This window comes from Jeotgalibaca ciconiae (genome assembly GCF_003955755.1).
GTDB lineage: Bacteria > Bacillota > Bacilli > Lactobacillales > Aerococcaceae > Jeotgalibaca > Jeotgalibaca ciconiae.
This window is the reverse complement of record NZ_CP034465.1, coordinates 2,227,400-2,285,070: the sequence shown is the minus strand read 5'-3', so window position 1 is coordinate 2,285,070 and position 57,671 is coordinate 2,227,400. Positions and strand designations below refer to the sequence as shown.

Genomic DNA, 57,671 nt, shown 5'->3' with positions numbered 1-57,671 from the left:
TTCTTCAAGACCTCTTCGCATTGATCTTGCGCAACAGTTTCGTCCACTTCAGAAACTTGATGACCACTCGTATTTACACCAACTGTTTTCATACCGAAAGCTTGCGCTATTGTAGCGAGTCTGCGACCAATATTCCCTATACCAAAAATCATCAAAGTTTTGTCTCGAAGTTCTTGTATCGTTAGATCTTGCTCCCATTTCTTATTCTTTTGGTTTTTGATTACTTGATCAAACGCTCGTGCATGATAAAGCAAAACACCTATAATATGTTCGCTAATTGTATGTTGATGGATTCCAGAAGCATTGGTCAAAATTACTTCTTTTTCACGAAAAGATTCTTGAGGAAGATAATTAACGCCGGCAGAAATTGCTTGTACCCATTTCAGCTGCGGTAATTTCCCTTCTTCCCAAAACTTACCCATCTCAGGTGTCCAATGAATGACAACTTCAATGTCTTTTAAAACCGATTCATCATTCAATTCAGTATAGACTTCAAACTCTGGTAATAATTCTTTTATTCGTTGAATTTGTTGCTCTTTTAATTCTCTATTTAAAAGTAACTTGTTTTTCTTCGACAAAATAATCACCCTTTCTTCTCATCTATTTTCTATCCTGCTTATGGTTATTTGCGATTCCGATAAAAGCATTTTCGACACGATTCCAAAAATGCATGTGCCGATAACGTGCAAAATGGACACGTTCTTTCGCGATACGATAGATTAGCTGATCAATTTTCTTATCTCTGAAAGTAAGATGATCAACTGTAAAAATTAAGCCGTGCTCTTCGATCGGTTTTACAACAATCCATTCATCTTTAGCGATAATCATGGGAGAGCTAAGCGTCCGATATACCCGATTATTAACAGAAGCCATTTCTGTTAATTGGATGGCTTCTGTTCGCGGATGGATCACTGCTCCTCCTAAGGATTTACTGATACCTGTTGAACCAGTCGGCGTAGATACACAAATTCCATCTCCACGAAAGGTTTCAAATAACTCTTCTTTTACAAAAATTTCACAGACCATTGTACCGTCCACTTTTTTTAACACGGCTTCATTTAAAGCAATAAAACGATCGCTTTCTTCCCCATTATTATAGCTTACCCGAACATCTAACAAGGGGTAGCTGACGCTTTCCCCCTTATCATGCTTTAAACTTTCTATCAAATCTTCAATCTCATAATCTCGCCAGTCTGTGTAAAATCCTAAGTGCCCAGTGTGAACTCCTACGAAACGAACAGTGCTTAACAGATGCTGGTATTTATGAAAAGCCGATAGCAAGGTCCCATCTCCACCAATAGTAACCACTAAATCAGGATTTTCATCGTCAATCGCTATCCCTGTAGCTTTTATTTTCGATAGAAACTCTTCTGCCAATTTGATGGATACAGGCTTATTATTATTGACCAACGCGATCCTCATACTAACACCCTCTAATTGATATTCTTCTTCTTATCACTAAAATAAAACTGTGCTTCTTTAATCTCTTCCCGAATTTCCGACATTTCATTGTCTAAAAGAAAGGCTGCTTCTGCAGCGCGGATGAGGCGAGTGTGTAACTCTTCAGGGTACTCCCCTTTATATTTGTAGTTCAGTGTGTGTTCAATTGTCGCCCAAAAATTCATGGCTAACGTTCGAATTTGTATTTCACACAAAATTACTTTTTCTTCCATGATTCGCTGAACCGGATATTCGATTACTAAGTGGTACGAACGATATCCGCTCTCTTTCTTATTGGTGATGTAATCACGCTCAATGATAATTTTAAAGTCATTTCTCGCACGTAATAATTTAACCACTTCATGTATATCATCGACAAACTGACACATAATTCGAATGCCGGCAATATCTTGAACATCCTCTTCCAGACGATTCAAATCAATGTTTCTGACTTCTGCTTTTTCTAAGATGCTTTCTTTCGTTTTTACTCTACCCGTAATAAATTCAATGGGCGCGTGAGCATTGTTATCACGATATTGTTTTCGAATACTTTTTAATTTAACTTTTAATTCCTCAACTGCTTGTTCATACGGAGCTAGAAAGGAATCCCAGTCGGTTACAAGTCCATTTTCCATAGTTAAACACCTTATTTTCAAGTTTTTGACTATCATAAGTATTTTAACATAAGAAGCCTTGTTCCTGAAACGGAACATTGTATGAACTTTTTTGAAGAGTTAATTTTTTTACCTAATCTTGAATAGTATGATATATTGAAAGAAGGAACACTACAGCCTGTAAATACCTTAATAGAAAGGACGAAGCTGTCATGAACTTACAAATTGAAAAAGAATTTAAAAACCTTCTTACAAAAGAAGAATACGAACAATTACTTCTTGATTTCCAACTAGAGGAGTCAGAAGCAATCCATCAAACAAACACTTATTATGATACGAAAAATAAATTACTACAATCATTAAATATGGGACTTCGAGTTCGTGTTTATGAGAGTTATGGAGAACAAACCTTAAAAGTACCCATTCAAGAAAATGAACAACTGGAGGTAACCGATTCTCTCACACTTGATGAAGCAAACCAACTCATCAATGAAGGGAAAATAAAATTTGAAAGCCATATCGCTTCAAAACTTTTAGAAGAGAATGTACCCGTTGAATCATTAGAACCTGTCGGCCAACTCTCTACTGTCCGCCACAGCTTTCCTGGCGAAGGCGGTGTGTACTTTTTAGACAAAAGTTATTATCAGGATCAAAAAGATTATGAATTAGAATTTGAAACGGATGACTTAGAAAAAGGACTCCTTCTATTTGAAAAGTTTTTAGAAAAACATCACATCAAAAAGAGAAAAACAACTCAAAAAATAGAGCGTGCACTTCAATATCCAAATAGCTAAAATAAAAGTCGAGTATACCACTCGGCTTTTTCATTTAAACAAAAGTTTTTATTCATAATTTTCGTTTAGATTTTATTTTTTTGTTTTATAAGCATTCTATAAAAGCTTTCTTCTTCTTTTGACAGAAATGTGAACATTTATTTTCCATTGATAAAATAGATAAGCAAGTTATTTTACAAATGTTTATTTATAAAGGTATAATAGTAATTAATAAACGAAGATAGTAATCTGACTTCTTAATTCTTTAGGAGGTCAGATTATTGTAATAATTAGCGTATTTTTGTTATTCTATGAAGGGACTCCCTCCCCAGTGATAGGAGCGTCCCACTCAAATACAGTGATAAGAAGGGATATTATGTACAGAAACCAGAACACTATTCATTCTCTCTCTTCTTCGCCTAAAATTTATGAAGTATACCTTTTCGTTAATCCAATTGGATTAAAATGTTATCAAGCAGAACAAGAAGTATTGAAATTTATCGAAGATATGGATCATATCAAAATTCATTTTCGATTCATTACGTTTCATAATTTCAACACTGTTTCTCAATATATGAAAAGATTAAATTTACCCTCAAATAATTTACAGCTGCGTAACCAGATATATCATACTATTTATGATGCATGTTTAGCTTACAAAGCTGCTTTAATGCAAGGGAAAAAGCGTGGAAGAAATTTTCTGTTGCTTCTTCAAAAAGAACTTACCAGTCATCCAATTGAGTACAGTGATGAATTACTAGTTAAGGTTGCTAAAGGCGCAAGACTTGATGTGGATATGTTTTTTGAAGATAAAGCTTCTGATTTTGTAAAAAACAGCTATGAATCTGACCAACAAATTGCCCAAGAAATGAACATTATGCGGACTCCTTCACTGGTAATTTTCGATAATTTAAATCAACACTATGGAGTATTGTTAGAGGATGTCTTCTCATATGATTTAATCGAAGAGGCTTTCGGACATTCCAATGTTAAAAACAAAAAAAATAATGAAATCCTTCAAAAAGACAACGTACGAGCAATTGGTAAAGACTACCTGACAATTATAAAATAAGAAAAATCCGCAGAGTTCGCTCTCTGCGGATTTTTCTTATTTATAGCTCGCTAATTAATTTTTCTAACTCATTTAAGCGTTCTTCGAACACTTTCATAGCATCTTCCAAGTATGATGCTTGTGTCATGTCCACTCCTGCTTTTTTCATTACTTCAATTGGATAATCACTGCTGCCAGATTTTAAATATGTAATGTATTTTTCTAACGAGCCCTCTTCTCCATCTAGAATTCTTTGCGCTAATGCAGTAGCTGCAGAAAATCCTGTAGCATATTGATACACATAGTAATTGTAATAGAAATGCGGGATGCGTGACCACTCTAAAGCAATTTCTGGATCCTCTTCAACTTCTGGCCCATAGTAATTTGCATTTAATTTCCCGTAATAATCAGTCATAAACTCTTGTGTTAATGGAATACCCTCTTGAGCTTTTTGATGAATATAATGTTCGAATTCAGCAAACTGCGTTTGACGGAATACAGTTCCTTTAAAGCCATCCAGGTAATGATTTAATACATAAATACGGACTTTTGGATCCGTTTGTGTTTTTAATAAATAGTCTGTCAAAATATTTTCATTCGTTGTAGAAGCAATTTCAGCTAAGAAAATAGAATAATCACCATAAGCATATGGTTGGTTACCACGCGTATAATAACTATGGACACTGTGTCCTAACTCATGAACCAATGTGTACAGCTGGTTCAATGAATCTTGCCAGTTCATCAAGATGTACGGATTTGTATCATATGCTCCTGAAGAATAAGCACCACTGCGTTTTCCTTCGTTTTCATACCAGTCAATCCAGCGATTATCAAATGCTTCATTTAAAATACGTTGGTAATCTTCTCCTAATGGTTGTAAAGAATCCAATGTTTTTTCTTTTGCTTCTTCAATCGTATACTTGATTGGCGCATCCCCAGTAAGCGGTGTGTACATATCATACATATATAATTTATCCACATTTAGAAGTTTTTTACGCAAAGCGACATAGCGATGCAACAATGGTAGATTTTTATTCACTACTTCTAATAATGTATCATAAACGCTTTCTGGTATATTGTTATTCGCTAAAGACGCTGCACGTGCTGAACTAAAATTACGTACTTTTGCTTGGTAATTATGTGACTTTACATGTGTAGACAATGTAGTCGCAAATGTATTTTTTAATCCACTATATGTTTTGTATAAAGCTTTATAAGCAGCTTCTCGAACTTCACGGTTCGAACTTTCCATCAACTTTCCATAAAGACCATGTGATAGCTTAACTTCATTACCGTCTTCATCTTTTACAGTAGGAAATTCAATGTCCGCATTATTTAAAACAGAGAATGTACGACTTGCACCAGAGAAAATCTCTGCTGCTCCTGCTAATAGTTCTTCTTCTCTTGCGCTTAATACATGATCACGTTGAGAAGTAAGCTCTTCCAATAAGTGAGTATATTTCTTCAATTCATCATTTTCTTCTAAATATTGAGTTAAAGTTTCTTCTGGAATCGCCAATACTTCAGGATTAAACCATGAACCGGCTTCATTCACTTGCGTTAATACTGCAACAGCTTTATCATGCAATGTTTGATACGTACTATTCGCTGTGTCTTGATCATTTTTTAAATGAGAATAAACATAAGCACGTTCTAATTTTTGATTAGTTGCTAAAATCTTTTCAATTCCCTTTAGCAAAGCATCACTGCTCTCGCCAATTGTTCCTTGAAGTTCTTTCACTTCTTTTCCAAGCGCACTGATAACTTCTAATTCTTTCTCAAAAGCTTCATCAGATTCAAAAATCGTACTTAAATCCCACGTTGTTTCCTCAGAAACTTCATTACGTTTTGGTAATTGTTTCACATCTGACATTCATATTCCTCCTTGGAAATTTAATTAATCACTCCCTTTATCTTATCATATTCTCAGCAACTTTTTTAAATAAAAGACAAAATGTTTAGAAAAACTTACTTCTATTCTTTAGATATTTTGGTATCTCAAAATGAACTTTTCGTTACTCTCCATTTATTCCGGCCACTTTCTTTCAATATTCCTTGCTTTATTAACTCTTGAATAAAAATTAATAATGGTTGATTCCGATTCTTTTCTTTCACAAAAGGTGTGTCATAAAAAATAACAGGATTTTCTTTGGAATGTTCAATAAATTCAGAAAAATCACTGATTTGAATGAACTCTCCAACCCCCTTTTTAAATAACCAATTTGTAAAATAATATTTCCAAATATAAGCCGGAGTCTGATAGAAAAGATCCTTTGTCGGTAAATAAAACAGCCAATTCGGCAATTCATGCAAAGAATGATTCCTTATATATAATTGCTCTAAAAACAAACGGTGTGAGTAATCCTTTCGATGCAATAGCGACATACGTTTGGAGTAGGAGAGGTAGAAATTCGTTCCTTCCAGCTCCCTATTCTTAGAGCGAAAGGATTTTCCTTTATACCACTCTTCAAATGCTTTAAAAGATAGCTGACAGAGTTTCTTTTTAGAGAAATTGTAGTGGACTTGATTTCGTTTATTATAATAGATATCATCGTAAAACAATAATTCATCTGTTTCGCTGTTAAAACACAGTAAAGAAAAACTAGCGCCCCCCTCACTATAAAGAAATAATCGTTGCTTTTGAGAAAGGCTCTGATTTATAAAATAATCGGGTCCACATATCCATAATACTTCATAGCCATTATTCAAGTATCCTTTTGTTCGTTCAACAAGCTTTTCATTCGAAATTGGACTGCACTGATATTCAATTGCAATCTTTCTTCCATCGTCTAATTGTATTAATAAATCGGGTCGTTGTTGTAGTTTTGGAAGCCACGCTTCCATTTGTACAGTTATTTTTTGCTTTTGAAACCAGTCAAATAATCGTTGCTTTCCTAATAAATGGATTGCCGTTTCTCCTTCAGAAAACTGCTTACAGTCAGAGTTTGAATAGTGAGCAAAGTGTGTTAGTTTTTTAGTACCCTTTTTACAAAAAACAGGATGCTTACACCCCGGACAATAGAGTTCTTCGGGCTTCTCACAAAAGACTAAGTAATCAGCTGCACTCACCCGTGAGCCATCTTTCATTTCTGCATAAAACATTTCATCCCTCCTATCTAAATAGATACGCGAATGAATGCGGTTCTTTTATTAGAAGAGATAAAAAATTTTGAGCACAAAAAAAAGTGGACGTATCCACTTTTTTAGAAGTAATGTCGAGCGGTTTCTAACGCTTTCTCACTCATAATTACTTTTCCATATTCACTTAAAACTTCTTTTGTTAAACGCGACTCTTCTCCAAATTCAGTAATAATCATCAATTGATCTTCCAAGTCCGTCACTGCCATCTCATCAAGATAAAACTCAATTGATAAATAATAATGATTATTATAGTGGTAAAGTGTTGATGAACCGCTCTCTAAATATAGACGTTTGGCTACCTCGACAAAATTTTCAAAATCCGAAAATTCAGTCATCAATTCTAAGTTTCCAGCCTCATTTTCTTTTGCTAACGATTCCGTTGTATGATCCGACGCCTCAGTATGTTTCTTAATATAGTCAATCACTTGCTCTGTAGGGTCAAAGCCATCGAAAGTATCAAAGTCTTCGCTATCACCCTTGCTGATATACAGTTCAAGTCCATTTCCTTTAGGGAGCACTTGGAATGTAATTGCATCTGTTTCTTGAAATTGATTATCAACATCTACTTCTTCCAGAATACTATAAAAGAAACTTTCGATTTGCTTTTGATTGCCTAATAAATCTAGAAACGTAATACCACGTTCTTCTAAATCTTCATTCTCAATCAAAACACGAATCGTATTTTCATTAATATTTTCCATTTCCATAATGCCACACCTCATTTCTTTGTTCTTATTATATTGTATCGCACTTTGTGATCAAATAGAAAAAATTGAAATCCTCTTTCTAGATAAGATCCGTACAAAGTAAAATTATACAATATCCAGTGGTCATTTGCAATCAACTAGCTTACTAAAAGAAAGTTGGCAATAAATAAAAGAGCCAGATTTGTTAATAACCTGACTCTTTCATTTGGATTCATATTATGAGTAGTATTTGTTTTCGAATAGTGTTGCGTTCTTAACGTCTTCAATTGTTTGGGTTCCAGCTAATTGCATGACACGTTTCAAGTCTTGTTCAAAGTATTCTAATACCGAACGAACGCCTTTCCAACCGCCTAATGCTAAACCATATAAAACTGGACGTCCTAATGCCACAATGTCTGCTCCACTAGCTAATGCTTTGAAAATATGTTCTCCACGACGAATTCCACTATCAAATACAATCGGTACTCGCCCTGCAACTGCCTTAGAAATACCTTCAAGTGTATCGAACGAACCTGGTGCTCCATCTAATTGACGCCCACCATGATTAGATACCCATATGCCATCTGCTCCTGCTCCAATTGCAAGCAAAGCATCATCAGGAGACTGCAAGCCTTTTACAAAGACGGGCAACCCTGAGTATTCTTTCAAGAATTTCACATCGTCACGAGTAATCTTTTGTTTTGACTGTGCATAGATATTATTTAAAGACATATTTTTTCCGGAACCTGTTAAATAGCGAGAAACAATTGGCATACCAAACGGATAAACAAACTTATTACGTATATCTGTTTCGCGATTCCCGCTCAATGTAGAATCTGCAGTAAGAATAATCGCAGTTGCTCCATCCGCTTTTGCTTCATCAATAATATTCTTATTGAAGTCATCATCTTTACTCATATAAATCTGGAACCAACGTGGTCCGCCGTTCAGCCCTTTTTCAATTTCTTCAAATTTCGCTCCAGAATAAGCGCTAATCGACATAATCGTACCAAATTCCGCTACCCCTTTTGCGGTTCCAGCTTCTTTCGTTTCGTGTGCCAAACCGTGAGCAGCAATCGGTGCCATGATAAAAGGAACTTTGATATCATGACCAAGAATAGAAGTAGAAGTGTCTGGGTTCTCTACATCCGCTAGCACACGAGGTAGAATCCCTTTGTGTTCCCAAGCTTTGATATTTTGTTGCAAAGTGTATTCATCACCTGAACCACCTGACATATAGCCAAATCCACCTGCCGGTACAACTTCCCGTGCACGTTCTTCTAACTCGTAAGTATTTACTATCTCGATATCTTGTACTACTGTTGGTGCATCATAAGTAATTATTTGTTCGATTGTCATAAATAAAACCTCCACTGCTTTTTTTATTTTTATCCGAATAACAGCTGAATCAGCGGTTGAGCAAATGGTGCTAAAGCAACCACTACAATGCCGGTTACTACGATAGATAAACCAGACATGGCTCCTTGAACATCACCGATTTCGATTGCCTTTGCTGTACCCATTGCATGTGCAGATGAGCCTAAAGCAACTCCTTGCGCTACTGGATCATGAATCTTAGCAACCTTAAACAATGTCGGAGCAATAACCGCTCCTACAATTCCCGTAAACACTACAACTGCTACCGTGAGAGAAACAATTCCTCCAAGTGATTCCGCTACTCCAACTGCGATCGCCGTTGTGATTGACTTAGAAAAAAGGGTTGAAACCATTTGTTTGTTAAAACGAAATAAGAATCCGAAAACAAAAATCATGACGGTATGAAGAATGATACCGGAAATAATCCCCGTTAAAATGGCGCCATAATTCTCTTTTAAATAAATAAAATTCTTCTCAAGTTTAATTGCCAACGCCACTGTTGCTGGTGTCACAAAGGTCGCAATGAGCTGTCCTCCTGTTTGATAAGTGCCGTATGGAATCCTTGTTACCGACAGCAAAAGAATGATTGCTACAATAGAAAATAGCAATGGGTTAAAAATCGGTATCGGCCATTTTTTCTGTAGTTTAGCAGCTAGTAAATAAAAACCAACTGTTAAGCTGACCCAAAGATAAGGACTTGTAATGAAACTTTCAAACATAAGTATCCGTCCTTTCTACTACTGTATTATCTTTCTTCTGGTCAGAAGATTGCTTTACTTTTTGAACGACACTACCAATAAACCACATCATGATTGCTGTTGTTACAATCATAATAATTAATAGCTGGAGCCATACTTCCGCTAATACATCAAAGTTGGTCATCAAACCAACACCAGCCGGCACAAAAAAGATTGCCATATTATCAGTCAGCCAAGTTCCCACTTCTTCTACTTGGTTGAGATTCAGCCATTTAAAATGAAGTGCAAAAAATAATAGGACCATTCCAATAACACTTCCAGGAATCGCAACCAGATTCGCAAGAGCACCTGAAACCATTTCCCCTAAAAGCGAAAACAAGAATATCCAAAATAATTGTTTAATGATTTTCACTAAAATCCTCCCCTGCTGCTAAGTCCATTGTTTAGCTTATTACATTCCATGTAAGCGTTTTTCAATAACTTTATGTTAGCACAGAAAGCCTCTACTGTCCTATATCCCTTTTTTATGATATTATAAATATAATTTATGATGTGCCGAAAGCTTATATATATCACTTATGTTAAAAAAATCACAATTTCGAATTGTTTTTATTTAGTGGGAGGAAGTAAGATGAATTTGCAGGATTTAGTATATTTTCACCATCTAGCCCGTAGCTTAAGTTTTACAGCAACCGCAGAACATTTCTTCATATCTCAGCCTTCTATCTCGATGGCTTTAAAAAGACTTGAATCAGAATTGGATACGATTCTAATAGACCGTCGCAAAGTTTTAAAGAGAATGGTTCTAACGCCAGCCGGTGATTTATTGTATAAAAGTGCTGATGAAATCATTAAAACCTTGGATACTACAAAGCGATTAATAAGAGATATCGAACAAGAATCAGTATATTACGGTTTCTTGCCAACGATTGGCGGTCATTTCCTACCTAAAATACTGCCAAAGATTGTTCGCTTCACGAAATCTCTGAAATTAATTGAGGAAGAAAGTTCCGATGTAATGTTAAAACTTATCCTAGAAGAAAAAGTCCCCATTGCCATCATTGGACACGAAACACCTTTTATTCTGCAAAATAAGATTAAACAAATTCAGTTATTAGAGGAAGAAATGAGTCTGTGGGTTTCAAAAACCCACCATTTAGCTGGCAGCAAATCAGTAAGCGCAGAGGAAATTCAAGAAGAGGTTTTCATTTCATTATCAGAAGGATACACACATCAACGAGTTTTTGAGAAATGGGCAAATGAATACCGTATTAAAGAGCCAAACATTGTATACGCCAAAGAAATAAAAACTGTCCAATCTATTGCAGCCTCCACTCATATGGTTGCATTCATGTCCGATATTTTACTTGGCAACCGCTCTGATCTGGTAAAGGTCCCCTTGAAAAAAGCTCCCAAATTTTATATTAGTCTAGTAATAAATACGGAAGCAAAGAATACTTATATCCAACAACAGTTTAACGATGCCGTTATTGAAATCGTCCAGAATGGTTTTTAGAAAAAAGGAACCTACCTACCAAAAATACCTGTAAAGTCCTAAATAGTAAGAAAAGCGGACAAGTCCGCCTTGGCCTATGAAAAAATAGGAAATTTGACCCTGAATTGTCAGGAGACTTCACGCTTCAGCGGGTTAGTCGAATGATATGCGTTAGCGAGCAGCGAAGCGCGCAATGGGGCAAATTTATCTTTTTTTCACTAGGTCTGGACTTGGGAGCTAGACATTGATGGCTGAACTTATAATCCCCTAGTCTACAAAAAAACATGTCCGAAAATCGGACATGTTTTTATAATTAATTTTGTGTTAATAAAAATTGGCCAACTCTTGAGCCTTTTTAAGTTCAATTGCACGTACTTCTCGAGGTAGGAATCGACGAATTTCGTCTTCATTATAACCTACTTGCAATCTTTTTTCGTCGAGGATAATCGGACGACGTAATAAACCAGGATTCTCTTGGATTAACGTGAACAAGGTGTTCAGCGGTAAATCGTCGAGATCCACGTTCATTTCTTGAAATGCTTTCGAACGTGTAGAAATAATTTCTTCAGTGCCTTCTTCTGTCATTTTCAAAATACCTTTAATTTCTACTTGTGACAAAGGCTCAGAAAAAATGTTTCTTTCAGTATAAGGAATATTATTATCCTCTAACCATGCTCGTGCTTTACGACATGACGTGCAGCTTGGTGAAGTATATAGAGTAACCATAAGTGGATCTCCCCTTTCATATAAGCAATCGCTCATCTAGTCAAACATTTTACTTTACGAGTATTATTATACCGTATTTCAAAACAAATTACTACCTTATTTCAAAAACAATTTCATTTTTCTGTCAAAAATCGTACATAATTGGCTCTCTTATTTTTGCTATAAATGTAAAAAACATTGTCATTTCAACATTTGTTTATAAAGTCGTTTTCTCTCTTTTCCATCTACATTGTAACCATTCTAATCAAGGGTCTCGTTTCAAACGCATTATTATACAGATTAATTTCTTAATCTTATCAAAAATCCCTGTAAGGCTTTCTAAAATGAGCTATAATAGATAAGAAGAAAACAGGAGAGTGATTTGAATTGAAGAAAAAAGTGTTTTCTGGGGTTCAACCAAGCGGGATCCCTACGATAGGAAATTATGTGGGGGCAATGAAACATTTTGTAAAATTACAAGATGAATACGATTGTACCTATTGCATTGTAAATCAACATGCTATCACAGTGCCTCAAGATCCAAAAGAATTAAAAGCTCGTACAAGAGAATTAGCAGCACTATATCTAGCTTTAGGAATTGATCCAGATAAATCGAACATTTTTGTACAATCCCATGTACCTGCTCATGCTCAGGCTGCGTGGATCGTTCAATGTAATACCTACATCGGCGAGTTAGAGAGAATGACACAATATAAAGATAAAGCGGCAAAACAAGAGTCTGTTTCTGCTGGTTTATTAACTTATCCACCTCTTATGGTTGCTGACATTATTCTGTATAACACTGATTTTGTCCCAGTGGGCGATGATCAAAAACAACATTTAGAACTTACCCGTAATTTTGTACAACGATTCAACAATAAGTATGCAAAAGAAAAAGATTTGTTGGTTATGCCGGAGCCGATGATCCCGGAAGAAGGCAGTCGCATCATGAGTTTACAAGAACCAACTGCGAAAATGAGTAAATCAGATACAAATGTAAAAGGATTTATTTCTTTATTGGACGAACCAAAAGTTATCCTTAAAAAAATTAAAAGTGCAAAAACTGATTCTAGCGGTGTTATCGAATATGATAAAGAAAATAAGCCAGGAATCTCAAACTTATTAACTATTTTTTCAGCCTTTACTGATAAATCGATTAAAGAGCTTGAAGCGGAATTTGCAGGTAGTGGTTATGGTTACTTCAAAGAACAACTAGCAGAGGCAGTCATCGCTGTTTTAGAGCCTATTCAAACACGTTATAAAGAGCTATTGGAATCTGATGAATTAGATCGTGTCCTAGCTGATGGCGCGCAGCGAGCTTCAGAAATTGCTAATAAGACCTTACATAAAATGGAATCTGCTATTGGATTAGCCTAATGCAGCTAATGATTGCAGGCCGAAATTACTTATAAAAGGTATCAACAAAAAGAGAGTGGGAAAAAAGGCGTTCAGCCCCGAATCACTGGAGCGAATAAGCGCAAGATGGTTGCAGACCATCTGAGCATGATTCGTGAAGTGGACGTCGGGGCTGCCTTTTTGAGCACATTTACGCTACATTATTCGGGTATAGGAAAGAGGCTGGGAGTTTTTTCCCAGCCCCTTTTTCTACCCTTTAATAATTTTTACATATACCGTTCTTGTGCGAGGTCCATCAAATTCAGCAAAATAGACACTTTGCCACATTCCTAAAATAAGTTTCCCATCGCTGACAATTAACATTTCATTTGCTCCAACGACAGATGACTTCATATGTCCATCGGAATTTCCTTCCATATGAACATAATCACTTTTATTGGGAAAGGTTTCATCTAACCCAAGTTTTAAGTCTATTTTTACATCTGGGTCAGCATTCTCATTTATAGTAATTGCAGCTGTCGTGTGTGGACAATACACAAGCATCATTCCATCTTGGATACCACTCTGTTCAAGTGCATCCTCTAAGTAACGGTCTAAATTAACAAAAGTTTGTTTTTCTTTCGTCCGAATTGAATACTGAAAAAGATTTTGAGCCATCTATATCCTCCTCATCCATTCCATAAAAATCCAGCAAAAAATTATTGTTCAAATAATGATTCCGCTAGCTCATCCGCCGTAATATTGCCGAAGTATTTCTTCAAATCAATTTCTTCTAGTTTTTCTTTTACGTCTTTCTTTGTGAAGTGTGTTCCAACAAGTGCTTCTTCTACATCAGAAATTTCTCCTAGGCCAAAGAAATCTCCATAAACTTTCACACTCTTAATTTTTGAAGATTCAATATTAAAGTTAAAATCGATCGTTCCAATTGGGTAACGTTTACGAATTTCAACATCGAATTTTGGCGACTGTCCATAGTTCCAATCCCAATTACCAAAGTATTCTTCACGAATTTCATACACACGTTTCCAATCTTCTTCTGTCAAGAGATATTCCTTAACATCTTCTCGTTTTTCAACATCAAAAATATAAAGCAACATTAAATCGCGAAATTCTTCTGTTGAAAGTTCTTTATACTGATCATCTACGAACGGCTTTATATTGGTTACGCGGCTGCGAATGGATTTGATGCCCTTGGATTCAATTTTTTCTTTGCGCGGTTTTAATGCACTTGTAACAGCGTCTAAATCCGAATCAAAAAGAATTGTCCCATGTGCAGTCATGCGGCCGTTTGTAGAATACATGGCATTTCCTGAAAATTTCTTTTCCCCAATCGTCAAGTCATTTCTACCTTTCAATGCTGCGTCTTTAACGCCCACACTGTGTAAAAATCCAATAACCGGTTCGGTGAATTTTGCAAAATCCCGGAATGAATTCCCATCATCTTCCGTAATAAAGCAGAAAGAAAAGTTTCCTAAGTCATGGTATACCGCCCCGCCACCAGACATACGACGAACCACGTGAATTCCATTGTCTTCCACATATCCTTGATTGATTTCTTCAATCGTATTTTGATTACGCCCGATAATAATGGACGGCTCATTAATATAGAACAAAAGAATCGGCTCGTCCAATTTCTTTTCTTTTAATAAATAAGTTTCTAGAGAAATATTAACACTTGGATCTAAATGGTTTTGATTGTCTACAAAATACATAAGAACAACGTCATTCCCTTCATTTTCGTTAACTTTTAGTTTCTTTAGTGGAGGTTAAACTTTTACGTCCACAATAGTCTAACTTGCTGCGCCAGCCTCTCTCTTTTAAAGTGGGCTTAGCTGCTGCTTCTTTATATTTGAATCTTTCGATTTTTTTCAGCTAATGTAACTCTTACATTTGGAGCAGATTCTTTCGCTTCTTCTAACAAACGTTCCCAATCTCCCTCTGGCGGCAGATGTGTCAGAACCAGTTCTTTTACCTTTGCTTCTTCAGCAAGTTCGCCAACTTCTTTTGAAGTCATATGAGCATGATGCTTCTCATTTCCACGATATAAATTTGCATCAGCCAACAAAAGATCGGCATCTTTGGCAAAATCAACAAAACTCTCTAAATAAGCAGAATCGGCTGTAAATACAAATTTTTTACCACTAGTCGTGTCAATAATCGACAAAGCATAGCAAGGAACGGGATGAATCGTTTTTAAAAAGCGAATTTCAAAAGGACCGATTGTCATTATATCTTTCTCAGAATAATCCACTCCCTCTGATACGCCCTCACTGGTACGCAAAAGATGCAAATCAGATTCAGTATGACCATAAATCGGCAAAATCTGTTTTGGCTTTCCATCTCCACGCTCCTTCAATTGAAATACATGCTGTAGAACACCCATATCAGCAACATGGTCAGGATGGTAATGTGTTAGGATTACTGCATTCAAATCAAGCGGATCAAGGTGGTGTTCCAATGACAGGACAGCGTTGCTGCCTACGTCAATTAGTAAATGATAGTTTTTTGATTCTAGCAAATAGGCGGTTGTACCAATATCTCGCGTTGGATATCCACCCATAAAGCCTAAAATTGTCAATTCCATTGCATTTCCTCCTCATTCATTTTTACATGATTATTATAGCACGCATACACAACCATCTTTGCACGAATACCATCCTTGCTAATTTTTAGAAATGAAACACTAGCTGAATCACTATAGGACAGGTTCAAATATAAAAGGAATATTACTTCTTTAGTATAACACGAAGCTTTGAATTTACATGACTTTTTTCGATAAAAAAGCTTTTTAAAGCTGTTCTATTAGTTAAGAAACAGTTCAAAAAGCTGTTATAGTTCAATGTTATAGAGAGGTAGCTTCAATCGAAGCATTATTTTTTTCTTTCATATATTCGATTGCTTTTACTGCTAGTATTTGGCCTTCCCGAATGGCGTTCTTCATTCCGTAGCCGTGCAGACCATTCCCCCCAAGAAAAATTCCTTTGGAGTTAAATTCTTTTTCAAATTGTGCCTCATTTTTAATTAGATTCTTGCGCTCTTCTATCGAAATATGAGGTATTGCATTGCTCCATCGATAAACTCTTGCGTAATGATATGTACCGTCAAGCTGCAAAATTTCTTGTAACTCTTTTTCAATAAAATCTAAAATCGTTTCATCAGGCAATTCAATGATTGTATCTTCCTGTCTTCTCCCAATATCGATTAATAAATTATCAAATTCTGAATGTTCAAAAGACGGCCATTTCCGATTTAAAAAGATTGCTTTTGAAATATGATAAGAACTCCTTTTGGGAATCACGAAGCCATAACCATGTGGATAACGGCCAATGACTCCTTTGGGAAATTGGAATAAAACAGTTCCCATACCCGTCCGAACAGGCTTAGGTATTAGTTCATCATTTCCAGAACGTTTACTAAAAAGATGATAATTTTCTGATAAGGGGATCGTTGAAATGAGACTGCCTACTCGAAGCTCTTCGTTTTTATTCAATTTCAGTAAATGAATTCCTTGGTCAATTTGCGTTACTTCTGTTACTGACTTATCTGTTTGAATAAACGATTGAACATCTTGCAATAAACGACTCACTAAGACTGAGAGACCATTTTTTAATGTATACTCTTTTCCTGAACCGTCCATATAAAACTCTAATTCTTCTGGATTCATCTTCATTCTTGAATCGGAGTATTCGAATAATTCAACCAAATTCGAATCGAAAAATTGAGGTGGACATAATTCAAGTGATCCATAAATATTTTCTGGATAATTTGGATAAGCGATTAAACTACTGACTTCTTTACAAAAACGGTATTCTAAAAACTCTTCCGTGGTTATACAGGGGTCGGTTCCTCTTTTCATATTGTTAAATGAACTGTTTACGATAACCGCTAGTTTATCTTTAAATGAGAGTTCCTTATCGTGCATAATATCTTTCAGTTGCAACGGAATTCCATGATAAGTCGGCTTATCCATGTTAATAAACTCATGTCCACTAAATCGGTCCATTTTTCCGCCAGTGCTATATTGAACTTGGTCCAGCAGACCAAGTTCTTCAAGAAAAGGACGGATATCACTTTTACGAATATCGAAGCTACTGGCACCTACATCGACAAATCCATCTTCAGTTTCAATTGTTTTTATCAAACCTCCAGGCGTAAGGCGTTTCTCTAATAATAAAATTTCGAATGGCAGTTGCTCTTTTTGAATATATTTATTCACTTCATATGCAGCAACTAATCCGCTTATCCCACTACCAATAATAGCAATTTTCTTTCTTGCTCGCTCCATTTACTCACCTTTTCCATCGGTAAATTTTTTTATGAAACCAAGATTCCCCCTAATCATACTCTAGTTGCAGACACTTTTGTGTGACTAATTTATGACAAATTCAAGAAAAGTGGAGAAGTCATCCTTGTACGAGAATCCTAAGAAATAAATCTCTAAGAATTTCGGCAAATCGCTGAGAAATTTGTTGCTGTAGCAGCTTATAGATACGATATGCATAGCACATCGAAAAAGTCGAACAGTATGCGTTAGCGAGCATAAGAAAAGCGGACAAGTCCGCCTTGACCTATGAAAAAACAGGAAATTTGACCCTGAATTGTCAGGAGACTTCACGCTTCAGCGGGTTAGTCGAATGATATGCGTTAGCGAGCAGCGAAGCGCGCAATGGGGCAAATTTATCTTTTTTTCACTAGGTCAGGACTTGGGAGCTAGACATTGATGGCTGAACTTATAATCCCCTAGTCTATGACAAAAAGGAGAGTCAGCGCTTCAGCACTTACTCTCCCTTTGAGGCACTCACATCATAAATGACAGAGCTTTTTTATTACAAATAGCTTGTATGTACAAATTTTATTTCTAGAAACTCTTCAATCCCTTGCCGGCCATTTTCTCGACCTAATCCCGAAAATTTCACGCCGCCGAATGGCGTTTCTGATTGAGAGACGCCAGAATTGTTTACGCCTACTAACCCATATTCCAAGGCAGAGGAAACTTTTTCAGCTCGTCTTAAATCGGATGTAAAGAAATAAGATGCTAATCCGAAATTGGAGTCATTTGCCATTTCAATCACTTTATCTTCGTCGTTGAATGATAAGAGCGGGATAACCGGTCCAAATGTCTCCTCGTAAAAAATATCCATGTCACGCGTGATGCCATCCACAACAGTTGGCTGATAGAAAAATCCATTTTTGTATTCACCTTCATCCATTCGGCTTCCGCCAAATAGAATCTTCGCTCCCTTTTCAGTTGCATCCCTTAGTTGCGCATCGATGGTTTCTCTTGCCTCTTCATTGATTAGTGGGCCGGCATCTACTTCCTCTTGTCCACTTCCTACCGTTACGTTTTGGACTGCTTTCAATACTTTTTCTGTAAATTTTTCTTTGATTGATTCTTCTACAAAAATACGATTTGGAGAAGTACACGCTTGTCCGTTATTCCTAAATTTCATTTTGATCAATGTATCAACAGCTTCATCAATCGCTGCATCTGCAAAAACGATATACGGTGCATGTCCGCCTAACTCTAAAGAAATTTTCTTCAATGTTTTCCCAGATTGTTCATATAATAATTGTCCTACTTTCGTAGAGCCCGTAAAAGTTAACTTCCTTACATCTTTGCTTTCGGTTAATGTTTCTCCGATTTCGCTTGCGGATCCCATTACTAAATTTGCCACTCCTGCAGGCAACCCTGCTTCTTCGAATAATTCGAACAACGCAATGGCAGATAACGGTGTACTGCTAGCTGGTTTTAAAACAACCGTGCAGCCTGCAGAAATCGCTGGGGCGATTTTACGAATAATCATATTTGACGGAAAGTTCCAAGGTGTGATAGCACCAACAACGCCTACCGGTTGTTTTTTCACTTCGAATTTATGATTATTTGGCGCCGGAATGGTTTCTCCATAAACTCTACGAGCTTCTTCTGCATTCCAATGCATATTTTCGATGTTTGTTTGAACTTCTGCCTTCGCTTCTGCTAAAGGTTTCCCTTGCTCAAGGGTCATGATTAAAGCAAGACGATCAGCATTTTCCTCAATCAAATCACCGATTCGATGCAAAATCTTCACTCGCTCTGCTAATTCCATCCCCGCCCAAATTGGAAAAGCAACTTTTGCAGCTTCAATGGCCCGTTTTGTATCTTCTTTATTGGCTTGTGCTATTTTAACAAGTTCTTCTCCTGTAGCTGGATTGACAACCGCAACACGCTCTTCGGAACCATCTTTCCACTTTCCATCAATAAAAAGTTCAGTACGGACATTTGGCAATTTACTTCTTTCCTTCGTCATAAACTTCCCTCCTATTTCTGATATGGCTTACATGAATACCGTAACACACTTGAAATCTGAGTCAAAAGATTTGAATTAGATATCCTTTTGCTGGAAGTTTTGTGCGAGAGTAAAGTACAGACGAATTTCGTGCGCTGTACTTTACTTTTTCGCTGTTTTTTAAAGTACAGATGATATTTGGGCGCTGTACTTTACTTTTCCACTCGATTTTTGGATTCAGCAATTTTTCTACGTAAGAAAAGCGGACAAGTCCGCCTTGACCTATGAAAAAATAGGAAATTTGACCCTGAATGAGCAGCGAAGCGCGCAATGGGGCAAATTTATCTTTTTTTCACTAGGTCAGGACTTGGGAGCTAGACATTGATGGCTGAACTTATAATTCCCTAGTCTACAAAAAAAGCTAACTCAAGTTAATGAGCTAGCTTTTTCATTGTTTTAAATTAGTTATTCAATGCTGCTTTAGCTTGGTCTGCAATTGCAGTGAAAGCTGCAGGATCATTAACAGCAAGATCTGCTAACATTTTACGGTTCATTTCGTTACCAGAAACTTTCAAACCGTGAATTAGTTTGCTGTAGCTTAGACCATTCATACGAGCTGCTGCGTTGATACGAGCAATCCATAGTTTACGGAAGTTACGTTTTTTCTGACGACGGTCTCTATATGCGTACATATGAGATTTCATTACTTGTTGTTTAGCTGTTTTGAATAATGTATGTTTTGAACCATAATAACCTTTAGCCAATTTCAATACTTTTTTACGACGTTGGCGTGTTACTGTTCCACCTTTTACACGTGGCATGGTAATTCCTCCTTATGAGAACAAATCGATTCTCTTCTGTATTCGTTAGTTTATATTATTTCATTTGGGACAATTGTTGGCTGATACGTTTCATATCAGACGCATGTACCATTGATGGGCGACGTAGTTGACGTCTTTGTTTCTTAGTTTTTCCGTGGAATCTGTGGCTTGTAAACGCGCTATAGCGTTTTAGTCCGCCGTTACCAGTTCTCTTAAAACGTTTAGCTGAGCCACGGTGTGTTTTTTGTTTTGGCATTAGTCTTTCCTCCTAAATAAATCGTTACTTCTCTGCTTTTGGAGCCAGCATCAAGAACATGCTTCTGCCGTCCATACGAGGATGGGATTCGATTGTAGAAACATCTGATAATTCAGATGACAGGCGATCTAGGACTTTTTGTCCAATTTCTTTATGGGTAATCGCACGTCCTCTAAAACGAATCGATGCTTTTACTTTATCACCTTTTTCCAAAAATTTACGTGCATTACGTAATTTTGTTTGGAAATCATTCTCATCGATGGAAGGACTTAGTCGCACTTCTTTGATGTTGACCACTTTTTGGTTTTTACGAGCTTCGCGTTCACGTTTTTGTTGTTCGAAACGGAATTTCCCGTGATCCATAATACGGGCTACTGGCGGGTTTGCATTCGGTGATACTAATACGAGATCTAAGTTTGCTGCTTCAGCTAATTTCAAAGCTTCCGCTTTTGTTTTCACTCCTAATTGTTCACCATCACTACCGATTACTCGCAGTTCACGAGCACGGATGCCGTCATTTACCATCATATCTTTAGCTATGGTCATACACCTCCATGATTTTTGAGAGAAAAGGGCAGAAAAAAATTGACGGGCACATAAAGTACCCGCCAATTCAGTCACAGTATTCCATACTGCAACAAACTTGTACATATCAAGCCCAAGGACACAATTATCAACTTAGGCGAGAAGCGGGTGCCTCTGCTTACATTTCTCAACTTTTATATTATACAACTTATCTCCATTGATGTCAAATGTTTTTACAATTTTTTCATCCTTGAATGATTTTACTACTCTTATTCATATTCTGCAAGACCTATTTCTCTTTTATTCATCGGCCATGCATTTTGTTCCGTCAGCACAAGCTGACTATCGTACTACTGTTCTTCTAAAGCAGTCAAAGTAATATCTCCAACAGCTTTGGCAGCAATAATCAATGCTTTTTCATTTATATCAAATTTTGGATGATGATTCATATAGCATTCTTCTGCATCTGGTTTGCAGCCAACGTTCATAAAAGCTCCCGGAATTTTTAATAAATATTGGCCGAAATCTTCTGCGCCGTTTGAAGCAGGCCCAGCGACAGCTTTTTCCATGTATTCCCCTATACCGAATTTTTCCAGCGCTCGAACTGCTTTTTCTGTTTGTTCTGGATGGTTGTATACAGGTGGGTAATCCCAGAGGTATTCCATTTCTGTTTCCACTCCAAAGCTTTCTTCCAATCCACGAAGAAGATTACGGATTTCTTTTTCAATTTTTTTGCCGACTTCCATATCCATATAACGGGCATCTCCCCGCAATATTAAGTTGTCCTTAATAACGTTACTTGCCCCTACACCTTCAAAAGATCCAATCGTCACAACTGCCATATCATAAGGATTGATACGACGAGACACAATTGTTTGTAAGTTCATTACTAAGGAAGAGGCCGCTACAATAGCATCATTGCTTAAATGAGGCATAGAACCATGGCCGCCTTTTCCTTGGATTTTAATTGTCAAATCACTACAACCAGCAAATGCCCAGCCGCTCGTATAGTTTATTTCTCCCAATTCAAAATCAGGGAAGAAATGAATGCCATAAATCTCATCCAAATCCTCCAAAACACCGGATTCAGCGATGCTTTTTCCACCGGAAGGAGGCACTTCTTCTGCATGTTGATGAACAATTTTAACAGTTCCAGACCATTCTTCTTTTAATTGGATAAGACAATCCGCTAAAATCATTAGATACGCCGTGTGTCCGTCATGACCACATGCATGCATTACGCCCGGATTTTGGGAAGCGAATGGTAAACCAGTCTCTTCCATGATCGGCAATGCATCAAAATCAGCTCGTAAGCCAATTTTTTTACCTGGCTTATTTCCTTGAATTGTTACTACAATTCCCAAACCGTTTCCAACGTTACGTTCTACTTTGACATCTTTTCCGGCATAAAAATCAGCAATTTTATCAGCTGTCTTGTATTCTTGATGGGAAGTTTCAGGATTTTCATGGAAATAACGGCGCAAAGCAATCATTTCCTCTTCTCGTTCATTTAACAAATTCATTAGTTTTTCTCGCAACATTTTGTTCACCTCTCTGTAGAAAAACCCCGAATATACATTCGGGATTAATCATTATCTTATTTGAAATTTTTGATTTCGTCTACTACAGAATCCACGTACGCTTCTTTTGCCATTGTGTTCATTTGTTTTGAACCATAACGACGAACCGTAACCGTACCTTCTTCCACTTCTTTATCACCAATTACGATTTGGTAGGGAATTTTTTGTGTCTGTGAAGCACGAATCTTGTAGCCCATCTTCTCATTACGGTCGTCCACTTCCACACGCATTCCCAAACGATCCATTTCTGCTTTTAATTCATATGCTTTATCTGAATGTAAATCCAGGTTAACAGGAATGATTGTTGCCTGTACGGGAGCTAACCAAGTTGGGAAAGCACCTTTATGGACCTCAATTAAATGAGCCACAAAACGTTCCATTGTAGAAACGATTCCGCGATGGATAACTACAGGGCGATGCGTGTTTTCACCATCTTCACCAACATAAGTTAAGTCAAAGCGCTCAGGCAGCAAGAAGTCCAATTGAATGGTAGACAAAGTTTCTTCCAATCCCATAGCTGTTTTAACTTGTACATCCAGCTTTGGACCGTAGAATGCTGCTTCGCCTTCTGCTTCAAAATACTCAAGCCCTAACTCATCAACCGCTTCTTTTAACATTTTTTGAGCCTTTTCCCACATATCATCATCATCAAAATACTTTTCAGTGTTTTCTGGATCACGGTAGCTCAAGCGGAATTTATAATCAGTGATATTGAAATCTTTATAGACAGCAATCATTAATTCAAGTGTACGTTGGAATTCTTCTTTAATTTGATCTGGACGAACAAAAGTATGTCCATCATTCAAAGTCATTTCACGAACACGTTGCAGTCCAGAAAGTGCCCCGCTCTTTTCATAACGATGCATCATCCCTAATTCCGCAATACGAATCGGCAGCTCACGGTAGCTGTGAACATCATTTTTATAGATCATCATGTGATGTGGACAGTTCATTGGGCGAAGCACTAACATTTCACCGTCTCCCATGTCCATTGGTGGATACATGTCTTCATGATAATGATCCCAGTGACCGGAAGTTTTATAAAATTCCACATTTGCCATAATAGGTGTATACACGTGTTGGTAGCCTAAACTGGTTTCTTTATCAACGATATAACGCTCGATTGTGCGGCGGATCGTTGCCCCTTTTGGCAACCAGAATGGCAATCCTGAACCGACTTCAGGAGAAATCATAAATAGATCTAATTCCTTCCCGATTTTGCGGTGGTCACGTTCTTTTGCTTCCTCACGCATTTTCAAGAATTCTGCCAAATCTTTTTTGTTAAAGAACGCTGTTCCGTAGACACGCTGCATCATTTTGTTATCGGAGTTCCCTCTCCAGTAAGCTCCTGCTAAGGAAAGCAATTTGAATACTTGAATTTTCCCTGTAGAAGGAACATGGATACCGCGGCAAAGGTCAGTGAATTCCTCTTGGGTGTAAACCGTAATTACTTCATCTTCTGGTAAATCAGTGATTAATTCCACTTTATAAGGATCTTCTTTGAAAATTTCTAACGCTTCTTCACGACTTACTTCTCGTCGAACAATTGGATAATTTTCACGAATAATTTTTTTCATTTCATCTTCTACTAATGGCAGTTGTTCTTCTGCAAGCTGTTCTGGCATATCTGTATCATAGTAGAACCCTGTTTCGATTGCCGGGCCTACTCCAAAGTGGATGCCCGGGAACAAACGAGTTAAGGCATGCGCCATTAAATGTGCACTTGAATGACGTAAAATTCCTAGTGCGTCTTCATGGTCAGGAGTAACGATTTCTAATGTACCATCTTCTGTTAATGGACGGACATAATCAATTAATTCACCATTGAATTTTCCGGCTAATCCTTTTTTCGCTAAACTGTTGCTGATGCTTTTGGCAACTTCTTCCACTGTGATTCCTTTTTCAAAGGATTTCACATTACCATCTGGAAAAGTAATTTTAATCTCTGACATCTTTTTTCCTCCATCTTTTTTGATACTGAACGATTTCTTTTTGCATAAAACAATAAAAAAATCCCATTCCTAAATGCAGCGCACTCAGAAATGGGACGTTAAATTTTATACGTGGTTCCACCCAAATTCAGTTATCGTCCTAATAAGTAGTCTGATAACTCTCCAAACGCTGTAACGGGCGTGCCCGGTCTTTCTTACTCATAAGTATTTCAGAAAGTCTCTCGAAAGTGGTCCAGTAAAAAGGTTATTGAGATGTTTCACCGAGTCATCTCTCTCTTTAAAATAAGCGCTTCTTCTGTATGTCTTTCTCAACGATTTATAATGATAATCTGTCCATATTAAACCACTATCTTTTTCAAAAAGCAAGCGAAATTCATCAAATTATTCTTCCAAACGACGATTTTTCCCCGTCATAGTCACTTCTTTTGATAAATACTTGATTCTCTCCATCAAACGTTTTGCTTTAATCGGTTCGTCTTCTCCGCGATTTCCCACCCGAAGATGTCCTTCTAATTCTTTAAAAGTTAAATTCGATGAGAAGAAAGTCGGCAACTTTTCTTGCATACGATGCTGTAGAATTACACCGAGAACTTCATCTCGAATCCAAGTAGAGTTTACTTCGGCACCAATATCATCCAGCATTAAAATTTCACTATTTTTGATAATATCTAATTTTTCAGGAACACTATTGTCTGCAATTGAAGCTTTCATTTCTTGTGTAAAAGTTGGATAGTGCATCAAGGTCGTTAAATGACCATGCAAGGACAACTCATAAGCAATCGCTCCAAGTAAATAGGTTTTCCCTACTCCAAAAGGTCCATGCAAATACAAAGCTTTATGATAATCTTTTGGATTTTCATGATACGCTTCAACAAAACCAAATGCCAATTCCAAAGCTTCCATGCGATCTTGTGTCGGCAGGAATTTTTCCATCGTTGCCGAACGTGCGTCTTTGGAAATATTAATGGAATTAATGCGGCTTCTTAATTCTTTCTCACGTTCTTTTCGTATGGTTTCTGGACTTGGCATATAAACTACATCGATATATCCTGCATTCAATGCCAGTTCAGGAATATAACCGGGATTTTGTCCTTCTTCCCCTTTAGCAAGTTTCTGTTTTTCTTGCACAAACTCATGTAACTTCGAATAACTATTGGATATAATTTCTTGAGAAATTTGTTCTTGATGGTTCGATAAAAACGTCTGAACATCGGAATCGGCAAGAATCGATTGAACCATTTTTTCAAATTTCTCACTATTACCGGGACGACTCATATAATTTCGGAATCCTTTTCCAATATGATCCATCATGAATCTCCTGCCTTTCCACTATTTCTAAATTTCTTCAAACGTTCATTGAATCTCTTCTGAACATCTTCAGGTAACATCTCTTCCGTGATTGGTCCTTGATTATCTTTTGCCCAATCCGGCAGTTTTTCCACCTTGCGAACAACATTCTTCCCATAGTAACGAGCTGAACGATTTTCTTCGCGTTTTTCTGCAGCTGCTTTTTTCTGGCCAACAAATTGTTTTGTTTTTTCAATTGCCTGCTCAGGTTTGGTAACGTTCGACTGAGTCCAATCATTGGCAATTGTTTCCGCTATCGCCTTTATAAGCGTTGGATGTTTTTGAATAACGAGCGAATAATACACGAGCATATTTAATACGGCCGGTTCCAACTTATGTTCAGCTAGTAAAACTGTCAGCAAGTTTTTCTCTGCAGCTGTTACCGTTCCATTTTTCTGCTTTTTTATATTGCTAATAAAAGCGATAGGAGTCATACGCTCGCTTTGTGAAATTAGTTTGATTTCACTCGTTGAAAAACCTGCTTTCGTTAACTCTTTTATCCGATTCTCTGTTTTTGTTTCTGTCTGTTCAATGGTACTCATCACTTTATCTTGGATACGCTGATTTGAATACGGTTTGTTAACAGATAACTGTAAAATGATTTGTTCCAGCTCTTTTGTATTCACTTCTCCGGTTTCTAAATCCGTCGCTCTCAAAAGATATTGAGACATTTCCATTTCATCTATTCCAAATAAATGATGAAAAACGTTAATGCTCTCTTGAACTTCTTTTGTTAAGGCATTTTTGCTAAAGAATTCTTTCTGTAACAATTGCTGTAACAAATTAAAATCGAACGTTTGATTGTCCAAATGTGGCTTCTTGCCATTATTTACATCCATATAAGCTAGTCCCTTTTGATCAATCAAACCATTTTTCTGATAAGAAGCAGCAGAGACATTATAAACATCCAAAAATGATTTCGTTATATTCTTATAGGCAGCTTTATCCAGTATCGGAAAGCTGAACTTTTTTTGTAAAGAGTGTAATTTATTCTCGCCGATATGTTCCAATAAAAGGACTCTCATTAAGTCATCTTCAAAAAACTGTTTACTGCTAAGGGGTGGGCACGGCTCATAAATATACGTTTTGTCAGATTCATCTTTCAAATACGTATTTAACAAACCGATCCCTTCCAATCGTGCTCGTGCTTGATAAAGTTCAGGAATCCCAACGCTCACTAATGTTAAAAGATCGGAATGAAGACGCTGTTCACTACGATAGCTGCCCTCTTCTACTTCTGACAATAACGTCATATATAAACTATAAGCTTGCGGTCCAATAATGGGTTGATATAAAAAGGTGATGATTTTTTTATCAATATTCGTTATAAAATTGGTTTGACGGATAATCAAAGGATCTTTTGGGCTTAAATCTTTCCAAGGGTAACTCATTCTTACGAATCCTCTCCATCATTCCACGCATCCACTGGTTCGTTTTCATCCGGGTCTTTCTTTTCTAGTTTTCTTAACTCATCAAGAAACGTTTGGCGATCAGAAAACTGGCGGTATACACTCGCAAAACGAATATAAGCCACATCGTCAATTTTTACTAATTCATCCATTACGTGCTTGCCAATTTCCAGACTTGAAACTTCATTTTCACCCAGTGCACGAATTTCTTTTTCAACTTTATTGACAACTTCTTCCAGTTGCTCCAAGGCAATCGGACGTTTTTCACTTGAACGAACTAATCCACGCAATAATTTTTCACGACTAAATTCTTCACGTGTGCCATTCTTCTTGATAACCAGCAATGGTGACTGTTCAATTCTCTCAAAGGTAGTAAAACGATGATGGCAATTCTCACATTCTCGTCTGCGACGAATCGAGTTATTATCATCGATGGGGCGGCTGTCCACGACCCGGCTTCCATTATAGTGACATTTCGGACATTGCATCTCCTTAACCCCTTTCTCTCTATTTCTTTACCGCAAGTATACCATATTAACCGTCTTTATTTGGATTGTTTTAGAATTTCATTTTATCCAACCATTCATCTATTTGTAAATAGGTATCTTCTATTTTGTTGCTGTTATCAATTAAAATATCTGCTAGTTGTTTCTTCTTTTCAATCGATAATTGACTGTTGATTCGGTCTTGAGCTTCTTTTGTGGTTAATCCATTTCGTTTTATTAATCGCTCTAGTTGAATCTCAGGCGGTGTATAAACGACCATTACAGCATCGCAAACTTCTTGATAAGATGCTTCATAAAGTAATGGAATATCCAAAACGAGTAACGGGATATCTTGTCGACGATAATCAGCTACTTTTGTTAAAATCCACTCACGGATATTCGTTCCTAGCAACTGATTCAACAATTCTCTTTTCGTTTCATTATCAAAAATAATCGCTCCTAGCTTTTTGCGATTCAAACTGCCATCCTCTGATAAAACTTCCTTGTCGAAATGGGTAACAATGCTCTGCAGTCCTTCCGTTCCTACTTCTACAACTTCACGAGCACCGATATCAGCATCTACAATAGGGATATTTTTACTGGCTAAATAATTTGAAACAGTACTTTTACCACTAGCAATTCCGCCGGTTAATCCTAGGATAAACATCGATTAGAGAGCCCCCTTTTTATCATCGTCTATATAAATTTGACAGTTTGGACAAAAATGGGTCCCCCTTTGACCAACCTTAATTTTTTCAATCGGTGTTCCACAGCGCGGACAAGCTTCATTTTTTTTACCATATACATTCAACAAGACTTGAAAATGGCCTTCTTCACCAAAGGTATTCTTATAAGAACGAATGGTAGAACCCCCTGCTTGCACTGCACGCCCGATGACATCAATGATTGCTTCGTGCAAGTGTTTGGTTTCCTCTTCGTTTAATTTATTTGCAGGCTTTTGTGGATTAATTTTTGCTTCAAACAATGATTCATCCGCATAAATATTACCCACCCCTGCTACTACCTGTTGGTCTAAAATAACTGTTTTGATTGCTCGGCTCGTTTTTGAGAGTCGATTTTGGAAATCTAATATTTTGAAGGTTTCTGGAGTTGGTTCTGGTCCTAATTTTTGAATCGGCCCATATTCATCCTGTTTATCAATCGGAACTAAAGCAAAACGTCCGAATTTCCGTACATCTAAGTATCTTAGCTGACGGTTATCATTGAGATGAAATACCACATGTGTATGCTTTTTTAATGGCTCATCAGCTTTTGAAACTTCAAATTTCCCTTCCATACGTAAGTGAGAAATCATAGCCCAATGATCCAGTAAAAAAATCAGATATTTCCCTCTTCTTTCAACCGTATGAATCTGTTCGCCAATTAAGACCTCTTTAAATTTTTCAGAAGAAAAAGGTGGTGTAATCATCCGGTTCCAAAAAACATCAACATCAGTAATAACAGTTTTCGAAATCGTTTGGTTTAACCCTCTTCGAACAACTTCTACTTCTGGAAGTTCTGGCATTCTTATCATTCCTTTATTATGAACAGGATAGGAAACAGAAATAATCTGTTTTCTATCCTGTTTCAAGTTCATTTATTTAGCATCGTACCAGCTATCACCGTAATTGCTGTCAACAAGCAACGGTACGGTTAAATCAACTGCATTTTCCATGATTTGCGGGACGAGTTCTTCTAGTATTGCTACTTCTTCTTCAGGGCACTCAAAAATCAACTCATCATGTACTTGTAAGAGCATTTTTGCCTGAAGATTTTTTTCTTTAATTGCTTTTTGCATACGAATCATCGCTACTTTAATAATATCCGCGGCAGATCCTTGGATTGGCGAATTGATTGCCGTTCGTTCAGCAAATGAACGTAAATTGAAATTACTGCTCTTGATGTCCGGCAGGTATCTTCTGCGGTGGAATAATGTTTCCACGAAGCCTTTTTCTTTCGCCTCTTCCACAATTCTTTCCATAAACGCTTGAATACCTGGATATTTCTCAAAATAACGATCAATAAATTCTTTTGCTTGTTTTCGAGTAATACCTAAATTTTGGGAAAGACCGTAATCACTGATTCCATAGACGATACCGAAGTTAACAGCTTTGGCTTGGCGGCGAATGTTTCCATCTACTTCCTTTGGATTTTCAATGCCAAATACACGCATGGCGGTAGAAGTGTGAATGTCTTGTCCTTCGATAAAAGCTTCTTTCATGTGTTCGTCACCAGAAATATGTGCCAGCACACGTAACTCAATTTGTGAATAGTCTGAAGCAAATATCTTCCATCCTTCTTTTTCTGGAACAAATGCCTGACGAATCTTTCTTCCCTCTTCCATGCGGATGGGAATGTTTTGTAAATTTGGATCTGTAGAACTTAAACGACCCGTTTGTGTTAATGTTTGGATATAACGGGTGTGTACTTTCCCTGTTTCAGGCTTGATATATTTTAATAAACCTTCTACATAAGTTGATTGAAGTTTAGCAAGTTGACGGTAATCCAGAATCATTTGAGCGATCGGTACAGTCACACTTAACTTTTCTAGCACATCTACTGCAGTCGAATAACCTGTTTTTGTCTTTTTAATCGGCGTAAGTCCCATTTTTTCAAATAAAATCACGCTCAATTGTTTAGGAGAATTGACATTAAATTCTTCCCCAGCCTCTTCATAAATCTGTTGTTCCATCTCTTCCAGACGTTTAGAAAATTCAACTTTCATTTTTTCCAACTGTTCAGGCTCTACTTTGATACCGGTTATTTCCATTTCCGCAAGAACCATTGCAAGCGGTAATTCCATTTCAAAGTATAAATCATATTGGTTATTTTTTTCTAATTCTGTAATTAGTTGAGTTTTCAATTTCAGAATGGCCTGTACTTTTCTAGCAAGATGTTCAAATAGAATGGCATTGTCTTCTGGAACTGCGATTTTTGCGCCTTTTCCATAAACGGTCTCATCAAAAGAAACATCTGTATACTGATATTCTTGGGCTACTGCCGCAATATCACGACCGCTATCATTTGTATTGATAATGTAAGAGGCTAATAACATATCGAATGTCACACCTTTTAATTCGATCCCGGCATAATGAAGCATGGCAATCGTACGCTTTGCATCATAAACAGATTTCTTTTTGCTTTGATCTTCCGCCCAATTTTTAAATTCGTCACTTTGCAGAACGACTTCTGCTTTCCCAGTATAGAGATGCTTTTCATCTCCCCAGCTGATTGCAACAATTTTCCCATAATGATAGTTATCTTCCAACATCTCTACATAGAGAGCCATTTCATTACTGAAATGATCTTCCGTAATAGTTTCCACTGCTTCATAAACAATCTCTTCAAAACTATCCGATCGATCGTCTTCTGTATGGTCCAGGTCATTTAAGAAACTATTAAAGTTCATTTCACGATAAAATGAAACCAGTTTTTCTGCGTCTCTTTCCGCTAATGTCAGTTGGTTTAATTCCATTTCAACTGGCGTATCCAAATCAATAGTCGCTAATCTTTTAGACAGAAAAGCATTTTCTTTATCTGCCACCAGATTTTCTTTCATCTTGCTTTTTTTCATGGAATCGATTTGTTCATACAGATTTTCTACAGAACCATATTCTTTGATCAACTTAAGTGCGGTCTTTTCACCGACTTTGCGAACACCTGGGTAATTATCTGAAGAATCTCCCATCAAACCTTTCAAATCGATAATTTGAAGCGGCTCAATTCCCATTTCTTCGCGAATGGATTCAGGCGTATAAGCTTTTAAATCAGAGACGCCTTTTACCGTAATGTCGACACGAGTCTGATCAGTTGCCAACTGTGTCAGATCTTTATCACCCGTGATAATTACTACTTCAAAGCCTTCTTTCTCGGCTTGTCTAGCATAAGTTCCAATGATATCATCGGCTTCAAAATTGGGAAGTTCGTAAGTCTTACTCCCCATTGCCTCAATCAGAACTTTAAAGTAAGGCCATTGCTCTGCTAACTCTGATGGCATTGTCTGGCGTCCACCCTTGTACTCATCATAAAACTCTGTACGGAAAGTGGTTTTCCCTGCATCAAACGCAACCAACATGTGAGTGGGCTCCTCCGTTTGAAATAACCTTTCTAAGATTCGATTAAATGCAAAAAGAGCATTTGTGTGCAACCCATTTTGGTTTTTAAAACGGTTTAAGTCTAAAAGTCCGTAAAAGGAACGAAAAGCCAAACTGCTTCCGTCCAATAATAGTAATTTCTTTTTATCAGCCATTGTTTAAAACCCAACTTTCTTGTTTTTATCGGAAAGATACTGTTCTATTTATTTGTTTTCGTTATCCACATTGATTAACTTTTCAGGTGTTTCTACAATCAGTTCTGCTTCTAATAGCCGCTCTCCTGAAAGCGAACTCCCTTCCACCATGATCATCACTTGTTCTCTTCGTTCATCTACACGTTTTATCTCGAACTCGAATGTGATCGTTGAATTGTGATGGATCGGTTCTAAAATATCCAGAGATAAATCCACTACATTTGATCCAGGTCCTGGCAAATGTTTGGAGACGTTACTGGTTAGAATCCCCATAAGTAAAACTGGCGGGACAACCGGCTTTTTGTAGCGAGTTGCCTGTGTATAGTCGTACTGAAGATATAATGGGTTATTATCATTCGTTAATCCTAAATATAATAAAATATCCTTTAACTCAATCACTTCTGTAACGGTAAGAGAATCTCCTTCTTGGATTTCTTCAATTGTTTTACCAATTTTTATATCTTCTAACGCCATTCGTATCTTTCCCTTCTGCGAACATATAATTGACTTCATTTTAACAAAATATAGAAAGGAATTAAAGGAATGAAATACTTCAACATCAAAAGCCAGCCAAATCAAAAAGAGGCGGAATATTCTTCCAACCTCTTTTTATTGGTTAATTTGTACGTTTGACACTATGGCTCAGCAATTCTTCATAAGCATTTGCAAATTTCTGAACATCTCCCGCTCCCATAAATATAACAACAGCATCACTATATTTTAGCAGTGGAGACATATTGTCTACCACTAAAACTTCTGCGCCTTTTTCAACTTTGTCAGCTAAATCCCGAATGGATACAGTTCCTTGTTGTTCACGAGCAGATGAGAAAATATCACACAAGTAAACAGCATCGGCATCGTTCAATGCATTCGCAAACTCACTCATCAATGCAACCGTTCGTGTAAATGTATGTGGTTGAAAAACAGCAATAATTTCCTTATCTGGATATTTTTGTTTGGCAGCATCCAATGTTGCTTGTATTTCTTGCGGATGATGGGCATAGTCATCAATAATAACCATGTCCTCCACTACTTTTTCTGTAAAGCGGCGTTTTACACCTTTGAAAGTAGAAAGCTGCGCTTGAACAGCCTCTTTGTCAAATCCTTCTAAATAGCAGAAAGAAATTACGGATAGAGAATTCAAGATATTATGGTCTCCATATGACGGGATACAAAAACGTCCATATGCTTCTCCCTTGATGGTCACGTCAAAACTGCTGCCTTCTATCGTTTTCTCAACATTTCTTACGACTACATCATTATCTTCATTGAACCCATAAAATAAGACAGGATAGTCCGGATTAAAATGACGAATATATAAATCGTCACCGCACGCAATAATGCCTTTTTTCACTTGAGAAGCAAATTCTTCAAAAGCGCTGAATACATCTTTAATATCATGATAGTAATCAGGATGGTCAAAATCGATATTCGTAATAATCGCATAATCAGGAGAATATGCCAAGAAGTGACGGCGGTATTCACAAGCTTCTAATACGAAGAAATCCGCATCTTCTCTACCAAACCCTGTTCCATCACCAATTAAGTAACTAGTCGGCTGAATTCCTCCTAGTACATGGGATAATAATCCCGTTGTGCTTGTTTTACCGTGCGACCCCGTGATAGCGATGCTCGTATAATCATTAATGAAATCGCCAATAAAGTTATGATAGCGAATAACATCCAAGCCAAGCTCATTTGCGCGTACAATCTCTTCGTGTTCATCAGAGAATGCATTTCCAGCAATAATCGTTAATCCTGGCTTAATGTTCTCTGCTCCAAAAGGATAGATTTTTATATTTTCTTCATCGAGACCTTTTTGAGTAAAAAAGTATGTTTCAACATCGGATCCTTGCACTTGATATCCTTTTCCATGCAAAATCAATGCTAAAGCACTCATTCCAGATCCTTTTATCCCAACAAAGTGATAGATTTGTTCATTGTTCATCGTATTCCTCCACTAATTATAAAACAATTCGTCGTAGGTGGTTCATTGCTTTTGTTATTTATTTAATTGGAATTTTTAAAAAAATTCCAAAGAAAGATGACATCTCTGCTTACGTTCAATGGTAAGCAGCAGAAACATTTTCCTAATATTATAGCATTATTTATATATAGGTATGTTAACCTAAAAAAATACACCTCGAAAGTATACCATGTTCACTCAAAAAAACAAGTAAGCAGGGTACTCTTCCTATCCATAAGCTATTCAAAAAAAGAATTAAATCCATTATAATTTGGCTTATCTGGACGAATTGTTTCAGACTGACGGTTATTTTGAATTCGTTCCTGTTCCATTATTCCACTCAGTGAGCGATGCAATGCTTTTTTTGTTTTTGTTGTTGGATTTCCTTCTGAAGCTGCTTTTTTTATCTCTTCATCTTTAGGTGGATTCAAATCAAGTAAAATCAAATCTTCATTTGGAATCGTCAGTTCCTCCTTGATTTGCTGGTAATTTATGGTACTTGCTTTTTCTTCTTTATAAGAAAGTGAATTCCATAAAGAGGGTACTTCGGTTGGTTTAAAGGGTCTGCGGCTTTTGTAAAGTGAAAATGTTTGAGATTTTTTTTGAACCCACTTTTCTTTGTTAAAACGTTTCTTCTCTTCTGCAAAATAATCTTTTTGAGCTTGTTCTTCTTGCTTGGTATCGCGATGGTGATCCGCAAAGAGGTCTTTTCCGTTTCGCAAGAAAGGAACTGAAGGCGTCGCATCCAACAGTCCATCAGCAATAAAAGAAGAACTCTGTGTAGTTTCATCTTTAACAGTTTGCTTTTCACCCTCTTGCTTGCTAACTAAATAATTAGGAAAGGTCTTGTGTTGCAAAGGATTCGCACGTTTACCTTCTTTCGATTGATCATGAACCATGGAAGCCGCTCCCCCTTCTTTCGATTAATTTATTTTTCGAAAAATGCTTTCCCAGTCTCTGCGTTTTCATCTAAAACTAGAATCCCTTTTTTGCCCGTCGGATTCTCTACTCCTAATTCTTTTGCGGAACAAATCATGCCATTACTTTTCACACCGCGTAATTCGCCCGGCCAAATAATCAAGCCATCATTCATCACCGCTCCTGGTTTTGCGACAACAACTTTTTGTCCTTTACGAATATTTGCAGCGCCGCATACAATCTGCAGTACTTCACCATTATCTACTTCTGTTTGTGTAATCGACAAGTGATCGGAATCTTCATGGGGAACACATTCTTTTACATATCCTATAACAAATTTCGGCTCATTGGAAACAATAATTTCATCCTTGAAGCCTGCCGTTTTAATCAACTCATTTACCTTTGTAAGCTGTTCAACAGACAATAAAACCGGTCCATTCCCATTTGGTAAAAAGCTTTCTGAAATAGCAAAAATATTAAAACTTATGGTTTCGTCTGTTTCCTTATTGAAAATGCGCGTTACATTGCCAACAGATTCTGTCGCCAATTCATCACGAGTTATTTCTCCTCTCGTTAATGATAAGACATCCCAACCTACTTCTTTGTTATAAAAACTCAGCCACATAATTCTTACTCCTTACAATCATTCTATTTTTATTAATTTGCAATTGTCTCATTTACTTCTTTTAGAAAATCTTCGATTTGCTCTTGTGTTTTGCGATCCTTCGAAATAAAGCGGCCCACAATATCATTGTTATGATATGCAACAAAACTTGGAATTCCCATAATGGATAATTCTTCCGCAAAATCCAAATGTTGATCACGGTCTACTTCTATAAAAGTAAATTCTGGAAAGTTCTTTTCAATTTCTGGGATAAATGGTTTGATGAATGTACAATCTCCACACCAAGTAGTTGTAAACATAAAAACAACGCGTTCTTCTTGTTTCAGCTTTGCTGCTTCTTCTGTATTTGTTAATAATTTCATAACTTCCCCTGCTTTCCTTAGTTTCTTTTCATAATCGTTTCATAGGTACTCTTATCCAATGTCTTTGCCACTTGAATAACCATTTCTTTGGCAGCTTCATAATCGTCAATATGGAACATTGTTTGGTGGGTATGGATATACCGTGCACAAACACCAATGACAGCACTCGGAATTCCGTTATTCATTTGATGAGCAGCTCCCGCATCTGTTCCTCCTTTTGATACAAAGTATTGATAAGGAATATGATGTGTCTCAGCTGTATCCAACAAGAATTCACGCATGCCGCGAAGTGTAATCATTCCTGGATCTTGTAGACGCAGCAAGAATCCTTCTCCTAAATGACCAAAGGTACCTTTTTTCGATTGTAAATCGTTTGCCGGTGAACAATCCACTGCGAAGAATAGATCTGGCTGCAATTGATGAACAGCACCTTTTGTACCTCGCAACCCTACTTCTTCTTGAACATTCCCACCTGCAATAAAAGTGTTAGGCAATGTTTCATCTTTTAAAGCTTCTAACGCTTCTATTACAACCGTATTTCCATAGCGATTATCCCAAGCTTTTGAAATAATTTTCTTTTTATTCGCTGTCCAAATGGTTTCTACTTGTGGAACAATTGCGTCGCCCGGGCGAACACCAAATTCCAATGCTTCTTCTTCTGAATCAAAACCAGCATCAAATAGAATATCTTCTACTTTTACGTCCGCTTTATCGGCACCTCCACGCAATAAATGAGGGGGTACTGAAGAAGAGATAACCGGTATATCTTGTTCTCTTGTTTGTAAAGTGAATCGTTGTGCAGACACCACATACGGATTCCAGCCGCCTAAGGGAACGACTTTTAATAAACCATTGCTCGTAATCTGAGAAACCATGAAACCAACTTCATCCATATGAGCGGCTACCATGATTCGAGGCGCGCCCGCTTCTTTGCTTTCACGCACGCCAAAAATACCGCCCAAACCATCTGTTTCAATATAATCCACAAGTGGTTCCATTTTTTCACGCATATAATTACGGACGTTGCGTTCATTCCCGCTCGTCCCTTGTATTTCAGTTAAATCTTTAATCAATTGAAAGGTCTTATCATTCATTAATATGTTGGAAAGTCATAAGAAATGGTTCTTATTTCTTTCTTCCTCCTCTTATTTTGACTTTTAAACGAATCTCTCTTTTCATTATACAGAAATGACGATAAACCGGCAATAAGACACATCCGAGAATCCATTCTTTCAAGTAGAATGTTATTGAACCTTTATGCTATACTATGTTTAGAAATGACCTGCTAGGAGGGAATTAGGATGCTTTTTAGAAAACAAAATTTTTACGACAAAAATAAAGAAGCCATTATCGCTGGCGTTCTGTTTGGATCAGGTCTTGTAATCGGTTCATCTCTTACCGCTTTATTTTTGGGCAAAAAGAAAAAAGTAAACGGCGACCGGATACTTGATAGTGTTAAAAAAATGTTTCTTGCAGATGGACCAATCGAAGGCTCCTGGATTGAGTTACACCCTGTTCCACTTACCCGCTTTTCATCTGAAACAGATGTGTATTACGGAGGAATTTCTCGTAAAGAAAATGATGAATTAATCCAATATGAATTTATGGCAGATGCTTACACAGGTACGATCTTGGATATCTATAAACTTTAATAAATAAAGCATCTTTTGGAAAAGCTTCCAAGTCCGTCTTGACCTATGAAAAAATAGGAAATTTGGCCCTGAATTGTCAGGAGACTTCACGCTTCAGCGGGTTAGTCGAATGATATGCGTTAGCGAGCAGCGAAGCGCGCAATGGGACAAACTTATCTTTTTCTCAGTAGGTCAGGACTTGGAAGCTAGACAGTGATAGCAGAAATATTTTACTCTACCCTACTTGGAAAAGCTTCCAAGTCCGTCTTGACCTATGAAAAATAGAGAATCCAATAATAACGATCTTCAAGCTCGGTTTCCAGCCTGAAGGTCGTTATTTCATGAGAATAAAGCTGTTCAACGCTAAATTCTTTATCGAACATCTTTATTTTTTGAAAATAAAGATGTTCAGTCTCACAATCCAGTTTGAACGTCTCGTTAAAAATATATAACTCTCTACTATAAGAAAAGCGGACAAGTCCGCCTTGACCTATGAAAAAATAGGAAATTTGACCCTGAATGAGCAGCGAAGCGCGCAATGGGGCAAATTTATCTTTTTTTCACTAGGTCAGGACTTGGGAGCTAGACATTGATGGCTGAACTTATAATCCCCTAGTCTATAAGAAAAGCGGACAAGTCCGCCTTGACCTATGAAAAAATAGGAAATTTGACCCTGAATGAGCAGCGAAGCGCGCAATGGGGCAAATTTATCTTTTTTTTCACTAGGTCAGGACTTGGGAGCTAGACATTGATGGCTGAACTTATAATCCCCTAGTCTACGAAAAAAGGGCTGGGAAAAAACTCCCAGCCTCTTTCCTATACCCGAATAATGTAGCGTAAATGTGCTCAAAAAGGCAGCCCCGACGTCCACTTCACGAATCATGCTCAGATGGTCTGCAACCATCTTGCGCTTATTCGCTCCAGTGATTCGGGGCTGAACGCCTTTTTTCCCACTCTCTTTTTGAATTAATTTACAAAATGAGCTTCTACTCGATAAATGGGCTGTCCTTTTGCAGAAAACTTTTCTTCGTATTCTGTCCTTACATTTCCTTCAAAATCAGATGCATGCAAGTCAAGCCATATTTGATCCAGAACCATACCAAACTGTGAAAAACTGGCTAACGAATATTCAAACAAACCTTGATTGTCCGTTTTAAAATGCACTTCACCTTTTGGCTTTAATATCGTTTGATAATTCTCCAAGAAAGAGCGGTGCGTTAACCTTCTTTTCTCATGCTTCGTTTTTGGCCACGGATCTGAAAAATTCAAGAAAACTCGATCAATTTCCCCAGCTTCAAAATAATCAGAAATTAATCCACCGTCTGTATTCAACAGTTTCACATTTGGTAATTCAGCTTCCAAAATTTTATCCAATGCCATCACAGCAACACTCGTTTGCAGTTCGATACCAATAAAATTTATATCCGGATGCATTTTTGCCATTCCGACAATAAACTGACCTTTTCCAGAACCAACTTCGATATGGATCGGTTGGTTCTTTTCAAAATGTTCATTCCATTTTCCTTTTAATTCTGTTGGATTTGTTACGACATAATTCGGATGAGCTGCCAATTTTTCTGCAGCCCACGGTTTATTTCTTACTCTCATTTCTTCCTCCATTTACTGATAAGAACTCGCTATTCGCGAGTTCTTATGATTGAAGCGACAAGCTTCTTTCTTTTATAAAATTACTTTTCTTATTTGTGCAGTCTATTTTCGAATGCTTCTTTCATAAATAAAATCTGTTGGTTCATCTTGATGTTTTCTCCAGCGGTGTGGTAGCGTTTTGCTAAAATCAAGCGATTCATCAAACTATACCATTCCAAACTCATCTTGACTTCTTCTGTTTGAATAATTCCATAACGATTTAACCAGCCATCCCAGTCCTCTGGATTCACATATTTGACAAGAATCATACTGATATCCGAGATAGGATCAGCAATTTTCACCATTTCCCAATCAACCAAGTACAAGCGATCATCGTTCGTCAAAATAAAATTCTTGCGATTCAAATCGCCATGGCAGACTGCATATTTCGCGCCTTTGACATAATGAAGCGTCCGCTCTAAATAAGACACGACTTGATTCAGAAATGTGTTTGTCCGCAAATCTTCCTCTAATTCGGCAAGATAATCAAGTATGAACATCTCAGGATCATACACTTGGCCTTTTACTTTTCGAAGCATATTCAGTAAATGTTCTGAATAATGAATTTTTTGTAACAAAGAAAGAATTTCATCAGACTGCATTTCTTCACCATACAGTACTCTTCCATTCAACCATTCTTGGGCAGTCATGACATCTCCATTGCCGATTCGCTTCGTCCAAATGAGACGCGGTGTTATTCCTTCAACCGAGAGCGCAGCTAAAAAAGGTGACGAATTGCGCTTCAAGAATACCTTCTCTTCCGCACGTACACCCATGTATGCATGTCCCGTATCTCCTCCAATGGGATGAAGTTTCCACCCCGAATCCATCTTATAGTCCATTCTGTTCATTCCTTACTCATTCTCATTACTTGATTGATGCATTCTTTTGCTCAACGAATTGAATTTGGAGAACGGAATGCCCAGTTTTCATTTGAAAGTAGCGACAGATACCAATCAGTCTTTTTATTCTCATCTACTTTCAAATTTATAAAAGTTGTCTATATGGAAACGAAAGTGACCTTTCCCTCTTATACATACCTACATGCAGGAAAAGTCACTTCATTCCTAATCTACAGCTATCCGTCCTTGTTTCGATCTATTTGCCTCTAAAACGTCCCGTCATATGACAGGCATAATCTATCATTTATTTTAGGTTCATTTACCTATTCCGTCAAGGCAAAGATAGTTACTGTTTCTTTACAATTTCTTCGATGCTCTGTTAATGAACAAATCTATCCTGTTTTGTCGTTCTTTTATCTAAATAAAACAAGATAAAAAAGATGGAAAATAGAATATTTAATCCAAGTGCAGCAAGTCCAGTTAAAATACCGGATCCTGCCATCGTTGCAAGAGCCAATAGCACACTATCAATCCCTAATAATTGGCTAAGTAACTTTTTAAAGCCGGAACGTTTTTTTGTTATGGGTTGTGGATATAATTGCGTTAAAATATTTTCATCTAATTCATAATAAAAAGGAATCATTTGAAAACTCGTGATAAATAAAAATAACACATTTATCAGTAAACTTAAATAGCTGATTGTTGAAAAAGTTAAAATAGCGATTCCAATGACTGACAAACGAATAAATAAACCTAAATAGTCTGCACCGCGCATAAACATCCTGGTGTATAGATATTGATAAGGATTTTCTTTCCCCGCCACCCTATTAATCAAACGGTCTAAATATTTTCTGCGTTTCACCTTATTTTTTACAATTGGAACATCTGTAAATAAGTTAATCAAACGATTGATTTTCGAAACACGTTTCTCTTCCGATTGAATAAGCTTTTCCCAATCCAACAAGGCATACTCTTTTAAAGCACTGTATACGAGCCATCTATCAAAGGCAATGGTAAGTACAGCCGCTCCAACAAGGGATATACCGCTGTGTACAAAAAAAGCTATCAGTAACAACAAAAAGCTTGCCAGGAAAAAACCATGTTTGAGAATTCTCACAATCGGTCCTGTTCCACTTCGCAACGTAAGTTCCTCGATTCCAAAATGAAACCACTTTAAGAGCAGCAACATTGCAGCGATAAAAACAAACTCAAGCGATTGACCTCTTCCCGCAATGATTAAAATTGGCATTGCCATTCCCGTCAACAATAATAAAAACACTCCAGGAAGCCACATACTCATTCTTTTTGCGTTTTTAATATACTGCTGCCATTGAATTTCTTTTACCGCTAAAAAAACTTGATCAGCTCTTTCAGCGAGGGTCATTAATTTCCCAAAGAAAAGCGCAAACGTTAAAACCACTACCCATATAAAACGTCCCAAAACATTTTCACTAGTCAATGTTTTTAATACTTCTGAATATTGATACGCTAATGCTCCTAGTAAAAAAAACAGTACGATGACAAAATGGTCGTTAAAAACATACTTGGAATACCGACTTAATTTACTAAAGTATTTTTTTCGACGTTTGGAAAGCAATTCTTCAAAACTCATAATTGGTTCCCCTCTTTTGTCAATTGAATATACAATTCGTCAAGAGTTGCATCAGGCATACTCATTTCTGTTTGTAAATCATTCAGGGTACCGGCTACTTTTACTTCTCCTTCATGCAACAATACAAAATTATCACACTCGCGTTCCGCTGAGCTGAGTACATGTGTCGACATTAAAATAGCAGCCCCCTGTGCTTTCTTTTCTTGAATAATTTCTAAAAAGGTGTGAATTCCCAAAGGATCCAACCCTAAAAATGGTTCATCAATTACATACAAGGGAACATCCAGCATGAAGGCACATACCAGCATTACTTTCTGCTTCATCCCTTTGGAAAAATAAGCAGGAAACCATTCCATTTTTTCTTCCAAACGAAAAGCTTTGACATATCGATCAGCCTTTTGAAAAGCTTCTTTTTTTGGAATACCATAAGCCATTGCGGTTACTTCAATATGTTCACGCAATGTCAACTCTTCATACAACACAGGTGATTCCGGAACGAAAGCAAACAGTTTTCGATACCCTTCCGGATCATCTTTTAATTTTTTTTCTTCAATTGCGACTGTTCCAGAAAATGGTGTCATCAAACCAATAATATGTTTAATCGTGGTGCTTTTTCCTGCCCCATTTAACCCAATGAGTCCTGTAAGCTCTCCTGGCGCAACAGAAATGGATACATTTTTAATAACAGGAACAGCCGTGTAGCCTCCTGTAATATCTTTTAATTCAAGTGTCATTCGATGCGTTCCTCTCGATTTTATTCTGCCATAATTATACCACAGGCAGTCGAGCAAATAATGTAAATTACAAAACAGTTATGGTAAAGTAAGGGTACAAGATACGAAAAGAGAAGAGGGATCATTTATGTCAGATTGTATTTTTTGCAAAATCATCAATAAAGAAATTCCAAGCTATACGGTTTATGAAGATAATGATATTCTAGCATTTCTGGATATTTCTCAAGTAACAAAAGGACACACACTTGTAATTCCAAAAAGACATGTGGAGAATATCTTTGAATACGATGCGGAGTTGGCTGCTACAGTGTTTGCAAAAATACCCGAAATTGCAAATGCGGTCAAAAAACATGATACCGCCATCAAAGGAATGAATATTTTAAACAACAATGGAAAATTCGCCCATCAATCGGTCTTCCATTCACACATCCATTTAATTCCACGTTATGAAGACGAAGCGATTGATGGTTTCGGATTGAAATGGAATACGCATGAAGATGACTATTCGCCAGAAACATTTAACGAACTTACCAAATCAATCAAAGCTGGATTGGAGGAAATAAAATGAAAAACTTTGCACAAGGTCTCTTATTTGGAACCATCGTTGGCGGACTCATTGGACTATTGAACACACCTCACAACGGTGAAGAAAATCGCCGTCGCCTGCAAGCATATATCAATGAAAATACGAACTCTGTAAATGACTTGACAGAAGATTTGCAACGCCTTCAACAATCGGTTTCCCGTCTTTCAAATGAAGGGATGATGGTAATGGATACTTTCACAAAAGAAGTAACCGAGTCCGTTGAAGACTTTTCACAGAAAAACCAACCTAGAATTAGAAGGATTACGGATCAAGTCTCAAACTTAACCGATACAATTGAAAAAGAAACAGCCAAACTGCAAAAATAAAAAAGCAGGACAAGCATCGGCCAAGACCATACCGAAGACAAAAAACTCCTCAAACGCTACAGATTTGATTCTAAAGCGTTTGAGGAGTTTTTTTGAATAAAATGAAGAAAGTATGATTTTTTAAAGCGTTTTTCAAGATTCCTTTTCAAACGAATTGTTGATGTGTTATAGTAAGAAAGGTTCGTTTTTCAAATAAAAAAACAAGCAGAAATTAGAAATGGAAGTGTACATATTTATGAAAAAATTTACAGCATCAGCAATCACATTGCTAGCAACGCTTACTTTAGCAGGGTGTTCATCATCGAGCGAAGATGTAGCAACAATCGGAGATAACGGCTCTGTTTCAAAAGAAGAATTTTATGAAGCAATGAAATCTTCTGTGGGAGAAAATACTTTACAACGATTAATCTTAACAGAAGTATTGGAAAATGAAGTTGGCAAAAATGACTACAAATCCCAAGCTGAGGCAGAAGTTTTAGCAACAATGGAGTCTGTTGGCGGCCAAGAAACTTTCTTGGGATTAATCCAACAAATGGGCTTTGCAACTCAAGAAGAGTATACAAGTCAAATTCACTTGAATTTATTAATGGATGACGCGCTTAGAGATAGAACCAGCTTCACTGATGAAGAAGTACAAGCTTACTACGATACCTACGAACCAAACATCACCGCTTCTCACATTTTGGTAGAAGATGAGGATCTTGCTAAAGACCTGATTAAACAAATTAATGAAGGAGCAGATTTTGCTGAATTAGCTGCAGAGAATTCAACTGATGGCACTGCTCAAAATGGTGGATCTTTAGGTTCATTCGGAAAAGGACAAATGGTTGCTGAGTTTGAAGAAGCTGCATTTGCTTTAGAAGAAGGCGAAATGTCACAAACTCCTGTTAAAACGGAACATGGCTACCATATTATTCTAGTTACTGAAAAACCTGAAAAAGGTACTTTTGAAGAAGAAGAAGAAAACGTTAAAGAGTTAATGATAAACGAAAAATTATCAGATTCTGCATACTTGGATGAAGTTATGACAACGATCATGAAGGATGCTGATATCAATATCAAGGATGCGGATTTGAAAAATGCAATGGATGCTTTCTTGGGAGAGACAGAAGAAGTAGAAGAATCTACTGAAGAAGACGCTGCTACAGAAGAATCTGCAACGGAGGAATCTGCTACAGAAGAGTCAGCTGAAACTGAATCAGCAGAAACTGAATCAGCAGAATAATTGAATAGCAACCTTGAAGCTGGGATAGCTATCCCAGCTTTTTTGTAGACTAGGGGATTATAAGTTCAGCCAACAATGTCTAGCTCCCAAGTCCTGACCTAATGAAAAAAAGATAAATTTGCCCCATTGCGCGCTTCGCTGCTCATTCAGGGTCAAATTTCCTATTTTTTCATAGGCCAAGGCGGACTTGTCCACTTTTCTTAATAGCTTAGGGTGTTGTAATTTCTGCTATCAAAGTCTAACTGTACATTCCCAGTCTATTGCAAAAGATAAATTTCCGTTTTTCTTATTTTAGGATTTTATCAGATAAAAGGAGTCATTCATTTGTGTACTTTCCTTGATAAAAGCAGTTTATCAAGGAAAGGCTCGATTTTTATTGCTAACTTTCCCTGATAAGTAATCAATATCAAGGAACGCCCAAATTTAAACGCCCCGTTTTCCTTGATAAGTCTCTCGGATTCTTCTAGCTTTACTTTCTTTACGGGAAAACTCTTCGTAATAAACATCCAATTACTATCAGCACAAACAAAAAGGATGGACCTAGGTCTCATCCTTTTTGTTCTATTCAGTTTGTGCTGGAGGTGTTACGTTTGGCTTATAGAAGGAACGATTTTCTAAACCGAAAATACGCTCACTGAAACTGCCTTCTGTAGTGCGTTGCAAAGCTGTATCAATCATGTTGATGGATGCGTCCAAGTTATCTAAATAATGGATAATCTCTGCTTCTAATAAATGTGGCAATACAGGGGACCCGTACTCCATTTTCCCATGATGCGCTAAAACAACATGTTTCAATAAAATAATATCTTCATTGTCCTCACTAATCTTCAAGGCTTCACAAGCTTTTGTAATTTCCTCATCAATTAAAACGATATGTCCAATCAAATTTCCCTTCAAGGTATATTCTGTTGAAAGGCTTCCTGTCAGCTCAATGGTTTTTCCAATATCATGTAAAATAACGCCGCCATATAATAATGACTGACTGACTCCTGGATAGTTCTTTACAACCGTTTTTGCCAACCGAAGAATTGAAATTGTATGAAAACTCAGTCCGCCAGGAAACGCATGATGATGACGTTTCGCTGCAGGAAAATCAAAGAATTCTTTATGAAATTTCTTTAACAAATATCGAACAACTCGATTAATTGGCGCGCTTGTTATTTCGAATAACGTTTGATTAATCTCTTCAATCATATCTTCTGTACGAATTGGAGCGCGTTCCATATACAGTTCAGGAGAAGATGGTTCCCCTGCTTGAGCCAATCTCATTTTGCTAATGCGTAATTGAGGGTTGTTTTGATACAACTCGCGTTTACCAGAAACAAAGACTACCGTCCCCGCTTGGAAACGATTGATATCTTCTTCTTTGGCATCCCAAAATTTACCGTCTATCTGACCGCTTTTATCTTGGAAAGTAAAAGCGATAAACGGCTTATTATTTTTTGCTTTGCGCACATCTGCACTCTTGATTAACATAAAAAGCTCGAATGATTCATCCAGATTATATTCAAATACCTTCTTGGTCACAATAACACTCCCTTTTCCATTCCCTATTAGTTTAGCATATTGATTTGTTCCTCATGTACAATTTCTTTCACACTTTCATCAAAAGTGAAAAAGAAAATCTGGACAGAAGAACTTAATTCTTGCATCAATTGGTACATTACTTCTTTTCGATTTCCATCAAAGTTTACGAATCCATCATCAATGATAATTGGCAAATTTGCAATATCAGCTGTATTCTTTATAAATGCAAATCGCATAGCGATATACAATTGTTCAATGGTTCCTTGTGACAGCTCAAAAGGCTCATAAACGGTCCCATTCTGATGTTGAATTTTTATGCCTGATTTTTGAAAAACAATACGCGAATAATTTTGTTTCGTTAATGTATGGAAATAAGCGCTCATGTCTTCTAATAATGCTGGAAAACGATTATCTTTCCCATAACGCAAAGTTTCTTCCAGCCATTCAGCTGCTACGACTTTCTTAGCCCATTCTACGATCATTTCACGCATTTCAGTTTCAGCTATTGCATAATCTTGTAGCAAGGAACTATAAGTACCGCCTTTTTCCAAAATCCGAATATCATGATTTCTTTCCACTTCTTCTTTTTGATTAGCTTTCATTTCTAACTGCAGATCTGCTAATTTTTGTTGATTGGAATTCAATCGTTTTATTGCCTTTTCTTTATCTGGATATTTCTCAAAAATTGCTTTCTTACCTTCCAGCTGTTCCTCAAGGAAAGAACGTCTTCTTTTTTGATTTACCTGCTCATCTTTGGCATGCAACAACTGGTAAAATTCTGCTTCTGTTTCTACTTTTGCATTTTGTAATAATTCTTGTCGTTTTTGATGATGCTCTTTCAACTGGCTTTGAACAGTTTCTAGATTCGCTTGAAGTTCGGCAATCTTTTCTTCTGTATTTTTGCTCATGCTATCTTCTAAGATAACCGATTGATGGAGTTCATTGAATTGCTCGATAAATTCTTTCATATCCAAATGGTTGATGCCAAAATGATCTCGGATAAACTGACTCTGCTCATACCAATTATTCAATGTCTGTTCCACGTCTTGCTGTTTTTGCTGGGTCGCAGTTATTTTTTCTTCCAACTGGGAAATTTTAACAGCCGGCTTCTCGGATAATACCCTATCTAATGAGTATGATAAAGGATAGTTTTCAGCAATCAGCCAATTTTGTTGCCGCTGCTGCTCTTCATTCCACGCCATTTCATGAGCTTCTTGTTTATTCAACAATTGAATCAAAATATCTTGTTCTTGTTGCTCTTCTGCTTTTAATTCTTTTAATCGTTCACGCAGTGTCGCTTGTTGGATATAGTCAGCCATTTGAAAAGTATCGGCCTGATCAGCAGGTTGAACCTTTCTTTGCTTGTAAAATAGAAAAACAATGCTTAAGGCAGCTATTCCAGCTGCTAAGGCAGAAGCCAACCGATAAGCGGGGAACAAAGTAATAAGCGTAATCGCCACAAAAAAAATAACCAAAGGAATGATTATAAAATTCATTTTTTTTGTGTTTTTCGTAGATGACTGCTGGTTAGATGATTTCGCTTTTGTTTCCCATAAACGAAACTCTTCCTCAGATACGGTTTCTTTCTCCATTTCGCTGATTTTACTTTCCAAAGCATCTACTTTTCGCTCTACTGTTCTTAAATTCTGTGAAACATCAGTCATTGCTTGTTGAACGGCGTGTGATTTTTCTAGTAATAGACAAGCTTCTGCTTCTTTTTCTTCAGTAAAAGGTTCAATCGATTCATCCATCCTTAATCCGATTGTACGTTTAAGGATAATTAACTCTGCCTCGTCTTCTTTACGTGCCTCTTCTAAAAAAAGACTCTGATTCATTTGAGTCGAAACAGTCGAGAAATCATGTTGAAGAGCATTCCATTCGTTTTGGTGATTACGATACCACTGAGCATGTGAATAATCCTCAAATTTCTTGTGCTCATTTTTTATTTGTTCTTGCAAGGATGTCTGTTTTTGAATTCCTTCTGAAATTTTTTCTTGCAGCCAGTCCCATTTTTTACGAGCATCTTTCGGTATATGACTCGCGTCTACCGCCGCAATTTCTTTTTCGAGCTGCAACCATTCAAGGTAATAATCATTTAAACGAATTGCTTCGCTTACATCATTATTCTCCCTTTCCAATTGCTGCTGCTTTTCAACTAAGTCACTTATTCGTGTCTGAATGGTTGCTGCTTCAACGAGTATATTTTCATACTCGTTATTCTTTTTTTTGGCTTCTTGCAACTGCAGCCACTTATTTTCAGTTTCTTTTATTTTTTGGTTTAACGGTGGTTTGGTTCCTGTAGGTAAAAATTCTTTTTTAGCTTCTTTACGATATTCTTCGGCAAGCTGCAATAACCGTTCGCTGCCACTTGTGCCGACTCCTAATAAATAACGGTTCAAATCTTCTTTTTTTACTTTCGCTAAATCAAGCAGCCGATCAATTTTAAAAACATATAATAATTCATAAGTTTGACGATCCACCCCTAACAAATAAGAAGCAATATGATCGACAACTTCCTGATGGCCATTTTCGTAGGTAATCACTGCTTTTCCACGGTGACGATCTTTCATGCGCTCAATGATCACTTTGCCAAAACGCGTTCCGCTCAGAAAAATACGCCCGCCATAGGCTTCCCCTTGCTTTGGGATATAGATATTGGTATCTTTTTTGCGCGCAGAAGGAAAACCGAAAAACATTGTTTGAATAAAAGAAGATAATGTACTTTTTCCAGCCTCATTATTTCCTAGGAAAACTTGCAAATTCGTTAAATCTGAAAACTTTTTTTGAAGCCATTTTCCATAACCGTAAATTTCAATCGTTTCGATTTTCAACTTGTTTCTTCACCTTCTTCAAATGCAATGTCTTCAAATAATACTCTTTTAGCTGCTTCTAAAATTTCGTCCCGAAGTTCTTTATCGTTTTCCAATTCACTAAAACGACCACGAATAATACTATTCTTAAATAAATCTTGCAGGGTATCTTGGTATTTTTCTTCGTCTAGAAAAGCCTGCCCGCTTTTTTCAAAGCTGTCTTGCATGGACTCGTCATAACGAAATAATAACTGCTCTTTTTTTGGAGCCAATATAAGTTTATATAAATAAACCATATGTTGTCCCATACTTTGATTGATTCCCGCCAGTAAGTCGCCATCTTGGATTTTTTTGATGACATCTTTTGGCAATTCCAGGTATTCATCCAGTGTAATCGACAGCAATATCTTTTGATTTTCTTCTGCTTCCCGCTCGCACTCTTCCTCGATTTTTGCATACAGACTCTGTAAGCTTCCTACTGATTCAAGCGAAAGTCTTTTCTCTTTCCAATTGATGGGCGCAGTTGAAATAAACTCTTGCGTAGATTCACTGCCCTTTTCCATGGTAATCAGATAGGCTCCTTTTGCGCCTGTTTCGTTCGGATTTCTTCCTTGAATATTTCCTGGATAAAGAATAAAAGGAGACGAGTATAAGATCTCTCTTTTGTGAATATGCCCTAATGCCCAATAATCATAAGATAAATCTAATAAATCATTGATGGAAAATGGCGCATAGACCCCTTCTTTGGAAGCAGAACCCTCCAAGTATCCATGCAGCATGCCAATATGAAATTCTGCCTGTCGATGTCTTTTTGGATACTGTTCAATCATTCGTTCTTTTACCCAGCGCGTGGGATAACTGAATCCTGAAATGGCTACCGTTTCATTTCCTCTCGTCTTAAAGAGGTGTGTTTCTGGCTTCACATCAAATATGATGACGTTTGGAGGCATTTGTATGCGCAGGCTGTTTCGCCCCATAAAATCGTGATTTCCATGCAATAAATAGACCATGATATCAGCTTCTTCTAAACGTTTCATCTGATCACGAAAAAAAGCTTGTGCTTTTACACTTTGATTTTCCTCATCGTATATATCTCCGCTAATTAACAAAAAATCAATTTTATTTTCAATTGCACTTGTTACAATATTTTGAAATGACTGAAAGGTCGATTGATAGACCGCTTCAAATAAAGTAGGATGCAATTGTTTTAGTCCTTTAAATGGACTGTCTAAATGCAAATCAGCTGCATGTATAAAGCGGATCATCTACTCCACCCCTTTCTATTAATCGTATACAAAGAAAAAAGCTTCATCTTTTTGAACTGGGCTGGTTTATCCAAGACCAGCAGGTGCTGAGAAAATGGATTCTTTCGTACCAGCTCCGTATCCTAAAAAGACAAAGCCACATTTTTAGTTCAAATCATTACTGTTCTTCAGTAGGTGCGCCAGCACTGTACATTTCTTGTAATGGTCGAACAATTATTTTATTGATATCTTCTATTACAACACTCAATTGTTGTTCTGCAGTCATCATGCTTTTGATCAACTCATTAGTAGAGGCACGTCCAGCAATTTCTTGAGCTTCTTCAATGTACTCTTCTGTCAGGCCTTCGCCACTCATTTGTTTCATTTGAATCTCTTGTTGCACACGAGTAAATTCACCAAACAATTGAGCTGCCTCTTCGTCTTTTGTAACAGCTTCGTATGACTCTGTTAATTGAGCAAATGCAGGTTGTTCGCGTAAAGCACTTTCCAATTCATACGCAATGTCATAAATATTTTTCATAATTTCAGTCCTTTGCAATTTTCTTTATTTATCATAACATTTATGAGAAAACATTACCAGAAAAATAGCGAAAATACGTTCGTTTTTTAGTTGGTTGCTTCTCTTTTGTTCTAACGGAAAAATCCTGAAGCCCAATCTAGGAATTCTTTTGATTTTTCCTCTACTTTCCCGCCAAATTCTGTGAGATCATCAATCAAACCATCGACTCTTTCCGCCCAATTGGTCCCACTGGCTTCCTCTTCTTGGGTTGCTTCATCAATGCTTGCAACAGAAAAATCAGTACTTGGGCTTACACCCAACAAATTACCCATCTCATTACTGAATAAGTTATAAAACATCATTCCAATGTCATTTAGGTTATTATCTGCCGTTGTTTCATCGAATCCAATCCAAGTAGCCACACTGATATCTGGTGTATAAGCAATCATCCATTTTGTACGGTCATAAGTTGTTTCTGCATTCACTTCTGAAGTTCCTGTCTTGCCAGCGATTTGCATGCCATTGTAAGGCTGCGCACCGTTCCCGGTTCCGCCTGGTGCATAAACTTCCAACAGCATCGTTGTCATTTTATCTGCAACTTCAACAGAAGTGACCCGAGACGTTTTGACTTGTGTGTTGTCGACAATCACTGCTCCAGTGGCATCCACGATTTTGGTAATGATACGTGGTTCTGCTCGTTGACCGCCATTTGCAAAGACAGAATAAGCACTTGCCATTTGTAAAGGAGAAACGCCGTCCATATCGCCTAATGCAATATCTCCATAAATCTTATCCTCTTCGCGTACAGGAATACCGAATTGCTTTAATTTATTGACCGATTTATCAATTCCCATCTTATCCAATAAATAGACGGCTGTTGTATTTTTACTTTCTGCAATGGCTTGATACATCGGTATTTCGGCATATGCACTATATAAATCATAGTTTTGTACGGCATATTCAGTCGGCCCATATGTCAATGTGTCATCATCCATAATCAATGAATCAATATCATATCCTGATTCTAAAGCAGGCGTATAGATTGATAATGGTTTAATGGTTGAAGCTGGCGGCACACGCATCTGTGTTGCCCGGTTAAATCCACGGAAAGCATGCTCTCCGCGTCCGCCGACCATTGCCAATACATCCCCCGTTTGAGGTTCAATCGCGACCGAAGCACTTTGCATCAAAGTTCCATCTTCCCCGTCAATAAAATAAGCATATTCAAAGGTTTGATCCATTTGATACTGATAATCTTGATCCAATCCGGTATAGATTTTATAGCCACGATTCAAAATATCTTCTTCATCCAGATTGTAGGTATAAATGGCCTCATCAATGACTGCATCAAAGTAATACGGATAATTATAACTACTATTGGATGCATAATTGTCATACAAATAAATATCTTCCGCCATTGCAGCATCAGCAGTTTCCTGGTCTACAAAACCATTATCTGCTAATAATTGCAAAACAAGATCACGTCGATTAATACTTGCTTCATAATCATCAATAGGATTATAAATACTTGGGCCCTTTAATATAGCCGTAAGAACTGCAGCTTCGGCTAAGCTTACATCCATAGCTGATTTCCCAAAATATCTCTGAGAAGCATCTTCTACGCCCCACACACCGTTACCGAAATAAGAATTATTTAAATACATTTCCAAAATGTCTTCTTTAGCATATTGCTTTTCAATCTCAAATGCCAAGAATAATTCTTTGGCTTTCCTAATCAAGGTCTGATCCAAGGTTAAATAGGCATTTTTGGCAAGCTGTTGGGTAATTGTTGAACCGCCTCCCGTAATGGCTCCTCTATTCAAAATAATCCCGACAGCAGCACGTGCAATCCCGATTGGGTCTGCCCCTTTGTGTGTGTAAAATCGTTTATCCTCTGTAGAAATAACCGTATTTTGGATATTCGGAGAAATTTCTTCAAGAGAAACGAATGTCCCTTTCTGTGAATATAATTCTCCCGCCTCTTCGCCATATCGGTCATAGACAACCGTTGTTTGTTCAAGCCCCGCTCGTAAATTTTCAACATCCGCTGTTTTGGCTAAATAAACCAAATAGCTGCTACCGACAAAAATACCGACTAAAGACATCAGTATAAGCAGTTTATTAATGCGATATCTTCGCCAAAAGTTCTTTAGTTGCACATATACATGGCTCAACCATTTTTTCAACTTTATTTTCCATTCATTTTTCATTATATTGTCATCCTTTATTGAGATTAAAAAACATTTCTCCATTTAAACGTAATCATAGCAAGTTTTCTTGATAAAAAGAACCTACTTAAGTAGTATTTTCATGTACTTAGTATAGCGTAACCTTGTTCGATTAAGCTAAATAAATTGTCTACCGTTGCAAATCCCTCGATTTGATTTATAATTTTATCATAGATAAATTTAAATAAGGCTAATTTTTTATTAAATTGAAGGCTAGAAAAGATTTATTTACAGTTTATACAAAAAAGGTGGGTGATTCCGTTGGGGCAGTGCACGTCAGACGAATATTCTCAGTAGACCAAAAGAAACCATGCAACAAGAATTCTTTTGGTCCTTTCCACACCCTATTTTTTAACACCAAAAGCTTTCTTGTGAGTGTTCCATAATTGGAATGAAAATCATAGGAGGTGAAGCTCATTTTTATGAGCCTATAAAATGAATATATCAACTGGATTAATTTTGTTCTTTCTCATATTATTTATTGCTTCTTTTTTTGTTATGTCTGAATATGTATTGGTACGTATCCGACCTTCCCGCTTAGATTTTTTAATCAGCAATGGCAATAAAAATGCAAAAATCCTAAAAAATATGACCGTAAAATTAGATACTTATCTTTCCGCGACGCAGCTTGGCGTTACAATCACTTCCTTAGCACTAGGTTGGTTAGGGGACCCGACTTTTAAACGAATTTTCGACAATTTGTTTGCGAATTTCACCATGCCGGCTCGCGTTTCTACTGTTCTATCGTTCTTGATTTCCTTTATCATTTTAACGGCTATTCAAGTGATTATTGGAGAACTTGTACCAAAAAATATTGCCATCACGAAAACAGAACAGCTCGGCCTAAAGCTAGCCCGTCCTCTTAATATCTGGTATAAAATCATGTATCCGCTAATTTTTATTTTAAATAAAACAGCGAATGGGATTTCGAAAGGTTTAGGATTCCAGACTTTTTCTGAATCAGATGACAATGTATCCGAAGAAGAATTACGCATGATTATGAGTGAGAGTTTAAAGAGTGGAGAAATTAACCACGAAGAATACCAGTATGTAGAAAATGTTTTTGATTTTGATGAACGAATGGCACGTGAAATCATGGTTCCTCGTACAGAAATGGCTGTTTTGTGGGCAGAAGACTCACTGGAAGATATTGCAGCGACTGTACAAAAAGAAAAATATACTCGCTATCCTGTTGTGGAAGGCGATAAAGATAATATTCTGGGCACAATCAATACAAAGGAAATCTTTTCTGCATACATTGAAGCCATCCAGACAAATACAGCTGATCAATTTGATATTCATCATTATTTACGTCCGGCAGTTACAGTCATTGAAACATTGCCGATCAAAGAACTGCTAGTAAAAATGCAAAAAGAACGAAATCAGCTAGCTATTCTTATTGATGAATATGGCGGTACGAGTGGTTTGATTTCGATTGAAGACATCGTCGAAGAAATTGTGGGAGATATTTCAGATGATTTTCAAACAGAAGAACAGCCTGACTTTGTCAAACTAGGAGAAAATCATTACCGCATCCGAGCGCGCATGCTGATTGACGATGTAAACGAAGTATTTGGTTTGAATATCGAAGAAGAGAATGTCGATACAATCGGTGGCTGGATTTTAAATGAAAAATACGATATTGAAGTCGGTCAAGAAATCATTCAAAAGGATGTTCTGTTTAAAGTCATTCAAAAAGAAAAAAATTCCATCGAATTGGTAGATGTATTTATTAATCACGACGGCACGACACTCGATATCGAGGATGAAGAATAAAGAATGCCAGAAAAAGAAAGTACAGCTCTGATTTGAGGGCTGTACTTTACTTTTTGCCGGTTTTTTAAAGTACAGCGCCAATTTCGAACCTGTACTTTACTTTTTGCCGGAATGTTAAAGTTTTTTCAGTTACATTAACTACTATCTCTCAATTTAGCACCAAAAAAACCGCTAGCTGCATTACTACATGCTCGCTAGCAGTTTTCATTTTCTACTTAGAAGTTTTCTCAATAAATTCGTGATCATTTGGAATTCTGCCGAATCTTGTCTCTACATTAATTTCAGCAATCTTTTCCATATCTTCTGATGTTAATTCAAAATCAAACAAAGAAATGTTTCCAGCGATACGACCTGGATTCACAGATTTTGGAATAATGACGGTATCTCGTTCGATATGCCAACGTAAAACAATCTGTGCGCTTGTTTTACCATATTTCTCGCCTAACTCTTTTAATACTGGATGCATCAACAAATCGCTCTTTCCTTGGCTTAACGGCCCCCAAGCTTCATGTACGATTTCCTCATTCTTCATGTAGCCATGCAGTTCATTTTGAGGAAAATAGGGATGTGTTTCAATTTGATTGATCATCGGTTTAACTTTTGCGTATTCTTTCATACTTTCTAAATGTTCAATCGTAAAATTGGAAACGCCGATTGCTTTTATTTTTCCTGCTTCATACAATTCTTCCATGGCTTGCCAACTGCCTTGCACATCCTTGCCATACCAATGAATTAAATAAAGATCCAAATAATCAGTTCCCAGTTTGTCCAATGTTTCTTGCAAGGCGATTTTTGTTTTTTCATATCCTTGCATGTTGTTCCATAATTTCGAAGTGATAAAAAGGTCCTCGCGTGTAATCCCGCCTTCTTTCAATGCCTTTCCTAAAACCTCTTCATTCCCATAAGCAGCAGCTGTATCAAAATGACGATACCCGACATGCAAAGCTTGTTTCACTGCCCAATCAGTCTCATTTGCATCTTCCATTAAAAAAACACCTAAACCTACTTGAGGTATTTCTACTCCGTTATGTAAAGTAATCGATGGCACTGTCATTTGATTAGCTCCTTCGTTTTTTATTTAATAATTATGTTCGTACGGTCCAGTTCTTTTTGTTCCATAAAGAACGGCAATAAATCTTCAATCAGAAGCGGTAATTTTCCTTCTTCATCGCTCTCCATTGTCCAGACCAGTAGCGGCTCATGCAGACTTAAACGCAAAATAAACCATCCTTCACCGTATCTTCCACTAAAGTTCGCGCGAACCCCTTCCAGATGATTTTCGACTAACGATAGATCTTCTTTCGTTCGCAAATATTCTTTGAAAGAATCGATTATTCGATTGCCATTTTCAAAAATTGGTTCTTCAATAAGAACAAATCGATACTCCATTGTTTCTAGTGGTTGTTTTAATTTCTTTATCAAATCACTCAAACTTTTTCCTTCTGCCAGTAAAGTCGCATCTGCCATCAATAATTTTGCGATTAAATACGCGCCATCATCCAAGAAGTAATTCTCTTTTAAAGCAGCATGTCCACTGGTCTCAATTGCCAGCACAGCATTTTTTCCTTTTTTATCCAATTCAATTGCACGGTTAATAACATTGCGATATCCGGTTAAATAAAGATCTTGCTCTCCGCCCAAATCAATTAAGAATCTTCCTAAATGTTCGGAAGTTGCAGAGTTGGTAACAATCGTAGCGCCTGGTTGTTCCTTCAAAAGAACAGCGGAAATTAAAGCAATTAAGTTATTGCGGTTCATTGCACGTCCATCTGCATCCATTAAAGCAGCTCTGTCTACATCCGTGTCGAAAATAATCCCAAGATCTGCTTTATGCGTCAATACGGCTTCTTTCAAGCTATTCATTGCCTCTTTATTATCTGGGTTTGATTCATGATTTGGAAAGCTTCCATCTGGATCAAGAAATTGGCTTCCGCTTGTATCGGCACCCAGTGGCTTCAAGACCTGTTCAACAAAGAAGCCTCCTGCCCCATTTCCAGCGTCCACTACAATGTGTCTTCCTGTTAATGGTTTTTCTGGATTCGGATTTTCTGGAATACCCTTGCGGATTTTGTCCACTAAATCTTGCGCATAAACGGTTAACAAATCTTTCTCAATAACGGTTGATTTTACTTCTCCTTCGATTTCATCAGAAACGTCAGAAGCAATTGCTAAAATTTGCTCGATATCTTCATGCTCTGCTCCGCCTGATCTTGTAAAAAACTTCAATCCATTATATTCAAACGGTAAATGACTGGCTGTAATCATAATGGATCCATCTACTTTAAAATCATCATAAATGGTTGCCATAAACATGGCTGGAGTCGTTGCAAGCCCACAATCAAGTATTTCTACCTGCTCGTGCTGCATTCCTGCAAATAGCGCTTGCTTTAACTCGTCCCCTGATAAACGACTATCTTGGCCAATCGCGATTTTTAGCGTTTGTCCCTCTTTTGGTAATTTCTTTTCTTCTTGTAACCATTTTACAAATGCACAACCGATTTTCGTTGCACGCTCTGCAGTCAACGTCGCATCGTGTGTAGGCGTTGTTATCGCGATACCACGAATATCCGAGCCGTTTTGCAAAGAGAGTAAGCCTGTATTTTCTGACATATCTTTTTCTCCTTTTTGGCACATGATAGCCCTATTATACCTCTTTTGTTTAACGATTTCACCGCTAACAATTTTGATATTACTTTTTTGTAACAAAATGCTAAAAAACGCTCTTTCCTGTATAATAAAACTATACAGTCAAATATTCTATAGGAGGAAAAATCATGCCGCTTACTCAAGAACAATTGGATGCAACAAAACAAATTCAACAACTGAT

At 37.1% G+C, this 57,671-nt stretch carries 53 protein-coding genes and 1 other annotated feature (2 of these 54 running past the window's edge); of the genes, 10 read left to right on the top strand and 43 right to left on the bottom strand.

Annotation, left to right across the window (positions count from 1 at the left end; translation table 11 throughout):
- The 3 genes in view from EJN90_RS10625 to EJN90_RS10615 are tightly spaced (at most 22 nt apart) and all read right to left on the bottom strand, a layout consistent with a single transcriptional unit that may run on beyond the window.
- Positions 1-578, bottom strand: the 5' portion of a protein-coding gene (locus tag EJN90_RS10625) for a phosphoglycerate dehydrogenase (RefSeq protein ID WP_164544067.1). It extends 379 nt beyond the left edge of the window; 578 of the gene's 957 nt are visible here — the first part of the coding sequence; the start codon lies at positions 576-578; its stop codon lies off the left edge, out of view.
- A 22-nt stretch (positions 579-600) separates the two neighbouring features.
- A complete protein-coding gene (locus EJN90_RS10620; protein WP_126111063.1) occupies positions 601-1,422 on the bottom strand; it encodes an NAD kinase in 822 nt (273 codons plus the stop codon).
- A gap of 11 nt (positions 1,423-1,433) precedes the next feature.
- Entirely contained in the window at positions 1,434-2,075 is a 642-nt protein-coding gene (locus EJN90_RS10615) for a GTP pyrophosphokinase (protein WP_126111061.1), read from the bottom strand.
- A 191-nt stretch (positions 2,076-2,266) separates the two neighbouring features.
- Between EJN90_RS10615 and EJN90_RS10610 the strand changes: the two genes are divergently transcribed.
- Both EJN90_RS10610 and EJN90_RS10605 read left to right on the top strand, forming a co-directional pair.
- A complete protein-coding gene (locus EJN90_RS10610; protein WP_126111059.1) occupies positions 2,267-2,848 on the top strand; it encodes a CYTH domain-containing protein in 582 nt (193 codons plus the stop codon).
- A 355-nt stretch (positions 2,849-3,203) separates the two neighbouring features.
- Positions 3,204-3,899, top strand: coding sequence for a DsbA family protein (locus tag EJN90_RS10605; RefSeq protein ID WP_126111057.1), 696 nt, complete (start codon positions 3,204-3,206; stop codon positions 3,897-3,899).
- Positions 3,900-3,939: 40 nt separating this feature from the next.
- Here EJN90_RS10605 and pepF read toward each other — a convergent pair whose 3' ends face one another.
- The 6 genes from pepF to EJN90_RS10575 form a co-directional block, all read right to left on the bottom strand.
- Entirely contained in the window at positions 3,940-5,751 is a 1,812-nt protein-coding gene (gene pepF, locus EJN90_RS10600; protein ID WP_126111055.1) for an oligoendopeptidase F, read from the bottom strand.
- Between the two features lie 125 nt (positions 5,752-5,876).
- Positions 5,877-6,980, bottom strand: coding sequence for a competence protein CoiA (locus EJN90_RS10595; protein ID WP_126111053.1), 1,104 nt, complete (start codon positions 6,978-6,980; stop codon positions 5,877-5,879).
- Positions 6,981-7,081: 101 nt separating this feature from the next.
- On the bottom strand, positions 7,082-7,726 hold the full coding sequence (locus EJN90_RS10590; protein ID WP_126111051.1) for an adaptor protein MecA: 645 nt from the start codon (positions 7,724-7,726) through the stop codon (positions 7,082-7,084).
- 216 nt (positions 7,727-7,942) lie between these two features.
- Positions 7,943-9,064 (bottom strand): lactate oxidase, encoded by a 1,122-nt coding sequence (locus EJN90_RS10585; protein ID WP_126111049.1) that lies wholly within the window; start codon positions 9,062-9,064, stop codon positions 7,943-7,945.
- 29 nt (positions 9,065-9,093) lie between these two features.
- Positions 9,094-9,801: an LrgB family protein gene (locus EJN90_RS10580; RefSeq protein WP_126111047.1), complete on the bottom strand. Its 708-nt coding sequence runs from the start codon at positions 9,799-9,801 to the stop codon at positions 9,094-9,096.
- Entirely contained in the window at positions 9,794-10,192 is a 399-nt protein-coding gene (locus EJN90_RS10575) for a CidA/LrgA family protein (protein ID WP_126111045.1), read from the bottom strand. Before EJN90_RS10575 ends, EJN90_RS10580 begins: the two co-directional genes overlap by 8 nt.
- A 219-nt stretch (positions 10,193-10,411) precedes the next feature.
- Here EJN90_RS10575 and EJN90_RS10570 point away from each other — a divergent pair, with 219 nt between their 5' ends.
- The gene (locus EJN90_RS10570; protein ID WP_126111043.1) at positions 10,412-11,296 is read left to right on the top strand and encodes a LysR family transcriptional regulator; all 885 of its coding nucleotides are present in this window, start codon (positions 10,412-10,414) and stop codon (positions 11,294-11,296) included.
- Between the two features lie 303 nt (positions 11,297-11,599).
- On the opposite strand, the gene spxA is transcribed toward EJN90_RS10570, so the two are convergent.
- A complete protein-coding gene (spxA, locus tag EJN90_RS10565) occupies positions 11,600-12,001 on the bottom strand; it encodes a transcriptional regulator SpxA (protein ID WP_126111041.1) in 402 nt (133 codons plus the stop codon).
- A 366-nt stretch (positions 12,002-12,367) separates the two neighbouring features.
- Between spxA and trpS the strand changes: the two genes are divergently transcribed.
- Entirely contained in the window at positions 12,368-13,357 is a 990-nt protein-coding gene (trpS, locus tag EJN90_RS10560) for a tryptophan--tRNA ligase (RefSeq protein WP_126111031.1), read from the top strand.
- Between the two features lie 228 nt (positions 13,358-13,585).
- On the opposite strand, the gene EJN90_RS10555 is transcribed toward trpS, so the two are convergent.
- From EJN90_RS10555 to pepA, 22 genes are all read right to left on the bottom strand, one after another.
- Entirely contained in the window at positions 13,586-13,993 is a 408-nt protein-coding gene (locus tag EJN90_RS10555; RefSeq protein WP_126111029.1) for a secondary thiamine-phosphate synthase enzyme YjbQ, read from the bottom strand.
- 41 nt (positions 13,994-14,034) lie between these two features.
- A complete protein-coding gene (locus tag EJN90_RS10550) occupies positions 14,035-15,048 on the bottom strand; it encodes a lipoate--protein ligase (RefSeq protein WP_126111027.1) in 1,014 nt (337 codons plus the stop codon).
- A gap of 131 nt (positions 15,049-15,179) precedes the next feature.
- Complete coding sequence (locus tag EJN90_RS10545; protein ID WP_126111025.1) at positions 15,180-15,920, bottom strand: MBL fold metallo-hydrolase; 741 nt, start codon at positions 15,918-15,920, stop codon at positions 15,180-15,182.
- A 258-nt stretch (positions 15,921-16,178) separates the two neighbouring features.
- The gene (gene hemG / locus EJN90_RS10540) at positions 16,179-17,621 is read right to left on the bottom strand and encodes a protoporphyrinogen oxidase (RefSeq protein WP_126111023.1); all 1,443 of its coding nucleotides are present in this window, start codon (positions 17,619-17,621) and stop codon (positions 16,179-16,181) included.
- A 541-nt stretch (positions 17,622-18,162) separates the two neighbouring features.
- A complete protein-coding gene (locus tag EJN90_RS10535) occupies positions 18,163-19,623 on the bottom strand; it encodes an NAD-dependent succinate-semialdehyde dehydrogenase (RefSeq protein WP_126111021.1) in 1,461 nt (486 codons plus the stop codon).
- Positions 19,624-20,063: 440 nt separating this feature from the next.
- Positions 20,064-20,423 (bottom strand): 50S ribosomal protein L20, encoded by a 360-nt coding sequence (gene rplT, locus EJN90_RS10525; RefSeq protein ID WP_126111017.1) that lies wholly within the window; start codon positions 20,421-20,423, stop codon positions 20,064-20,066.
- A 55-nt stretch (positions 20,424-20,478) separates the two neighbouring features.
- Positions 20,479-20,679 (bottom strand): 50S ribosomal protein L35, encoded by a 201-nt coding sequence (gene rpmI / locus EJN90_RS10520; RefSeq protein WP_126111015.1) that lies wholly within the window; start codon positions 20,677-20,679, stop codon positions 20,479-20,481.
- 24 nt (positions 20,680-20,703) lie between these two features.
- Complete coding sequence (gene infC, locus EJN90_RS10515; RefSeq protein ID WP_126111013.1) at positions 20,704-21,225, bottom strand: translation initiation factor IF-3; 522 nt, start codon at positions 21,223-21,225, stop codon at positions 20,704-20,706.
- A gap of 329 nt (positions 21,226-21,554) precedes the next feature.
- Positions 21,555-22,745, bottom strand: a complete 1,191-nt coding sequence (locus EJN90_RS10510; RefSeq protein ID WP_227872503.1) for an amidohydrolase — start codon at positions 22,743-22,745, stop codon at positions 21,555-21,557.
- 56 nt (positions 22,746-22,801) lie between these two features.
- The gene (gene thrS / locus EJN90_RS10505) at positions 22,802-24,736 is read right to left on the bottom strand and encodes a threonine--tRNA ligase (RefSeq protein WP_126111011.1); all 1,935 of its coding nucleotides are present in this window, start codon (positions 24,734-24,736) and stop codon (positions 22,802-22,804) included.
- 88 nt (positions 24,737-24,824) lie between these two features.
- Positions 24,825-25,057, bottom strand: a binding site (T-box leader).
- Positions 25,058-25,117: 60 nt separating this feature from the next.
- Positions 25,118-26,044, bottom strand: coding sequence for a primosomal protein DnaI (dnaI, locus tag EJN90_RS10500; RefSeq protein ID WP_126111009.1), 927 nt, complete (start codon positions 26,042-26,044; stop codon positions 25,118-25,120).
- Positions 26,044-27,474, bottom strand: coding sequence for a replication initiation and membrane attachment family protein (locus EJN90_RS10495; RefSeq protein ID WP_126111007.1), 1,431 nt, complete (start codon positions 27,472-27,474; stop codon positions 26,044-26,046). The genes dnaI and EJN90_RS10495 overlap by 1 nt, the downstream gene beginning before the upstream one ends.
- Before the next feature lie 2 nt (positions 27,475-27,476).
- Positions 27,477-27,980 (bottom strand): transcriptional regulator NrdR, encoded by a 504-nt coding sequence (gene nrdR / locus EJN90_RS10490; protein ID WP_126111005.1) that lies wholly within the window; start codon positions 27,978-27,980, stop codon positions 27,477-27,479.
- Positions 27,981-28,050: 70 nt separating this feature from the next.
- Positions 28,051-28,644 (bottom strand): dephospho-CoA kinase, encoded by a 594-nt coding sequence (gene coaE / locus EJN90_RS10485; protein ID WP_126111003.1) that lies wholly within the window; start codon positions 28,642-28,644, stop codon positions 28,051-28,053.
- 3 nt (positions 28,645-28,647) lie between these two features.
- Entirely contained in the window at positions 28,648-29,502 is an 855-nt protein-coding gene (mutM, locus tag EJN90_RS10480) for a DNA-formamidopyrimidine glycosylase (RefSeq protein ID WP_126112429.1), read from the bottom strand.
- 72 nt (positions 29,503-29,574) lie between these two features.
- Entirely contained in the window at positions 29,575-32,226 is a 2,652-nt protein-coding gene (gene polA, locus EJN90_RS10475; protein WP_126111001.1) for a DNA polymerase I, read from the bottom strand.
- Positions 32,227-32,274: 48 nt separating this feature from the next.
- Positions 32,275-32,739, bottom strand: a complete 465-nt coding sequence (locus tag EJN90_RS10470) for a MaoC family dehydratase (RefSeq protein ID WP_126110999.1) — start codon at positions 32,737-32,739, stop codon at positions 32,275-32,277.
- A gap of 142 nt (positions 32,740-32,881) precedes the next feature.
- Positions 32,882-34,213 carry a UDP-N-acetylmuramate--L-alanine ligase gene (murC, locus tag EJN90_RS10465; RefSeq protein ID WP_126110997.1) on the bottom strand — a complete coding sequence of 444 codons (1,332 nt, stop codon included), beginning with the start codon at positions 34,211-34,213 and terminating at the stop codon, positions 32,882-32,884.
- Positions 34,214-34,470: 257 nt separating this feature from the next.
- Positions 34,471-35,130, bottom strand: coding sequence for a hypothetical protein (locus tag EJN90_RS10460; protein ID WP_126110995.1), 660 nt, complete (start codon positions 35,128-35,130; stop codon positions 34,471-34,473).
- 29 nt (positions 35,131-35,159) lie between these two features.
- The gene (gene ytpR / locus EJN90_RS10455) at positions 35,160-35,774 is read right to left on the bottom strand and encodes a YtpR family tRNA-binding protein (protein ID WP_126110993.1); all 615 of its coding nucleotides are present in this window, start codon (positions 35,772-35,774) and stop codon (positions 35,160-35,162) included.
- 32 nt (positions 35,775-35,806) lie between these two features.
- Entirely contained in the window at positions 35,807-36,136 is a 330-nt protein-coding gene (locus EJN90_RS10450) for a thioredoxin family protein (RefSeq protein ID WP_126110991.1), read from the bottom strand.
- Positions 36,137-36,153: 17 nt separating this feature from the next.
- The gene (pepA, locus tag EJN90_RS10445) at positions 36,154-37,230 is read right to left on the bottom strand and encodes a glutamyl aminopeptidase (RefSeq protein WP_126110989.1); all 1,077 of its coding nucleotides are present in this window, start codon (positions 37,228-37,230) and stop codon (positions 36,154-36,156) included.
- A gap of 207 nt (positions 37,231-37,437) precedes the next feature.
- On the opposite strand from pepA, the gene EJN90_RS10440 reads away from it, so the two are divergent.
- Positions 37,438-37,788 (top strand): PepSY domain-containing protein, encoded by a 351-nt coding sequence (locus EJN90_RS10440; RefSeq protein ID WP_126110987.1) that lies wholly within the window; start codon positions 37,438-37,440, stop codon positions 37,786-37,788.
- A gap of 945 nt (positions 37,789-38,733) precedes the next feature.
- Here the strand turns inward: EJN90_RS10440 and trmB are convergent.
- From trmB to EJN90_RS10415, 4 genes are all read right to left on the bottom strand, one after another.
- Positions 38,734-39,375, bottom strand: coding sequence for a tRNA (guanosine(46)-N7)-methyltransferase TrmB (gene trmB, locus EJN90_RS10430; protein WP_126110984.1), 642 nt, complete (start codon positions 39,373-39,375; stop codon positions 38,734-38,736).
- An 89-nt stretch (positions 39,376-39,464) separates the two neighbouring features.
- Positions 39,465-40,256 carry a phosphotransferase family protein gene (locus EJN90_RS10425; RefSeq protein ID WP_126110982.1) on the bottom strand — a complete coding sequence of 264 codons (792 nt, stop codon included), beginning with the start codon at positions 40,254-40,256 and terminating at the stop codon, positions 39,465-39,467.
- Between the two features lie 379 nt (positions 40,257-40,635).
- Positions 40,636-41,868 (bottom strand): ABC transporter permease, encoded by a 1,233-nt coding sequence (locus EJN90_RS10420; RefSeq protein WP_126110980.1) that lies wholly within the window; start codon positions 41,866-41,868, stop codon positions 40,636-40,638.
- Complete coding sequence (locus EJN90_RS10415) at positions 41,865-42,602, bottom strand: ABC transporter ATP-binding protein (protein WP_126110978.1); 738 nt, start codon at positions 42,600-42,602, stop codon at positions 41,865-41,867. The genes EJN90_RS10420 and EJN90_RS10415 overlap by 4 nt, the downstream gene beginning before the upstream one ends.
- 127 nt (positions 42,603-42,729) lie before the next feature.
- Here EJN90_RS10415 and EJN90_RS10410 point away from each other — a divergent pair, with 127 nt between their 5' ends.
- The 3 genes from EJN90_RS10410 (at position 42,730) to EJN90_RS10400 (ending at position 44,739) form a co-directional block, all read left to right on the top strand.
- Entirely contained in the window at positions 42,730-43,170 is a 441-nt protein-coding gene (locus tag EJN90_RS10410; RefSeq protein ID WP_126110976.1) for an HIT family protein, read from the top strand.
- Positions 43,167-43,514 (top strand): YtxH domain-containing protein, encoded by a 348-nt coding sequence (locus tag EJN90_RS10405; protein ID WP_126110974.1) that lies wholly within the window; start codon positions 43,167-43,169, stop codon positions 43,512-43,514. The genes EJN90_RS10410 and EJN90_RS10405 overlap by 4 nt, the downstream gene beginning before the upstream one ends.
- A gap of 235 nt (positions 43,515-43,749) precedes the next feature.
- Positions 43,750-44,739, top strand: coding sequence for a peptidylprolyl isomerase (locus tag EJN90_RS10400; protein ID WP_126110972.1), 990 nt, complete (start codon positions 43,750-43,752; stop codon positions 44,737-44,739).
- A gap of 561 nt (positions 44,740-45,300) precedes the next feature.
- On the opposite strand, the gene EJN90_RS10395 is transcribed toward EJN90_RS10400, so the two are convergent.
- The 5 genes from EJN90_RS10395 to EJN90_RS10375 form a co-directional block, all read right to left on the bottom strand.
- A complete protein-coding gene (locus EJN90_RS10395; RefSeq protein ID WP_126112427.1) occupies positions 45,301-46,215 on the bottom strand; it encodes a 3'-5' exoribonuclease YhaM family protein in 915 nt (304 codons plus the stop codon).
- Positions 46,216-46,292: 77 nt separating this feature from the next.
- Positions 46,293-49,097, bottom strand: coding sequence for an ATP-binding protein (locus EJN90_RS10390; protein ID WP_126110970.1), 2,805 nt, complete (start codon positions 49,095-49,097; stop codon positions 46,293-46,295).
- Complete coding sequence (locus EJN90_RS10385; protein WP_126110968.1) at positions 49,094-50,341, bottom strand: metallophosphoesterase family protein; 1,248 nt, start codon at positions 50,339-50,341, stop codon at positions 49,094-49,096. The genes EJN90_RS10390 and EJN90_RS10385 overlap by 4 nt, the downstream gene beginning before the upstream one ends.
- 157 nt (positions 50,342-50,498) lie before the next feature.
- Positions 50,499-50,861, bottom strand: coding sequence for a YlbF family regulator (locus EJN90_RS10380; RefSeq protein ID WP_227872502.1), 363 nt, complete (start codon positions 50,859-50,861; stop codon positions 50,499-50,501).
- 110 nt (positions 50,862-50,971) lie between these two features.
- Complete coding sequence (locus EJN90_RS10375; protein ID WP_227872501.1) at positions 50,972-53,050, bottom strand: PBP1A family penicillin-binding protein; 2,079 nt, start codon at positions 53,048-53,050, stop codon at positions 50,972-50,974.
- A gap of 453 nt (positions 53,051-53,503) precedes the next feature.
- Here EJN90_RS10375 and EJN90_RS10370 point away from each other — a divergent pair, with 453 nt between their 5' ends.
- A complete protein-coding gene (locus EJN90_RS10370) occupies positions 53,504-54,844 on the top strand; it encodes a hemolysin family protein (protein ID WP_126110964.1) in 1,341 nt (446 codons plus the stop codon).
- A gap of 211 nt (positions 54,845-55,055) precedes the next feature.
- On the opposite strand, the gene EJN90_RS10365 is transcribed toward EJN90_RS10370, so the two are convergent.
- The gene (locus EJN90_RS10365; RefSeq protein ID WP_126110962.1) at positions 55,056-55,898 is read right to left on the bottom strand and encodes an aldo/keto reductase; all 843 of its coding nucleotides are present in this window, start codon (positions 55,896-55,898) and stop codon (positions 55,056-55,058) included.
- A 20-nt stretch (positions 55,899-55,918) separates the two neighbouring features.
- Complete coding sequence (locus EJN90_RS10360) at positions 55,919-57,454, bottom strand: phosphohexomutase domain-containing protein (protein ID WP_126110960.1); 1,536 nt, start codon at positions 57,452-57,454, stop codon at positions 55,919-55,921.
- 164 nt (positions 57,455-57,618) lie between these two features.
- Here EJN90_RS10360 and EJN90_RS10355 point away from each other — a divergent pair, with 164 nt between their 5' ends.
- Positions 57,619-57,671: the 5' end (the start) of an AAA family ATPase gene (locus tag EJN90_RS10355; protein WP_126110958.1), read on the top strand. 904 nt of this gene lie beyond the right edge of the window; only the first 53 of its 957 coding nucleotides appear in the window; its start codon is at positions 57,619-57,621; the stop codon falls past the right edge of the window.

Excerpts from the sequence above, each read along its gene's own strand:
- EJN90_RS10545 (WP_126111025.1), bottom strand. The coding sequence starts at position 15,920 with ATGGAATTGACAATTTTAGGCTTTATGGGTGGATATCCAACGCGAGAT.
- nrdR (WP_126111005.1), bottom strand. The coding sequence starts at position 27,980 with ATGCAATGTCCGAAATGTCACTATAATGGAAGCCGGGTCGTGGACAGC.
- mutM (WP_126112429.1), bottom strand. The coding sequence starts at position 29,502 with ATGCCAGAACTTCCAGAAGTAGAAGTTGTTCGAAGAGGGTTAAACCAA.
- EJN90_RS10605 (WP_126111057.1), top strand. The coding sequence starts at position 3,204 with ATGTACAGAAACCAGAACACTATTCATTCTCTCTCTTCTTCGCCTAAA.
- EJN90_RS10470 (WP_126110999.1), bottom strand. The coding sequence starts at position 32,739 with ATGGCGTTAGAAGATATAAAAATTGGTAAAACAATTGAAGAAATCCAA.
- EJN90_RS10550 (WP_126111027.1), bottom strand. The coding sequence starts at position 15,048 with ATGTATTTTGTAGACAATCAAAACCATTTAGATCCAAGTGTTAATATT.
- EJN90_RS10405 (WP_126110974.1), top strand. The coding sequence starts at position 43,167 with ATGAAAAACTTTGCACAAGGTCTCTTATTTGGAACCATCGTTGGCGGA.
- rpmI (WP_126111015.1), bottom strand. The coding sequence starts at position 20,679 with ATGCCAAAACAAAAAACACACCGTGGCTCAGCTAAACGTTTTAAGAGA.
- thrS (WP_126111011.1), bottom strand. The coding sequence starts at position 24,736 with ATGTCAGAGATTAAAATTACTTTTCCAGATGGTAATGTGAAATCCTTT.
- EJN90_RS10380 (WP_227872502.1), bottom strand. The coding sequence starts at position 50,861 with ATGAAAAATATTTATGACATTGCGTATGAATTGGAAAGTGCTTTACGC.
- EJN90_RS10535 (WP_126111021.1), bottom strand. The coding sequence starts at position 19,623 with ATGACGAAGGAAAGAAGTAAATTGCCAAATGTCCGTACTGAACTTTTT.
- EJN90_RS10555 (WP_126111029.1), bottom strand. The coding sequence starts at position 13,993 with ATGGCTCAAAATCTTTTTCAGTATTCAATTCGGACGAAAGAAAAACAA.
- trmB (WP_126110984.1), bottom strand. The coding sequence starts at position 39,375 with ATGAGAGTAAGAAATAAACCGTGGGCTGCAGAAAAATTGGCAGCTCAT.
- EJN90_RS10580 (WP_126111047.1), bottom strand. The coding sequence starts at position 9,801 with ATGTTTGAAAGTTTCATTACAAGTCCTTATCTTTGGGTCAGCTTAACA.
- EJN90_RS10375 (WP_227872501.1), bottom strand. The coding sequence starts at position 53,050 with ATGAAAAATGAATGGAAAATAAAGTTGAAAAAATGGTTGAGCCATGTA.
- EJN90_RS10370 (WP_126110964.1), top strand. The coding sequence starts at position 53,504 with ATGAATATATCAACTGGATTAATTTTGTTCTTTCTCATATTATTTATT.
- EJN90_RS10585 (WP_126111049.1), bottom strand. The coding sequence starts at position 9,064 with ATGACAATCGAACAAATAATTACTTATGATGCACCAACAGTAGTACAA.
- EJN90_RS10495 (WP_126111007.1), bottom strand. The coding sequence starts at position 27,474 with ATGAGTTACCCTTGGAAAGATTTAAGCCCAAAAGATCCTTTGATTATC.
- EJN90_RS10440 (WP_126110987.1), top strand. The coding sequence starts at position 37,438 with ATGCTTTTTAGAAAACAAAATTTTTACGACAAAAATAAAGAAGCCATT.
- EJN90_RS10365 (WP_126110962.1), bottom strand. The coding sequence starts at position 55,898 with ATGACAGTGCCATCGATTACTTTACATAACGGAGTAGAAATACCTCAA.
- spxA (WP_126111041.1), bottom strand. The coding sequence starts at position 12,001 with ATGGTTACTCTATATACTTCACCAAGCTGCACGTCATGTCGTAAAGCA.
- ytpR (WP_126110993.1), bottom strand. The coding sequence starts at position 35,774 with ATGTGGCTGAGTTTTTATAACAAAGAAGTAGGTTGGGATGTCTTATCA.
- EJN90_RS10510 (WP_227872503.1), bottom strand. The coding sequence starts at position 22,745 with ATGTTGCGAGAAAAACTAATGAATTTGTTAAATGAACGAGAAGAGGAA.
- EJN90_RS10415 (WP_126110978.1), bottom strand. The coding sequence starts at position 42,602 with ATGACACTTGAATTAAAAGATATTACAGGAGGCTACACGGCTGTTCCT.
- EJN90_RS10400 (WP_126110972.1), top strand. The coding sequence starts at position 43,750 with ATGAAAAAATTTACAGCATCAGCAATCACATTGCTAGCAACGCTTACT.
- EJN90_RS10615 (WP_126111061.1), bottom strand. The coding sequence starts at position 2,075 with ATGGAAAATGGACTTGTAACCGACTGGGATTCCTTTCTAGCTCCGTAT.
- EJN90_RS10420 (WP_126110980.1), bottom strand. The coding sequence starts at position 41,868 with ATGAGTTTTGAAGAATTGCTTTCCAAACGTCGAAAAAAATACTTTAGT.
- EJN90_RS10425 (WP_126110982.1), bottom strand. The coding sequence starts at position 40,256 with ATGGACTATAAGATGGATTCGGGGTGGAAACTTCATCCCATTGGAGGA.
- murC (WP_126110997.1), bottom strand. The coding sequence starts at position 34,213 with ATGAACAATGAACAAATCTATCACTTTGTTGGGATAAAAGGATCTGGA.
- infC (WP_126111013.1), bottom strand. The coding sequence starts at position 21,225 with ATGACCATAGCTAAAGATATGATGGTAAATGACGGCATCCGTGCTCGT.
- coaE (WP_126111003.1), bottom strand. The coding sequence starts at position 28,644 with ATGTTTATCCTAGGATTAACCGGCGGAATTGCTAGTGGTAAAAGTACT.
- EJN90_RS10450 (WP_126110991.1), bottom strand. The coding sequence starts at position 36,136 with ATGAAATTATTAACAAATACAGAAGAAGCAGCAAAGCTGAAACAAGAA.
- dnaI (WP_126111009.1), bottom strand. The coding sequence starts at position 26,044 with ATGGATCATATTGGAAAAGGATTCCGAAATTATATGAGTCGTCCCGGT.
- EJN90_RS10395 (WP_126112427.1), bottom strand. The coding sequence starts at position 46,215 with ATGTTAATCAAGAGTGCAGATGTGCGCAAAGCAAAAAATAATAAGCCG.
- EJN90_RS10590 (WP_126111051.1), bottom strand. The coding sequence starts at position 7,726 with ATGGAAATGGAAAATATTAATGAAAATACGATTCGTGTTTTGATTGAG.
- EJN90_RS10460 (WP_126110995.1), bottom strand. The coding sequence starts at position 35,130 with ATGGTTCATGATCAATCGAAAGAAGGTAAACGTGCGAATCCTTTGCAA.
- pepA (WP_126110989.1), bottom strand. The coding sequence starts at position 37,230 with ATGAATGATAAGACCTTTCAATTGATTAAAGATTTAACTGAAATACAA.
- EJN90_RS10360 (WP_126110960.1), bottom strand. The coding sequence starts at position 57,454 with ATGTCAGAAAATACAGGCTTACTCTCTTTGCAAAACGGCTCGGATATT.
- EJN90_RS10610 (WP_126111059.1), top strand. The coding sequence starts at position 2,267 with ATGAACTTACAAATTGAAAAAGAATTTAAAAACCTTCTTACAAAAGAA.
- rplT (WP_126111017.1), bottom strand. The coding sequence starts at position 20,423 with ATGCCACGTGTAAAAGGTGGAACAGTAACACGCCAACGTCGTAAAAAA.
- EJN90_RS10570 (WP_126111043.1), top strand. The coding sequence starts at position 10,412 with ATGAATTTGCAGGATTTAGTATATTTTCACCATCTAGCCCGTAGCTTA.
- hemG (WP_126111023.1), bottom strand. The coding sequence starts at position 17,621 with ATGGAGCGAGCAAGAAAGAAAATTGCTATTATTGGTAGTGGGATAAGC.
- EJN90_RS10620 (WP_126111063.1), bottom strand. The coding sequence starts at position 1,422 with ATGAGGATCGCGTTGGTCAATAATAATAAGCCTGTATCCATCAAATTG.
- EJN90_RS10410 (WP_126110976.1), top strand. The coding sequence starts at position 42,730 with ATGTCAGATTGTATTTTTTGCAAAATCATCAATAAAGAAATTCCAAGC.
- EJN90_RS10385 (WP_126110968.1), bottom strand. The coding sequence starts at position 50,341 with ATGATCCGCTTTATACATGCAGCTGATTTGCATTTAGACAGTCCATTT.
- polA (WP_126111001.1), bottom strand. The coding sequence starts at position 32,226 with ATGGCTGATAAAAAGAAATTACTATTATTGGACGGAAGCAGTTTGGCT.
- pepF (WP_126111055.1), bottom strand. The coding sequence starts at position 5,751 with ATGTCAGATGTGAAACAATTACCAAAACGTAATGAAGTTTCTGAGGAA.
- EJN90_RS10595 (WP_126111053.1), bottom strand. The coding sequence starts at position 6,980 with ATGTTTTATGCAGAAATGAAAGATGGCTCACGGGTGAGTGCAGCTGAT.